Source organism: Polaribacter sp. OB-PA-B3 (assembly GCF_054589375.1).
Window position 1 is genome coordinate 115,344 of sequence record NZ_BAAIIX010000001.1, and the last position, 57,317, is coordinate 172,660.

At 29.8% G+C, this 57,317-nt stretch carries 62 protein-coding genes (2 of these 62 cut by a window edge); 21 read left to right on the forward strand and 41 right to left on the reverse strand.

The features are described 5' to 3' along the window. From ACYPV9_RS00380 to ACYPV9_RS00410, 7 genes are all read right to left on the reverse strand, one after another. Positions 1–386, reverse strand: the start of a protein-coding gene (locus ACYPV9_RS00380; RefSeq protein WP_459741223.1) for a cytochrome c oxidase subunit 3. It extends 589 nt beyond the left edge of the window; the window shows 386 of its 975 coding nt (coding positions 1–386); its start codon is at positions 384–386; its stop codon lies off the left edge, out of view. 57 nt (positions 387–443) lie between these two features. Continuing rightward, positions 444–1,028 carry a cytochrome c oxidase subunit 3 gene (locus ACYPV9_RS00385; protein WP_299064199.1) on the reverse strand — a complete coding sequence of 195 codons (585 nt, stop codon included), beginning with the start codon at positions 1,026–1,028 and terminating at the stop codon, positions 444–446. Between the two features lie 10 nt (positions 1,029–1,038). Further along, entirely contained in the window at positions 1,039–1,941 is a 903-nt protein-coding gene (gene cyoE, locus ACYPV9_RS00390; RefSeq protein ID WP_299064201.1) for a heme o synthase, read from the reverse strand. Positions 1,942–2,141: 200 nt separating this feature from the next. Beyond that, complete coding sequence (locus ACYPV9_RS00395) at positions 2,142–4,214, reverse strand: gliding motility protein RemB (protein WP_459741224.1); 2,073 nt, start codon at positions 4,212–4,214, stop codon at positions 2,142–2,144. Beyond that, positions 4,207–4,788: an acyltransferase gene (locus ACYPV9_RS00400; RefSeq protein WP_299064205.1), complete on the reverse strand. Its 582-nt coding sequence runs from the start codon at positions 4,786–4,788 to the stop codon at positions 4,207–4,209. The genes ACYPV9_RS00395 and ACYPV9_RS00400 overlap by 8 nt, the downstream gene beginning before the upstream one ends. Positions 4,789–4,790: 2 nt before the next feature. Further along, complete coding sequence (deoC, locus tag ACYPV9_RS00405) at positions 4,791–5,537, reverse strand: deoxyribose-phosphate aldolase (RefSeq protein WP_459741225.1); 747 nt, start codon at positions 5,535–5,537, stop codon at positions 4,791–4,793. 68 nt (positions 5,538–5,605) lie between these two features. Then, positions 5,606–6,346: an energy transducer TonB gene (locus ACYPV9_RS00410; protein ID WP_459741226.1), complete on the reverse strand. Its 741-nt coding sequence runs from the start codon at positions 6,344–6,346 to the stop codon at positions 5,606–5,608. 331 nt (positions 6,347–6,677) lie between these two features. On the opposite strand from ACYPV9_RS00410, the gene ACYPV9_RS00415 reads away from it, so the two are divergent. Further along, entirely contained in the window at positions 6,678–7,412 is a 735-nt protein-coding gene (locus tag ACYPV9_RS00415; RefSeq protein WP_459741227.1) for a LytR/AlgR family response regulator transcription factor, read from the forward strand. Positions 7,413–7,415: 3 nt separating this feature from the next. Beyond that, a complete protein-coding gene (locus tag ACYPV9_RS00420; RefSeq protein WP_459741228.1) occupies positions 7,416–9,332 on the forward strand; it encodes a tetratricopeptide repeat-containing sensor histidine kinase in 1,917 nt (638 codons plus the stop codon). Here the strand turns inward: ACYPV9_RS00420 and ACYPV9_RS00425 are convergent. Continuing rightward, positions 9,324–9,893, reverse strand: a complete 570-nt coding sequence (locus tag ACYPV9_RS00425; RefSeq protein ID WP_299064214.1) for a DUF3109 family protein — start codon at positions 9,891–9,893, stop codon at positions 9,324–9,326. The two genes, ACYPV9_RS00420 and ACYPV9_RS00425, sit on opposite strands and share 9 nt — an antisense overlap. Before the next feature lie 85 nt (positions 9,894–9,978). Here ACYPV9_RS00425 and ACYPV9_RS00430 point away from each other — a divergent pair, with 85 nt between their 5' ends. Both ACYPV9_RS00430 and ACYPV9_RS00435 read left to right on the forward strand, forming a co-directional pair. Further along, positions 9,979–10,566 carry a MarC family protein gene (locus ACYPV9_RS00430; protein WP_299064216.1) on the forward strand — a complete coding sequence of 196 codons (588 nt, stop codon included), beginning with the start codon at positions 9,979–9,981 and terminating at the stop codon, positions 10,564–10,566. 1 nt (position 10,567) lies between these two features. Continuing rightward, positions 10,568–11,173 (forward strand): FAD-dependent oxidoreductase, encoded by a 606-nt coding sequence (locus tag ACYPV9_RS00435; protein WP_299064218.1) that lies wholly within the window; start codon positions 10,568–10,570, stop codon positions 11,171–11,173. Positions 11,174–11,226: 53 nt separating this feature from the next. Here ACYPV9_RS00435 and glmS read toward each other — a convergent pair whose 3' ends face one another. From glmS to ACYPV9_RS00450, 3 genes are read right to left on the reverse strand one after another with little or no spacing between them, the layout of a single operon-like run. Further along, entirely contained in the window at positions 11,227–13,083 is a 1,857-nt protein-coding gene (gene glmS, locus ACYPV9_RS00440; RefSeq protein ID WP_459741229.1) for a glutamine--fructose-6-phosphate transaminase (isomerizing), read from the reverse strand. 13 nt (positions 13,084–13,096) lie between these two features. After that, positions 13,097–14,698: a DUF4270 family protein gene (locus ACYPV9_RS00445; RefSeq protein ID WP_459741230.1), complete on the reverse strand. Its 1,602-nt coding sequence runs from the start codon at positions 14,696–14,698 to the stop codon at positions 13,097–13,099. 10 nt (positions 14,699–14,708) lie between these two features. Next, positions 14,709–15,518, reverse strand: a complete 810-nt coding sequence (locus tag ACYPV9_RS00450) for a glycogen/starch synthase (RefSeq protein ID WP_459741231.1) — start codon at positions 15,516–15,518, stop codon at positions 14,709–14,711. 97 nt (positions 15,519–15,615) lie between these two features. Between ACYPV9_RS00450 and panC the strand changes: the two genes are divergently transcribed. From panC to radA, 4 genes are all read left to right on the forward strand, one after another. Beyond that, entirely contained in the window at positions 15,616–16,470 is an 855-nt protein-coding gene (gene panC, locus ACYPV9_RS00455; RefSeq protein WP_459741233.1) for a pantoate--beta-alanine ligase, read from the forward strand. A gap of 20 nt (positions 16,471–16,490) precedes the next feature. Further along, on the forward strand, positions 16,491–16,841 hold the full coding sequence (gene panD, locus ACYPV9_RS00460; protein ID WP_079737873.1) for an aspartate 1-decarboxylase: 351 nt from the start codon (positions 16,491–16,493) through the stop codon (positions 16,839–16,841). 2 nt (positions 16,842–16,843) lie between these two features. After that, on the forward strand, positions 16,844–17,788 hold the full coding sequence (locus ACYPV9_RS00465) for a lysylphosphatidylglycerol synthase transmembrane domain-containing protein (RefSeq protein ID WP_459741234.1): 945 nt from the start codon (positions 16,844–16,846) through the stop codon (positions 17,786–17,788). Between the two features lie 167 nt (positions 17,789–17,955). After that, positions 17,956–19,317: a DNA repair protein RadA gene (gene radA, locus ACYPV9_RS00470; RefSeq protein WP_459741235.1), complete on the forward strand. Its 1,362-nt coding sequence runs from the start codon at positions 17,956–17,958 to the stop codon at positions 19,315–19,317. A gap of 68 nt (positions 19,318–19,385) precedes the next feature. Here radA and ACYPV9_RS00475 read toward each other — a convergent pair whose 3' ends face one another. After that, entirely contained in the window at positions 19,386–20,132 is a 747-nt protein-coding gene (locus ACYPV9_RS00475; protein ID WP_299064234.1) for a uroporphyrinogen-III synthase, read from the reverse strand. 18 nt (positions 20,133–20,150) lie between these two features. Further along, positions 20,151–20,792, reverse strand: coding sequence for a DUF4271 domain-containing protein (locus ACYPV9_RS00480; protein WP_459741236.1), 642 nt, complete (start codon positions 20,790–20,792; stop codon positions 20,151–20,153). 80 nt (positions 20,793–20,872) lie between these two features. On the opposite strand from ACYPV9_RS00480, the gene ACYPV9_RS00485 reads away from it, so the two are divergent. From ACYPV9_RS00485 to ACYPV9_RS00500, 4 genes are read left to right on the forward strand one after another with little or no spacing between them, the layout of a single operon-like run. After that, positions 20,873–21,595, forward strand: coding sequence for a polyprenol monophosphomannose synthase (locus ACYPV9_RS00485; protein ID WP_459741237.1), 723 nt, complete (start codon positions 20,873–20,875; stop codon positions 21,593–21,595). Positions 21,596–21,601: 6 nt separating this feature from the next. After that, complete coding sequence (locus ACYPV9_RS00490; protein ID WP_459741238.1) at positions 21,602–22,063, forward strand: GNAT family N-acetyltransferase; 462 nt, start codon at positions 21,602–21,604, stop codon at positions 22,061–22,063. Between the two features lie 7 nt (positions 22,064–22,070). Then, entirely contained in the window at positions 22,071–23,411 is a 1,341-nt protein-coding gene (locus ACYPV9_RS00495) for a dihydroorotase (RefSeq protein ID WP_459741239.1), read from the forward strand. Positions 23,412–23,413: 2 nt separating this feature from the next. After that, complete coding sequence (locus ACYPV9_RS00500) at positions 23,414–23,890, forward strand: DUF4296 domain-containing protein (RefSeq protein WP_299064244.1); 477 nt, start codon at positions 23,414–23,416, stop codon at positions 23,888–23,890. Positions 23,891–23,893: 3 nt separating this feature from the next. Here the strand turns inward: ACYPV9_RS00500 and ACYPV9_RS00505 are convergent, their stop codons facing one another. Then, a complete protein-coding gene (locus ACYPV9_RS00505) occupies positions 23,894–24,892 on the reverse strand; it encodes an SDR family oxidoreductase (protein WP_459741240.1) in 999 nt (332 codons plus the stop codon). A gap of 62 nt (positions 24,893–24,954) precedes the next feature. Between ACYPV9_RS00505 and tyrS the strand changes: the two genes are divergently transcribed. Beyond that, positions 24,955–26,247: a tyrosine--tRNA ligase gene (gene tyrS / locus ACYPV9_RS00510; RefSeq protein ID WP_299064249.1), complete on the forward strand. Its 1,293-nt coding sequence runs from the start codon at positions 24,955–24,957 to the stop codon at positions 26,245–26,247. 101 nt (positions 26,248–26,348) lie between these two features. Here tyrS and ACYPV9_RS00515 read toward each other — a convergent pair whose 3' ends face one another. The 5 genes from ACYPV9_RS00515 to ACYPV9_RS00535 all read right to left on the reverse strand — a co-directional run bounded on the left by ACYPV9_RS00515 (position 26,349) and on the right by ACYPV9_RS00535 (position 29,089). Continuing rightward, a complete protein-coding gene (locus tag ACYPV9_RS00515; protein WP_459741241.1) occupies positions 26,349–26,789 on the reverse strand; it encodes a YHS domain-containing (seleno)protein in 441 nt (146 codons plus the stop codon). A 77-nt stretch (positions 26,790–26,866) separates the two neighbouring features. Next, positions 26,867–27,514 carry a DsbA family oxidoreductase gene (locus tag ACYPV9_RS00520; RefSeq protein WP_459741242.1) on the reverse strand — a complete coding sequence of 216 codons (648 nt, stop codon included), beginning with the start codon at positions 27,512–27,514 and terminating at the stop codon, positions 26,867–26,869. 3 nt (positions 27,515–27,517) lie between these two features. Continuing rightward, positions 27,518–27,832, reverse strand: coding sequence for an EthD family reductase (locus ACYPV9_RS00525; RefSeq protein WP_459741243.1), 315 nt, complete (start codon positions 27,830–27,832; stop codon positions 27,518–27,520). A 79-nt stretch (positions 27,833–27,911) separates the two neighbouring features. Beyond that, on the reverse strand, positions 27,912–28,463 hold the full coding sequence (locus ACYPV9_RS00530) for a carboxymuconolactone decarboxylase family protein (RefSeq protein WP_459741244.1): 552 nt from the start codon (positions 28,461–28,463) through the stop codon (positions 27,912–27,914). A gap of 65 nt (positions 28,464–28,528) precedes the next feature. Beyond that, positions 28,529–29,089, reverse strand: coding sequence for a TetR/AcrR family transcriptional regulator (locus ACYPV9_RS00535; protein WP_299064259.1), 561 nt, complete (start codon positions 29,087–29,089; stop codon positions 28,529–28,531). Positions 29,090–29,176: 87 nt separating this feature from the next. On the opposite strand from ACYPV9_RS00535, the gene ACYPV9_RS00540 reads away from it, so the two are divergent. After that, on the forward strand, positions 29,177–29,977 hold the full coding sequence (locus ACYPV9_RS00540; protein WP_459741245.1) for a DUF6503 family protein: 801 nt from the start codon (positions 29,177–29,179) through the stop codon (positions 29,975–29,977). A 43-nt stretch (positions 29,978–30,020) separates the two neighbouring features. On the opposite strand, the gene ACYPV9_RS00545 is transcribed toward ACYPV9_RS00540, so the two are convergent. From ACYPV9_RS00545 to nfsB, 7 genes are all read right to left on the reverse strand, one after another. After that, entirely contained in the window at positions 30,021–31,907 is a 1,887-nt protein-coding gene (locus tag ACYPV9_RS00545; RefSeq protein ID WP_459741246.1) for a monovalent cation:proton antiporter-2 (CPA2) family protein, read from the reverse strand. Between the two features lie 3 nt (positions 31,908–31,910). Further along, entirely contained in the window at positions 31,911–32,507 is a 597-nt protein-coding gene (gene kefF / locus ACYPV9_RS00550; protein WP_459741247.1) for a glutathione-regulated potassium-efflux system oxidoreductase KefF, read from the reverse strand. 29 nt (positions 32,508–32,536) lie between these two features. Next, on the reverse strand, positions 32,537–33,160 hold the full coding sequence (locus tag ACYPV9_RS00555; protein ID WP_077810748.1) for a MarC family protein: 624 nt from the start codon (positions 33,158–33,160) through the stop codon (positions 32,537–32,539). Between the two features lie 121 nt (positions 33,161–33,281). Then, the gene (locus ACYPV9_RS00560; protein WP_459741248.1) at positions 33,282–34,082 is read right to left on the reverse strand and encodes an SDR family NAD(P)-dependent oxidoreductase; all 801 of its coding nucleotides are present in this window, start codon (positions 34,080–34,082) and stop codon (positions 33,282–33,284) included. A 24-nt stretch (positions 34,083–34,106) separates the two neighbouring features. Next, positions 34,107–35,069, reverse strand: coding sequence for a 2OG-Fe(II) oxygenase (locus tag ACYPV9_RS00565; RefSeq protein WP_459741249.1), 963 nt, complete (start codon positions 35,067–35,069; stop codon positions 34,107–34,109). A 162-nt stretch (positions 35,070–35,231) separates the two neighbouring features. Then, a complete protein-coding gene (locus tag ACYPV9_RS00570; RefSeq protein ID WP_459741250.1) occupies positions 35,232–36,065 on the reverse strand; it encodes a DUF4437 domain-containing protein in 834 nt (277 codons plus the stop codon). Between the two features lie 21 nt (positions 36,066–36,086). Next, the gene (gene nfsB / locus ACYPV9_RS00575; protein ID WP_299064275.1) at positions 36,087–36,746 is read right to left on the reverse strand and encodes an oxygen-insensitive NAD(P)H nitroreductase; all 660 of its coding nucleotides are present in this window, start codon (positions 36,744–36,746) and stop codon (positions 36,087–36,089) included. 242 nt (positions 36,747–36,988) lie between these two features. On the opposite strand from nfsB, the gene ACYPV9_RS00580 reads away from it, so the two are divergent. Beyond that, positions 36,989–37,330, forward strand: a complete 342-nt coding sequence (locus tag ACYPV9_RS00580; RefSeq protein WP_077810746.1) for a winged helix-turn-helix transcriptional regulator — start codon at positions 36,989–36,991, stop codon at positions 37,328–37,330. On the opposite strand, the gene mscL is transcribed toward ACYPV9_RS00580, so the two are convergent. Both mscL and ACYPV9_RS00590 read right to left on the reverse strand, forming a co-directional pair. Beyond that, positions 37,323–37,784, reverse strand: a complete 462-nt coding sequence (gene mscL, locus ACYPV9_RS00585; RefSeq protein WP_299064278.1) for a large conductance mechanosensitive channel protein MscL — start codon at positions 37,782–37,784, stop codon at positions 37,323–37,325. The two genes, ACYPV9_RS00580 and mscL, sit on opposite strands and share 8 nt — an antisense overlap. A gap of 19 nt (positions 37,785–37,803) precedes the next feature. After that, positions 37,804–38,778: a LuxE/PaaK family acyltransferase gene (locus ACYPV9_RS00590; protein ID WP_459741251.1), complete on the reverse strand. Its 975-nt coding sequence runs from the start codon at positions 38,776–38,778 to the stop codon at positions 37,804–37,806. A 161-nt stretch (positions 38,779–38,939) separates the two neighbouring features. Here ACYPV9_RS00590 and ACYPV9_RS00595 point away from each other — a divergent pair, with 161 nt between their 5' ends. Continuing rightward, the gene (locus ACYPV9_RS00595) at positions 38,940–39,284 is read left to right on the forward strand and encodes a hypothetical protein (RefSeq protein ID WP_299064281.1); all 345 of its coding nucleotides are present in this window, start codon (positions 38,940–38,942) and stop codon (positions 39,282–39,284) included. Here ACYPV9_RS00595 and ACYPV9_RS00600 read toward each other — a convergent pair. Further along, positions 39,272–40,324, reverse strand: a complete 1,053-nt coding sequence (locus ACYPV9_RS00600; RefSeq protein ID WP_459741252.1) for an isoaspartyl peptidase/L-asparaginase family protein — start codon at positions 40,322–40,324, stop codon at positions 39,272–39,274. The two genes, ACYPV9_RS00595 and ACYPV9_RS00600, sit on opposite strands and share 13 nt — an antisense overlap. Positions 40,325–40,439: 115 nt before the next feature. Between ACYPV9_RS00600 and amaB the strand changes: the two genes are divergently transcribed. The 5 genes from amaB to ACYPV9_RS00625 all read left to right on the forward strand — a co-directional run bounded on the left by amaB (position 40,440) and on the right by ACYPV9_RS00625 (position 46,920). Beyond that, a complete protein-coding gene (gene amaB / locus ACYPV9_RS00605; RefSeq protein ID WP_459741253.1) occupies positions 40,440–41,981 on the forward strand; it encodes an L-piperidine-6-carboxylate dehydrogenase in 1,542 nt (513 codons plus the stop codon). A 102-nt stretch (positions 41,982–42,083) separates the two neighbouring features. Then, positions 42,084–43,451, forward strand: coding sequence for a DUF1800 domain-containing protein (locus ACYPV9_RS00610; protein WP_459741254.1), 1,368 nt, complete (start codon positions 42,084–42,086; stop codon positions 43,449–43,451). Positions 43,452–43,462: 11 nt separating this feature from the next. After that, positions 43,463–44,653, forward strand: coding sequence for a DUF1501 domain-containing protein (locus ACYPV9_RS00615; protein WP_459741255.1), 1,191 nt, complete (start codon positions 43,463–43,465; stop codon positions 44,651–44,653). Between the two features lie 109 nt (positions 44,654–44,762). Then, a complete protein-coding gene (locus ACYPV9_RS00620) occupies positions 44,763–45,602 on the forward strand; it encodes a LytR/AlgR family response regulator transcription factor (RefSeq protein WP_459741256.1) in 840 nt (279 codons plus the stop codon). Between the two features lie 103 nt (positions 45,603–45,705). After that, positions 45,706–46,920, forward strand: a complete 1,215-nt coding sequence (locus ACYPV9_RS00625) for a hypothetical protein (protein ID WP_459741257.1) — start codon at positions 45,706–45,708, stop codon at positions 46,918–46,920. Positions 46,921–46,980: 60 nt separating this feature from the next. Here the strand turns inward: ACYPV9_RS00625 and atpG are convergent, their stop codons facing one another. The 12 genes from atpG to ACYPV9_RS00685 form a co-directional block, all read right to left on the reverse strand. Next, the gene (gene atpG, locus ACYPV9_RS00630; RefSeq protein ID WP_299064296.1) at positions 46,981–47,847 is read right to left on the reverse strand and encodes an ATP synthase F1 subunit gamma; all 867 of its coding nucleotides are present in this window, start codon (positions 47,845–47,847) and stop codon (positions 46,981–46,983) included. A 49-nt stretch (positions 47,848–47,896) separates the two neighbouring features. After that, on the reverse strand, positions 47,897–49,474 hold the full coding sequence (gene atpA / locus ACYPV9_RS00635; RefSeq protein ID WP_299064298.1) for a F0F1 ATP synthase subunit alpha: 1,578 nt from the start codon (positions 49,472–49,474) through the stop codon (positions 47,897–47,899). Between the two features lie 21 nt (positions 49,475–49,495). Next, positions 49,496–50,053 carry an ATP synthase F1 subunit delta gene (gene atpH / locus ACYPV9_RS00640; protein ID WP_077810728.1) on the reverse strand — a complete coding sequence of 186 codons (558 nt, stop codon included), beginning with the start codon at positions 50,051–50,053 and terminating at the stop codon, positions 49,496–49,498. Between the two features lie 6 nt (positions 50,054–50,059). Then, on the reverse strand, positions 50,060–50,560 hold the full coding sequence (locus ACYPV9_RS00645) for a F0F1 ATP synthase subunit B (protein WP_459741258.1): 501 nt from the start codon (positions 50,558–50,560) through the stop codon (positions 50,060–50,062). Positions 50,561–50,654: 94 nt separating this feature from the next. After that, on the reverse strand, positions 50,655–50,846 hold the full coding sequence (gene atpE, locus ACYPV9_RS00650; protein ID WP_013620961.1) for an ATP synthase F0 subunit C: 192 nt from the start codon (positions 50,844–50,846) through the stop codon (positions 50,655–50,657). Between the two features lie 74 nt (positions 50,847–50,920). Beyond that, the gene (atpB, locus tag ACYPV9_RS00655) at positions 50,921–52,054 is read right to left on the reverse strand and encodes a F0F1 ATP synthase subunit A (RefSeq protein ID WP_459741259.1); all 1,134 of its coding nucleotides are present in this window, start codon (positions 52,052–52,054) and stop codon (positions 50,921–50,923) included. A 79-nt stretch (positions 52,055–52,133) separates the two neighbouring features. Next, positions 52,134–52,523: a DUF6168 family protein gene (locus ACYPV9_RS00660; protein WP_299064310.1), complete on the reverse strand. Its 390-nt coding sequence runs from the start codon at positions 52,521–52,523 to the stop codon at positions 52,134–52,136. Then, positions 52,516–52,734, reverse strand: coding sequence for an AtpZ/AtpI family protein (locus ACYPV9_RS00665; RefSeq protein ID WP_299064312.1), 219 nt, complete (start codon positions 52,732–52,734; stop codon positions 52,516–52,518). Before ACYPV9_RS00665 ends, ACYPV9_RS00660 begins: the two co-directional genes overlap by 8 nt. Next, positions 52,700–53,128 (reverse strand): bactofilin family protein, encoded by a 429-nt coding sequence (locus ACYPV9_RS00670; protein ID WP_299064314.1) that lies wholly within the window; start codon positions 53,126–53,128, stop codon positions 52,700–52,702. Before ACYPV9_RS00670 ends, ACYPV9_RS00665 begins: the two co-directional genes overlap by 35 nt. Next, positions 53,128–55,356, reverse strand: a complete 2,229-nt coding sequence (porW, locus tag ACYPV9_RS00675; RefSeq protein ID WP_459741260.1) for a type IX secretion system periplasmic lipoprotein PorW/SprE — start codon at positions 55,354–55,356, stop codon at positions 53,128–53,130. The genes ACYPV9_RS00670 and porW overlap by 1 nt, the downstream gene beginning before the upstream one ends. Before the next feature lie 141 nt (positions 55,357–55,497). Then, on the reverse strand, positions 55,498–56,193 hold the full coding sequence (locus tag ACYPV9_RS00680) for an ABC transporter ATP-binding protein (RefSeq protein ID WP_299064318.1): 696 nt from the start codon (positions 56,191–56,193) through the stop codon (positions 55,498–55,500). A gap of 22 nt (positions 56,194–56,215) precedes the next feature. Beyond that, positions 56,216–57,317, reverse strand: the 3' portion of a protein-coding gene (locus tag ACYPV9_RS00685; RefSeq protein WP_299064320.1) for a DUF5687 family protein. 365 nt of this gene lie beyond the right edge of the window; the window shows 1,102 of its 1,467 coding nt (coding positions 366–1,467); its start codon lies beyond the right edge, outside the window; its stop codon occupies positions 56,216–56,218.

The window sequence follows — 57,317 nt, forward strand, 5'->3', positions numbered from 1 at the left end:
GACCCAACAAAGATTATACCTCCAATAATTGTAGCAAACATATACCATGCTACTTTATTCTTTTTCATTTGATGACCTGCATCTACTGCCAATACCATTGTTACAGATGAAAATATTAAGATAAACGTCATAATTGCAACGTAAATCATTGGGAATTCACCGTGCACAAAAGGTACGTGAGTAAAAACCTCATCTGCTATTGGCCAAGAGTCGATAAATTTAAAACGAGTTAAACCATAAGCAGCTAAAAACCCTGAAAATGTTAATGCATCTGATAAGATGAAAAACCACATCATCATTTTACCATAACTAGCGCCAAATGGTTTTACACCACCACCGCTCCAGGTTTCTTTTTTGTCAGTTGGTACAGCAATATTTGCTTCCATAAATGTAATCTATTAATTGAATGTTAAAAATAGTTTCGCAAAATTAATCATTTTTCATCACCTAATAAAATAGAAAAAGAAAAATAGATAAATCCAGAGTATATCTACAAAATGCCAAAAGATTGCGCCAAGTTCAAACCCCAGCAAATCATTTGGTTTATACTTATATTTAAAATGATTATAAATAACAACAAAAAGAACAATAACTCCTGCCAATAGGTGTAAAACGTGCATTAATGTGATACCTATTATAAATGACGTAGAAACTGTACTTCCCGGACCAGTAAAATATAACCCAAGACTTTTTAAATCATTAAAACCTTCATATTGTTGCCATATAAAAGCAATTCCTAAAATTAATGTTATTACTACAAAAATAAGTGATAATTGCCTCTTATTTTGTTTTAAAAATCTCTGTGATAAAAATAATGTAATACTGCTTGTTATAATTAAAGCTGTACTCGTATAGAATGCTATAGGTAAATCAAAAGTTACCCAATCATCTCTTTTCATACTTATTACATAAGCACTCGTTAAACCAGCAAAAAACATAACCATACTAATCATAGAAACCCACAACATTGGTTTTGCAGATTTTTTTCTTGCAACGGTTAGTTCTTGTTGTAATGTTTGTTCTTCCATCTCTCTTCTTTTAATGTAAAAATTTATCTACCACATATATAATTTGTACAACTGTTATGTACAATACACTAGATAACATTAATTTTCTTGCGTCAATATTATCTTCACTTTTGTATAATTTTACTCCGTAAAAAAGCATCATCACTCCCAATAAAGCAACAATTATTGCTGTAATTGGGTGAATGTAAAATGATCCAGAGACTTTTAGCACCGGTGCTATTGATACCAAAATCATTATTACAGTATAGAAAATAATTTGTTTGATTGCCCCTTTGTCTTTAGAACCCATTGGCAACATGTTAAATCCTGCTTTTTTATATTCTTCAAACTGCAGCCATCCAATTGCCCAAAAGTGCGGGAATTGCCAAAAAAACTGAATCATAAATAAAAACCCTGCTTCGATACCAAAATTGTTTGTAGCAGCAACCCAACCTAACATAAATGGTATTGCGCCAGGAATTGCACCTACAAAAACAGTTAACGGTGTTACCGATTTTAAGGGCGTATAAACACACGTATATAAGAAAATCGAAATTGCGCCAAATAACGCAGATTTAGGGTTTATACTATACAAAATTGCCAAACCAAGAATTGTAAATAGAATTGCAATTGTTAACGCAACGTTTACAGACATTCTACCAGTTGGTAAAGGTCTATTTTGTGTACGTTTCATTATAGCATCTGTATCTTTTTCTATTATCTGGTTAAACGCGTTTGACGCAGCAACCATAAAAAAGCCTCCTAATGCTAAAAGAAAAAGTGTAAAATAGTTTACAGTTTCTACTGCTAACAAATATCCTGCAATAGATGAAAACACTACGCTTAAAGACAAACCAACTTTTGCTAGTTGTTTGAAGTCTGAAATAATACTTTGCATAGATGTTTTCTTATCGGAAATAACTGTTGAATTCATATTACTACCATTATTTTGCAAAGATATTTGATAAAAATGAATCTACCATAGCTTTTAGGAGTTTTGATACCAAATAAAAAACCCACTCAATGAATTGAGTGGGAAAATTGCTATGAAAAAGAAAAAGTGTGATTCTATAGAAGAATCACACTGCAAATATAATCATTATTCGATTATAAAAACCAAAAAATTATATAAAATTAAAAATCTAAATACCAATTAAATAAATCTGCTCGTATTCCAGCAGAAAACCATACAGTATTTCCTTCTGGATATGTCTGCGTAGCAACTTTTGATGAAAATTTTCTGTAAGTAAAACCAGCGAATAAGCTTAATCTATTAGACGGGTTGATTAAATAATTTCCTTGTAGATCTGCAATAAAAATGTTTGCAGTATTACCTTGAGCCAATTCATTACCAACATCACTAAATCTATCTTCGTAAGATTGATAAATGTTACCACCGTAACTAATTGCTTCATCTACAAAATCAAATCCTTTTTTACCAAGTGTTAATTTACCACTAAAAGACCATCTGTCTTTTTTATATCTAGCTATTGCAATTGCTTCATAAAAATTTGCTCCCCATAAATGTCCCATTGGTTGGCTATAGTTACCATAATTTAAAATAGGTGTTTTATGCGCAAAAGTATAAGGTCTTGCATAATTGTATTCCAACTGAAGAAATAAATCATCTACATTAAATGCATCAAAGTATTTTGCACCTAATTGATACGCAAATTTGTTTTGCCATTTCCCTAAATCATTTAAATTTCCAACAGAAAATTCATCAACAATTAATTGAGAATATAAAGAAACATTGTTGTTTAACTTGTATTTACCTGTTAAACCTATAATAGCATTTCCAGAATCTTCTCCTCTATTAAATTCTACAGATCTATAAAATATTACCGGATTAAAAAATGCGGCATCAAAACCATTTTCTCCTGTAGAAATTGCTGTTTCAAAGAATCCGATATTTAATTTCTCTGTTAAATTTAAACTTAAATAATGTGCTGCAATGTATTTTCTTGCATGCTCGTTAGGATTAGAAGCTGATGAAATTGAAGGCTCTGTATTCCACATCCAAACATTTGTATATTGCAATTTCCAAAAATCTACTTTCATTTTTAAGTAGGTTGTTGGCGCAGAAACATCAGATAATATAAAAGATCTATAACCATCTCCAATAAAATTTCTACCATTACCAAATTGAAATTGCATAAATTTATTTGGCTGAAAAGCTAAATAACCTTCTGCAACAGGATAATCGAAAGCATCTTCTTTAAATGCTTTTGCTTTTCCTCTACCAGGTACTAAACCATCAGAGTTTTTTGGTCTTGTTAGTAAAGACCTACTACTAATAAAACTATTTATATAGTCTGCAAACCTTGCCTGACTTTCATAAACCGTTGCAGAGTAAGAAAACTTATCTCCTAAACCTCCATTTACAGTTAATATTCTAGAGTTGTTGTATGTGTAAGAAACATCAGAATTATCTTTACCCATTTGCACATCAACTAAAAAATCTAATGTTAACCAAAAATCTTTCTTTTTTACTTGCAGCAAATGCTCATTCCACAATTTTCTACCTAACCAAGACTCTTTATTTGGTTTTAAAAACTTTGTTTTCTGTTTACTTAAATCTAAGTATTTATTTATTTTGTTGTAAACATAAGGTTTAGAAGCTGTATGTGTACCACTTGCTTTATGCAAAGCAAATTCATAATCAACATAATTTTGATGTGTAAAAGGAATATTTAGCAAACTATTATGTTCTAGAAATACAGAATCTGCCAACCTACTTTTCTCTACCGTAATCGATAAATCTTCTTTAGAACTTAAAAAACTCTTTTTTATTGGTGCTTTAGCTTCTTGGTTATTTTTAACAACCGGAAATTTAATTGGCAACTCAAATTGCATTTCTACATCTCTATTATTGTATTTTGCCGGAGAAATTCTTGTAAAACCCTTAAAAACTCTTAAAACTTCTTTCTTTATTTCTTGGTACGGAGTGTTTACGTAGATAACATCAAAGTCACCTTCTTTTGTTACAATAAATAATACATTTGCTGTACCTTTATATTGCTCATTTTCTACAATTGCAGGCGTTTTAAATTCTGCGAAAAACTGTTTTTTTGTGGTTTCATAAAAACAATTTTCTATGGATGTTATTTCTGACCCTTTACAATCATTAAATACAGGGTATCTCTCTGATTGAGCATAAAATAATGTAGGGAGTATTAAAACTAATAGGAAAAATTTTTTAATCATTTTTTAACTGTATAACTATATTATTTTTTAATTGATATTTCTGATGACTCTCTTTACAAACTGCAAAACCGTAATCATCGAAAACTAATCTATGGCCATATTCGCTTACCCAACCTATTTGTTTAGAAGGATTACCAACAACCAATGCATATGGTAAAACCTCTTTAGTAACCACTGCACCGGCACCAACAAAAGCATATTCACCAATATTATTACCACACACAATTGTTGCGTTAGCACCTATGCTAGCACCTTTTTTTACAATTGTATTTTTATATTCATCTTTTCTTTTTATTGCGCTTCTTGGGTTTATTACATTTGTAAAAACCATAGAAGGCCCCAAAAAAACATCATCTTCGCAAATAACACCTGTATAAATAGAAACGTTATTTTGTACTTTAACATTACTACCCAAAATAACTTTTGGAGAAACCACAACATTCTGACCAATATTACAACCTTTGCCGATAGTACAATTAGACATTATGTGGCTAAAATGCCAAATCTTGGTATCTTTACCAATTGTGCAATCTGCATCTATAACAGCTGTTTCGTGTGCAAAAAAATCTTTCAAAATTAATAACCTTGGTTTGAGTTTTGTTCTTTATTTAAAATTTGTTTAGAAGAAGATGTTCCTATTCTATCAACACCTAAGTCTATCATTTTTATTGCCATATCGTAATTTCTAACACCTCCAGCGGCTTTAACTTTTAATGGTTTTGCATTATCAGAAATTAACTTTATAGTTTCTAAAGTTGCACCGTTAGCAGAATTATCATCGGTCTTAAAAAAACCTGTAGATGATTTTACATATACATTTTTTGCATTTTCTAATCCAAAATTTTTAATTACAACCTTTTTAATAAGTTGTGAAATTACAATTATTTCTTCACTAGATAATGCGGCAACTTCTATAATAAATTTTGCTTTTTTATTATGTTTTAGGCAAAGTGACGTGCATTCTTCTATTTCATTTTCAATTAACGAAAATTCATCGTTTTTAAACGCATTATAATTTACAACAAAATCTAATTCATCAGCATTTAAATTGATAGCTTCTTTTGCCTCTAAAATTTTGTTTTCTACGGATGAGTTTCCAGCAGGAAAATCTATAACCGATCCTACTAAAACATTAGACTTTGCATCATTTAAAAGCCTTTTTACCACTTTAATGTAATTGGCACGAATCATAATCAATTTATACTCATATAAGATTGCTTCTTCTACCAAACTAATAACATTTTGAAGGTTTTCTTCTTCGGTTATACCAGCTTGTTCTGCAGTCTTTAAATAGGTAGCATCTAAAAATTGATTTATTTTCATACTACAAAAATAACAAAATCTAAACTATACAATACTAAAAAGCCCAACCATTTGGTTGGGCTTAAATATTACTCTACACTAAATGCAATGGGCAAATTATATCTAACTCTTACTGGTCTATTTCTTTGTTTACCGGGTGTAAATCTTGGCAACTTATTTATTAATCTATTGGCTTCTTTTTCTAATCTTTTATGCGGAGCTCTAATTTTTATATCAACAACGTTTCCTTTATCATCAATTAAAAATTGTGTCTGAATTTTATGAACACCAGAATGTAAACCTAATTCATTACCTAAACCTGCGTCAAAATTTTTTATAACAAATTGTTTCATTTTTTTATCGAAACAAATTTTATTTTCTTTCTTAGATAGCCCTTCACAACCTTTAAAAATTGGCGCATCTTCTATATTAATAAAGGGTACATCGTTAATAACGGGATCTTCATCAGTAATATCAATCTCTACAATATCATCAGCATTTAAAATAACAGGTTCTTCTTCTGATGTGTCTATTACAGTTTCTGCAACATCATCTTTAACTTTCTGTACTTCTTCTGGAATAAAAACTTGTGGTTTTATAGCCTTAGGTTTTGGATTCGATTTTACTTCTTTAACAAACTCGAATACCTGATTGGGTTCTACATATACTTTTTCTGAATTGTACTCTTTAATTTTTGCAACAGTTTTTTGCTCTGTTTCGTGTTCTAAAGTAATGTAAACCACAAAAAGTACAAGTACAAGGCCTAATTGAGTAAAAATATTAGAAAATTTTTCTAATTGCTTTTTAGGTAGTTTTTTAAAGTTTTTCATAATTAAGAAATTTTTTATGTTAAGACTTTGTTAAAACAAATAGTATGCCACAAAAAAAGCATCACTTGTGTGATGCTTTTTATAAAACTAGTTAGCCCCCTACAGTTAACTAGTTTTAAATTTTACTAAAATTGTTGCATTCCCCTAAAATGCTATACAAACCTACAAATAGATAAGAGTTTTTAAATTTAGACTTGTATAATTGGTTCAATAAAATGTATAAATGGTCTGTTTTTTATTAAATTTTAAAAATTATACAGCAAAAAGTACTATAATTAAGTAAAAGTGTTATTAAATTTATATAATATAGCATTTCTGAATAAAATTTATCATGTTAAAATCTGTTATTATAGATGATGAACCTAAAGCAATACAAAGCTTATCTTGGGAATTATCTAATTTTGAGAACGAAATAACTATTGTAGCTACTTTTAATGAACCAGAGGAAGCATTAAAATATTTGGCTGTTAATAAGATTGATTGTTTGTTTTTAGATATTGAAATGCCAACTATGGATGGGTTTCAGTTTTTAAATAAACTAACATCTAAAAATTTTGCTGTTGTAATAACTACTGCTTACAATGAGTATGCAATTAAAGCATTAAAAAACGAAGCTATAGATTATCTTTTAAAACCAATAGATACAGATGATTTAGAAGAAACTATTGCTAAAGTAAAAAAATACAATCTAAGATCTATAAACTCTAACAATATTGAAAAAGTATTGTTGAATTTTAATGATAAACAAATTTCAAAAAAAATAACACTTAGCACAGACGGAAAATTAATTTTCTTAGAACCTTCGGAAATTGTATTTCTTGCCTCAGACGGAAATTACTCGACTATTTTTACCACTGAAAATAAAAAAATTGTAGTAACAAAGAAGATAAAAGAAATTCATGCTTTATTACCAGTAAACTTATTTTTTAGAATTCATAATTCTTATGTAATAAATTTAAGCAAAGTTAAAGAATACCTAAAAACTGATGGTTATGTTGTTTTAGAAAACAACCATAAAGTACCAGTTTCTAGAAGTAAAAAAACAGAATTCTTAGAAAAATTTTAATTTATGAAGTCTAAAATATTTTTAATTTTATTTTGCCTTTTATCTTATACTGCAGTTAGTCAAGAAATAGACTTAAAAAGTAAGCTATCATACCTTATAAATAATAAACACTCTAACATAAGTGTTATGGATTCTATTTTTAAAGGTAATGAAAAAAATAAAAAATATTTAGAAGAAATAATTAGAATAAGTAAAGACAATAACTACCTAGAGGGTTTGTTTTATGGAAAAAGTGCTTTGGGTAAATATTATAGAGATATTTCATTATTTAAAGAAGCTCTAATTCAATATAACGAAGCCTTAAAAATTAGCAAAGAATTAAACAGTATAGAAAACGAAATTACCACTTTAAACAATATTGGCTCTGTTTACCGAAGGCAAGATGAAATAATTAATGGCTTAAACTACCATAAAGAGGCATTAGATAAAGGTTTAAGCATCGAAAACCCAAGCATCGAGATTCAGAAATTAATTAGTATTTCAGAAAACGGTATTGGTAATATTTACAATTCCCTTAAACAATACAACTTAGCTCTTAAAGAGTTTGAAAAATCTATAGTAATCCATCAAAAACTAAACTACAAATTAGGTTTAGCCATTAACTATAAAACTATTGGAACAGCACATGAAGCCCTGGGCAACTTAGATGAAGCTTTAAAATATTTTAAAAAATCTTTAGAATACAATAAACAAATAAACTCTAAAATAGGTAAAATTATATGCGGGTATAGTATTGCAAACGTTCTTACCAAAAAAGGAAATCACCAAAAAGCATTCGAAACTGTTAACGCTGTTTTACCTTTAGCTATTGAAGAAAACGATAAGTTTTACTTATCAAACACGTACAATACCTTAGGATTATCTTATGGATATTTAGGTAATTATTCCGAAGCAAAAAAATACTTACTTACTGCTTTAAAAATAGCCAAGAAGCATAAAATTCAAACAATTGTAGTAAAAGCAAACGAGAACTTAGCATTTTTATATAATAAAACGGGTAATTATAAAGATGCTTACAACCATTATAAAGTTGCAAAAGAAGAGGATTTTAAAACATTTAATGCTAGAAATTTAATATATGTTAGAGATTTAATTACAGAGTATAATAAAGAAAGAGCAGAAAATCAGATTAAAGATTTAGCCAAAAAAAATCAGATTGCTCATTTAAAAGTCACAAGAAATAGAAACCTACTAATTTTTGCTATTAGTATTCTTCTTTTTGTTGTTGTAACCCTTTTTTATAGAGGGCAGCGTAAAGAACTTAAAAATGAAAAAAAGATTCTTTCATTAAAACAAGATGCCTTAAGAATGCAAATGAACCCTCATTTTATGTTCAACGCCTTAAACTCTATTAAACTCTATATTATAGAAAATGATCAAAAAAAGGCAATATCTTACCTAAATAAGTTTTCTAAATTAATGAGAAAAATTTTAGATGCATCTTCTATTCAAGAAACTAGTTTAGCAGAAGAATTAGAAACTATGCAACTTTATATGAGTATTGAAAATATTCGTTTTTCTAATGAGATAAGCTTTGTTATTAAAGCTGATGACACCGTTAATTTAAACGCAATTAAAATACCACCTTTAGTTTTACAACCATTTTTAGAAAACTCTTTATGGCATGGTTTGTCTTCAAAAAAAGAGAATAAAAGAATGCATATTACAATACAAAAAATTTCTAAAGAATATATTAAGATTGAAATTGAAGATAACGGAATCGGTAGAAAAGCCGCTGCAAAAATTAAAGCACAAAAATCTATTCAAAGAAAATCTGTGGGAATTGAATTAACTAAAGATAGATTAGAAACTTTTGTAAAACCCCTTAAAAACGACTTTAAACTATCTTATGAAGATGTTTTAAATAAAAACAACAAAGTTGGCGGAACAAGAGTAGTTTTAATGTTTCCCTTATCTTAAATGTTTTTCTGCCACTTTTTCTAATTCGGCGTACCAATTTTCACCAAACTTTCTAATTAATGCTTGTTTTACAAATTTGTAAACAGGTACTTGTAATTCTTTACCTAAAGTACAAGCATCATCACAAATTTCCCATTTGTGGTAATTTACAGCAGCAAACTCACTATAATCTTTTACTCTAACTGGGTATAAATGACATGAAACAGGTTTTTTCCAATCAATTTCTCCTTGATTATACGCTTCTTCAATCGCACAGAGTGCTGTATTTTTTTCATCAAAAATTACATATGCACAATCTGCACCATCAATTAAAGGTGTTTCTAATTCACCCCATTCGCTAGTAACCCAAGTCCCTTCTTTTTCTATTACTTCAATTCCTTCTTTCCTCAAAAAAGGTTTTACTTTTGGGTATATATCTTCTAAAATTTTGGTTTCTTCTTTATCTAAAGGGGCACCTGCTTCGCCATCTACGCAACAAGCACCTTTACATGCAGAAATATTACACACAAAATCTTTTTCGATTATATCTTCTGATACTATAGTTTTTCCTAGTTGAAACATACTGCAAAAATAAGATAATTATTTTCTTTAATTTTACACTTCAGTAAAGTTAGTTGACTAATTTTGCAAAATAAAATAAACGATTATGAATTTTAATTTTAAAGAAATTTTTACTGCCTTTATGGTACTTTTTGCTGTAATTGATATTATTGGTAACATTCCGATTATTATCGATTTAAGAAAAAAAGCAGGACATATTCAATCTGAAAAAGCATCATTAATTGCAGGTGTAATTATGATTATATTCCTATTTTTAGGACAAAGTTTATTAGGTTTAATTGGTATTGATGTAAATTCTTTTGCTGTTGCCGGTTCTTTTATCCTATTTTTTATCGCTTTAGAAATGATTTTAGGAATTACCCTTTACAAAGACAGCGAAGATGGTGTAAATGCAATAACTGCTTCTGTTTTTCCTTTAGCTTTCCCTTTAATTGCGGGTCCTGGTAGTTTAACTACATTGTTATCTTTAAGAGCAGAATTTCATATCGAAAACATTATTACTGCAGTTTTATTAAACGTGATTTTAATTTATGTAGTTTTAAAAACTTCTTCTAAAATTGAAAGATTAATTGGCCCAAACGGAATTCAGATAATTAGAAAAGTATTTGGTGTTATATTATTAGCAATTGCGGTGAAGTTATTTGCTCAAAACATTAAAGCTTTATTTATTTAATATGATTTTTGATGCATTAATAATTGGTGGTGGTGTTTCTGGTTTACAGTGCGCATTAATTCTTGGTTCAGCAAAAGACAAATCTTTTTTTGATCATAAAAAGGTTGGAATTATAATGCATCAAAAAAATTCTCATTTACAAAATGCATTATTTAATAATGTTCTAGGGTTAACTCCAGAAAAGTTAGGTGGCGAGATTCTAACAGAAGGAAAAGAACATTTAAAAGAACTTTATAGTGAAATTCAGCAAATTGAGAACGAAAAAGTAATTGCTATTAAACAACTAAATGGTACTTATGAAATTACTACAAATAAAAGCACGTATCTTTCTAAGATAGTAGTTTTGGCTTTAAACTACTCGAAACCATTAACTATTAATGGATTGGAAGAATACATTATACCTCATAAAAAAGCAAATATAGAGAAAGATAGAATACAGCTTTTAAATAAAGATCATATAATTAAAAAAGGTCTATATTGCTGCGGAACAATAGCGGGACATAGAAGTCAATACGCCATTGCTGCTGGTAGCGGAGCAGCTGTTGCTACAGACATTTTAACTCTTTGGAACAACAATAAACACGTTAAAATTCATCATAAAATTTAACAATAAAAAAGCCAGCTAATTAGCTGGCTTTTTTATTTTACTAAAATCGTTATTTACTCTACCGTAACCGATTTTGCAAGGTTTCTTGGCTGATCTACATTTTTACCTAACATAACCGCTATGTGATAAGACAATAGCTGAAAAGGTATTGTTGTTAATAATGGCGTTAAAGCTTCTTCGGTTTCTGGTATTTCTATAACATGATCTGCAATGTCTTTTACTTGGGTATCCCCTTCAGTAACAATTGCAATAATTTTTCCTGCTCTAGATTTAATTTCTTGAATATTGCTTACAACTTTTTCATAATGTCCTTTGTTTGTCGCAATTACAAAAATTGGCATATTCTCATCAATTAAAGCAATTGGACCATGCTTCATTTCTGCAGCCGGGTAACCTTCTGCGTGTATATAAGAGATTTCTTTAAGTTTTAAAGCACCTTCTAAGGCAACCGGAAAATTAAAGCCTCTACCCAAATATAAACAATTTGGTGCGTCTTTATAAACCGCTGCAATTTCTTTTACTTTATCATCTATTTTTAACAAGTCTTCTACCTTTTTTGGTATCAATTGCATTTTTTGTAAAAATGTTCTCAATTCAGACTTAGAAATTTCTCCTTTTTTAGATGCCAATTTTAACGCAATTAATGTTAAAACAGTAATTTGCGTTGTAAAAGCTTTAGTTGATGCTACTCCTATCTCTGGTCCTGCATGTGTATAAGCACCAGCATCTGTTTCTCTAGCAATAGAAGAGCCAACTACATTACAAATACCAAAAACAAATGCACCTTTAGATTTTGCTAATTTTATTGCCGCTAAAGTATCTGCAGTTTCACCAGATTGAGAAATTGCTATAACTACATCTTTAGATGTAATTATTGGGTTTCTATATCTAAATTCTGATGCGTATTCAACTTCTACAGGAATACGGGCTTTATCTTCAATTAAATATTCTCCAACCAAACCTGCATGCCAAGATGTACCACAAGCAACAATTATAATTCTCTCTGCATTCAAGAATTTATTCATGTGATTATCTATACCAGACATTCTTATAATACCTTCATCCGGTAGCATTCTACCTCTATAAGTATCTATAATTGCTTTAGGTTGTTCATGAATTTCTTTCAGCATAAAATGGTCGTAACCACCTTTTTCAATTTGATCTAGACTAATCTTTAATTTTTGAATATTTGCATCAACTAAAGAATCGTCTTTTATTTTACGAATTTTGATTCCTTTTCCTAACTTAATAATTGCCATTTCTTCATCTTCTAAATAAATAGCATCTTTCGTATATTCAATAAAAGGAGAAGCATCCGAAGCCACAAAAAACTCTGAGTTTTCTTCACCAACACCAATTGCAATAGGGCTTCCTAAACGAGCTACAATAATTTCGTTAGGTTTTGTTTTATCAAAAACTGCAATCGCATAAGCACCAATAACATTGTTTAAAGCTAATTGAACAGCCTTACCTAATTTACAATTTTCTTGTTTTTTAACTTCTTCAATTAAGTTTATTAATACCTCTGTATCTGTATCACTTTTAAAAGTATAACCTCTTGATATTAATTCTTTCTTTAGCGTATCGTAGTTTTCTATAATTCCGTTATGAACGATAACCAAATTTCCAGATTGTGAAGTGTGCGGGTGCGAATTTACGTCATTAGGAATTCCGTGAGTTGCCCAACGTGTATGACCAATTCCTATTTTACCAACCTTTCTTACTTCATCTTTATCAGTGATTGATTCTAATTCAGAAACTTTTCCTTTAGTTTTAGATAAGTGTATTTTCTCTCCATCATACATCATAAGACCAGCACTATCATAACCTCTGTACTCTAATCTCTTCAATCCGTTAATTACAATAGGGTAAGCATCTCTAAAACCTATATAACCCGTAATTCCACACATAACAATTATATTTTTAATTCTTTTTCTTTGAATAAGATATTTTCAACTGAGCTCTTCTTGCTCCATTTAAACTTTCATCACCATTTAAAATAGATACAGCTTTAGGATTCCAGTTATATCTAGTATACGTAGTATCTGCAATTTGAGCATCTGTATTATTAAACACCTTTAGCCTTAACGTAGGGTTATAATTCGTCTCTCCGCTCAGTAAATCTGAAACATAATCTGTAATTTTAAATACATAATTATCTTTCTTACTATTTTCTCTAACCAAGTTTCCTCCAAAAGTAGCAGACTCAGAATAACTATCTTTTACATGACTTAAAATAGGTGTTCCGGTTGAAGAAACGCCTCTTTTGTATAAATGAAGTCTATTTGGCGCCGTTACAGTATCCGAATCTTGGTTTATGTAAAAAGTTAAAGTAGCATCATTTATTAACCATTCTTTATTTTTAAGAACAGATAGTTGGTTTCCTTGTAAAATTTCAACATTAGCTTCAGAACCAGCTGCTCCTTGTATTTTTACTTCATTATTTGCCGGATAAACTTTATTATTAACGGTATATTTACTGTTGATAATACCACCTAACTGAAACGTATGTGTTTTTGTAATAACAGTGTCAATTTCTTTACTATTTGCCTTAAAAAATGTATTTGTATAATACACTTCTATTAGTGGGTTTAACGCTGCGGTCGTTGAACTTCTCAAATTAAAAGCAATTAAAGAACCTCCTTTTTCACCAGAACTGTGAACTTTTTCTTTTGCCTCTATTACGACTCCTCTAAAAAAATTATTAAAACTATTCTGAGAATCGAAATTAGAAGTACCATAATTATCTAAAAACGTTTCTTTTACAAATGTTTCATCTAAAGGTATGATAGCCATTGGCAAACCAATTTCTGAAGCTGTACTTGAAGTATATCTAATGCTATCTGTTTGATGAATTGCACCTAAACTATTCCTTCTTTTAACAAGAACTAAAGTATCGCTAGCGTTTGGTATAAAATCCATATCTTCTTCAATAGTTAATGGTGTAGACTTTGTTTGATAAGTTGCATCAGAAAAAAATGAATTTGTTTTTGTAGGATCCTCTGGATTAAGTGTATTTAAATATGTATCTAATTCATAAATATTTAAAGTAAAAGGTAATTCTTGATTTCCTACAATAGAATCTAAAGTATAAACTGGTCTATCTGTGTTAGAAACTAAAGTGGAATGATAAGGTAGTCTTAAAAAAGCAGTATCTATAGTCGTTTCAAAAGCCAAACCATCTGGGTTTTCGTAAGAAACAACTTCTAATGCTGGATCTATTCTTATTTGAGATACAATTGAAGCTTCAATAGTTTCATATTCATCATTAATATATGTTCCTAAAAGATACTGTCCTTGTAAACCAAAATATGGCGATGATATCAACTCTAAACCATCTGCTCTAACATTATCTATAGGTGCATTAGAAACCAAAACTTCTAATATCGTATCGTTTGTAGTAAATTTAGTATTACTTACAACACCACTATTTATATCTGTAAAATCTTTTTCGCAAGAAACAATACCTGCAAGTACTACTAATAAAACACCAAAATAGGCGTTTTTTCTAAAAATATTTTTCACACTAAAATAATTAAGTCGCTGAAACTAAATCAGCATAAAAATTTAAATAACTTTCTTTAAAATTCTCTTCTTGAAAACCTAAAACAGGAATTTCTTTTTCTTCTATAAAAGAAGTTAATTCCTCTGAAATATCTTCGCTACCATGTATAATTGCATCAGAATTCTCTATGGCACTTTTTAATATATTAGTATGATTAGGTGTACTAATTGTTGCTATTTTAGCATTGTCGTTTAAATCGAACTTAACTTTATCCGCTAACTCTTCATCTAAATTACCTTCAAATGGATTGTTATAGATAGATGTAACGATTTTACTTTCTGTAAACAACGGTTCTTCATTATAAAATTCTCTCAAATAAAGCGGTAACAATGAAGCCATCCAACCATGAACATGAATAATATCTGGTGCCCAATTTAATTTCTTAACAGTTTCTACAACTCCTTTTGCAAAGAAAATAGCACGTTCGTCATTATCTTCAAAAAGCGTATCGTCTTCGTCTGTAAAAACGGCTTTTCTTTTAAAATATTCTTCATTATCAATAAAATAAACTTGCATTCTCTCTTTCGGGATAGATGCAACCTTAATTATCAAAGGCATGTCCATATCGTTAACAACTAAATTCATTCCAGAGAGACGAATTACTTCGTGCAATTGATGTCTTCTTTCATTTATAACACCATATCTTGGCATAAAAATTCTAGTTTGCACTCCTTTAGAATGCGCATTTTTGGCTGCATTAAATGCAGTTGACGATAGTTCTGTTTCTGGTAAGTAAGGTACTACTTCAGATGAAACGAATAATATTCTCTTGTCCTTCATTAAATCAAACTCTTTTATGAGATTTGCAAAAATACAAATTTTTATGCTAATATCGTGTTAAAATGGTAAGTTTGCACACTTTAGCATTAATAGAACAATGAAAACATTTAACACAAAAAAAGACCTAAAAGACTGTATTTTAGAACATAAACTAAACAAAAAAACAATAGGTTTTGTTCCTACAATGGGGGCTTTACACAAAGGTCATTTGTCTTTAATCAAAAAAGCAAAGAAAAAAAACGACATTGTTGTGGTAAGTATTTTTGTTAATCCTACGCAGTTTGATAATATCGAAGATTTAAAAAAGTACCCTAAAACATTAGAAAACGACTGTAAACTTCTTGAATCTGTTGCTTGTGATGTTTTATTTACTCCTTCTGTTGATGAGATTTATGCAGATAATGTAGTCTCAGAAAAATTTGGTTTCGACGGATTAGAACATCAAATGGAAGGCAAGTTTAGAGATGGCCATTTTGATGGTGTAGGTACAATTGTAAAAACATTATTTGACATTGTAACGCCTAACAAAGCATATTTTGGAGAAAAAGACTTTCAGCAATTGCAAATTATCAAAAAGATGGTAGAAAAGCATCAACTTGATGTAAAAATTAAAGGCTGCCCTATTTTTAGGGAAGACGATGGTTTGGCTATGAGTTCTAGAAACACCAGATTAACAAAAGAACATCGAGAAGTTGCACCATTTATATATAAAACACTTAAAAAAGTTAAGAAAAATTTTGGCACAAAAAGTGTTATAGAATTAAACGAGTGGGTAGAAAATCAATTTAAAAATCAACCGTTACTAGAGTTAGAATACTTTACAATTGCAGAAGAAAAAACTTTAGAAACTGCAAATACCAAATTTAGTAATAAAAAATACAGAGCCTTTATTGCCGTATTTGCAGGTGAAATAAGATTGATAGATAACATCCGACTAAAAAATAATAACTAAAAAAATAGTATTTTTGCCATATGTTAGTACAAGTAGTAAAATCTAAAATCCACCGTGTAAAAGTTACAGGTGCAGATTTAAATTATATAGGAAGCATTACCATAGATGAAGATTTAATGGATGCTGCAAATATTATCGAAGGAGAACGTGTTCAAATTGTAAATAATAATAACGGAGAACGTTTAGAAACGTATGCAATACCAGGACCAAGAGGAAGTGGAGAAATTACACTAAACGGTGCCGCTGCAAGAAAAGTTGCTAAAGGAGATGTTTTAATTTTAATTGTTTATGGTTTTATGGAACTAGAAAAAGCAAAAACATTTAAACCATCTTTAGTTTTTCCTAACGAAAAAGACAACACACTTACTTAGTTTTGAACATAAAGAAAATTTTAAAAACTATATTACCTCTCGCTTTGGGAGGTTTTTTAGTTTGGTATTCTATCTCAGAAATTTCAATAGAAACCCTAGCCACCTATTTTAAAGAAGCAAATTATGGTTTTATTTTTCTAGGTTTATTTTTTGGTATTTTAAGCCATTTATCTAGAGCATATCGCTGGAAATTTATGCTTGAACCATTAGGCTTTAAACCTAAATTTACAAACAGTGTTTTGGCTGTTTTAGTTGGCTATTTGGTAAATTTAGCATTGCCAAGAGCCGGAGAAATATCTAGAGCAACTGTAATGGCAAACTACGAGAAAATTCCATTCGAAAAAGGTTTCGGCACCATTGTCGCAGAAAGAATTGCAGATTTAATTATGATGCTTTCTATTGTTGCAATTACACTATTTGTTCAGTTCGATTTTATTTACAACCTTCTTACAAAAAACTTTAACCCAACAAAAATTATTATTGGTTTAGTAGTTCTAATTATTGGTTTTTACATCTTTACATCATTTGTAAAAAAAGCAGAATCTGGTTTTTTATTAAAAATTAAAACTTTTGTTGGCGGTTTAATAGAAGGGGTAACTAGTATTTTTAAAATGAAAAACAAATGGGCTTTTATTTTTCACACAATATTTATTTGGGTAATGTACGTAGCCATGTTTTGGGCAACAATACCCGCAATAGATGGCTTAGAAGTACCTTTTGGCGGAATTCTAATTGGCTTTATAGCTGGAGGATTTTCTATTGCTGCTACAAATGGCGGAATTGGTTTATACCCAATTGCGGTTGCTAGCGCGCTGGCATTATTTAATGTTGCCACAGAACCAGCAACAGCTTTCGGTTGGATTATGTGGACCGCGCAAACCGCAATGATTATTGTTTTTGGAGGGTTAGCATTTCTATTTTTACCAATATATAATAAAAATAAATAATTTTTTGGGCGCTACCTAAAGGTCGCGCTTTACACTATATCTTTTTGCGAAAAACAAAAAGGATGCCGTTTCAATCGCTAGCGCAACTATTTGGTTACTATTTGCATTACTAAAATAGATTTTACTTTGTAACTTTACTTGTTTAATACTTTTTATCAAAAAAATAAATGGCTAAAACCAAAACAACATTTTTCTGTCAAAACTGTGGCACACAACACGCAAAATGGGTTGGTCAATGTGGCGCTTGTAAAGAATGGAATACTATTGTAGAAGAAGTTATTCAGAAAGAAGAAAAACGCGTTTGGAAACAATCTACAACTGCAAAACAAACAGTTAACAAACCTTTAAAGATTGCAGATATTGTTTTAAACCCAGAAGAAAGAGTAGTTACCAATAACAACGAATTAGATACTGTTTTAGGTGGCGGCTTAGTAAAAGGTTCTGTAACACTTTTAGGCGGAGAACCTGGTATTGGTAAATCTACATTATTATTACAGGTTGCTTTAAATATCAGCCAAAAAGTATTATATGTTTCTGGAGAAGAAAGTCAATCTCAAATAAAAATGAGAGCAGAAAGATTGGATGCAAAAAACTCTAACTGTCTAATTTTAACAGAAACAAGCACACAACAAATTTTTAAAAATATAGAAGAAACAGAACCAGATGTTTTGGTAATAGATTCTATACAAACATTACATACAAACTCTATAGAGGCATCACCGGGTACAATTTCTCAAATAAGAGAAACTTCTGCAGAATTGATAAAGTTTGCAAAAGAAACCGCTACTCCTGTTTTATTAATTGGTCATATTAACAAAGAAGGAAATATTGCAGGACCAAAAATTTTAGAACATATGGTAGATGTTGTTTTACAGTTTGAAGGAGATAGAAACCACACATACAGAATTTTAAGAAGCCAAAAAAACAGGTTTGGTTCAACATCAGAATTAGGAATTTACGAAATGTTATCTAACGGATTGAGAGAAATCTCAAATCCGTCTGAAATACTAATTTCAAAAAAAGATGCAGATTTAAGCGGAACCGCAATTGCATCGACCTTAGAAGGAATTAGACCGTTAATGATAGAGATTCAAGCTTTAGTTTCTACAGCCGTTTACGGTACCCCACAGCGCTCTACCACTGGTTACAATCTAAAACGTTTACACATGATTTTAGCTGTGTTAGAAAAAAGAGCAGGTTTTAAATTAGGTGCAAAAGACGTTTTTCTAAATATTACTGGCGGAATAAATGTAGATGATCCTGCAATAGATTTGGCTGTTGTAGCGGCAATTTTATCTAGTAATCAAGATATTGCAATCAACCCTAATGTATGTTTTGCTGCAGAAGTTGGTTTAGCAGGAGAAATAAGACCTGTTTCTAAAATAGATCAAAGAATTACCGAAGCAGAAAAATTGGGTTATAAAACACTAGTAGCTTCTAAATACAATAAAATATCATCTAAAAACCACTCTATAAGACTTGTTTTAGTTGGCAAAATAGAAGAGGCATTTGCTACTTTATTTGCTTAATTCTAAGTAATTAACAAAAAAACCAAGCAAATTTGCTTGGTTTTTTTTAATTTATAAAATATAGTGTATTATTTCTTATTTACACTTTTAATATATTTATCTAAAGCCATCGTCATAGAAGGTGTTTCTGGAGACGGTGCTTCTATATCACATTTAAAACCAGCTTCTGTTACTGCTCTTACTGTAGAGTTACCAAAGGCTGCAATTCTTGTGTTGTTCTGTTTAAAGTCTGGAAAATTCTGCAATAAAGATTCTATACCAGAAGGACTAAAAAACACTAAAACATCGTAAAATACATTTTCTAAATCAGACAAGTCACTTACAACTGTTCTGTACAAATCTAAACGTTTCCATTTTACACCAATATTATCTAATTCTTGTGGTACTAATGGCTTTAATTTATCTGAGGATGGTAATAAAAAGCTTTCTGTTTTATGTTTCTTAATTAACTTAATTAAATCAGGAAAAGTTCTGTTACCAACATAAATTTTACGCTTTCTGTAAACTACATACTTCTGTAAATAATAAGCAACTGCTTCAGATTGACAAAAATATTTCATATCATCTGGCACTTTAAAACGCATTTCTTCTGCAATTTTAAAGAAATAATCAACAGCATTTCTACTTGTTAAAATTATTGCAGAAAAATCTTTAAAATCAATTTTTTGATTTCTAACTTCTTTAACAGGAATTCCTTCAACATGTATAAAAGATCTAAAATCAATCTTTACTTTTTGTTTATCAGACAAGTCAAAATATGGGGAAGTTTCTGTCTTAGGTGCAGGTTGCGATACTAATATCGTTTTCACTTTCATACGCTTTCGTTTTTTAAATTAAAGCATCAATTTAAACAGTGTTAATAACGGTGCTATTTCGAAGGCGCAAATGTACAAAATAAAATAAAACAACTCGCTAAAAATCAGGTTTTTGTTATTTCTAACAAGAAATATTAATCTAAAAAGATATAAAGCTATTGTAAAATATAAAAAATTCGTTGGCTTTAAAGGGCTGAATTGAAATAAAATAAAACCTATTAGCAGTATAAAGCTTAAAGAATATTGGAAGCCAAATTTAGAAACCATATAGTAACGCACATGTTTTTTTATTAAAAACAAACTTGCGATGGCATTTTCTAAAACTCTCTTAGCAGAAAAATAACACAATACAATTAAAAAAACTTTTAAAAAAGATGTAAAACTACTAGTAAAATCGGGATGCTTAATCGAAATAATAAAATGTAATGCTAAAGAAAAAACCGTAATAAAAAACAAAAAAAGAAGGCTATAAAAATAACTAAAGATAGAAGTATCTTCTTCTACTTCATCTTCTACAAAACCTTTATTAAAAATAGCAAAAACATATCCTTTTAATTTTATAGTGTCAATAATTTTTAAAACAGCTATTACAGAAAACAGAATAACCAAAACTATGGGTATCCAACTCGTATTTTCTGTTATTTTTTCTACTGCTTGCACTTTCTTTCTTATAAGATATTAACACAAAATTAGTAATTAAAAAATGTATATTTGCATTCTTACCACATGAAATTTCATATATGTCAGATTGTCTTGTTATCATTCCAACGTACAACGAAAAAGAAAACATAGAAGCTATAATTAGAGCGGTATTTAATCAAGAAAAAAAATTTCATGTTCTAGTGGTAGACGACAACTCTCCAGACGGAACATCAGCAATTGTAACACGATTGATTAAAGAATTTCCTAATCAACTTTTTATAGAAAATAGAACAGGTAAAAATGGTTTGGGTACTGCTTATATTCATGGTTTTAAATGGGCGTTATCTAAAAAGTATGATTTTATCATAGAGATGGATGCAGATTTTTCTCACAATCCTAAAGATTTAGTTCGTTTATACAATGCTTGTTTATCTAACGGAGGCAATGTTTCTGTTGGTTCTAGATACGTAAACAACCAAGTAAATGTAGTAAATTGGGATATGAAACGATTGTTATTGTCTTATTTTGCTTCTAAATATGTGCGTTTTATAACAAGAATTCCGGTTTTTGATACAACAGCAGGTTTTGTATGTTGGCAACGTAAAGTGTTAGAAACAATAAATTTAGACAAAATCAAATTTGTTGGTTACGCTTTTCAAATAGAAATGAAATTTAAAGCTTGGAAACATAAATTTAAAATTAAAGAAGTTTCTGTAATTTTTACTGATAGAGATTTAGGCGCTTCTAAAATGAGTGGAAACATAATTTCGGAAGCTCTTTTTGGTGTTATAAAAATGAGACTTAAAGGTTTACCTAAATAAGTTATAATGAATCAAGTTTCTATAAGGCCTGCAAATATAAAAGACCTACAAATTTTATTAGAATTTGAACAAGGTGTTATTAAAGCAGAAAAACCTTTAGATCCTTTTTTAGCCGAAGGTAAATTATTTTATTACAATATTCCGGAATTAATTTCTGACGAAAACACACAATTACTAGTAGCTACAATAAAAGATATACCTGTAGCATCTGGTTACGTTAGATTAGAAAAATCAAAAGTATATCATAAAAATTCTACACACGGTTATATTGGTTTTATATTTGTAAAAGAGAAATATAGGGGTCAAAAAATAAGCAGCCTAATTTTATCCAACTTAAAAAAATGGGCAAAACAAAATAATACTAACGAATTAAGGTTAGATGTTTATAGCAATAACAAAGCAGCAATAAAAGCATACGAACGTTTTGGTTTTACCAAAAGTTTAGTTAACATGAGAACAGAAATATAAGTACAAAATGGCAAAATCAACATTAATAAAAAACGCAACAATAGTTAACGAAAACAAAACATTTAAAGGAGATGTTTTAATTGAAAATGAAATTATAAAAGAAATTTCTGCAAAAATTAAGGCTCCTGAAAATACTACCGTTATTAATGCTGATGGTAACTATTTAATTCCTGGTTTTATTGATGATCAAGTACATTTTAGAGAACCCGGTTTAACACACAAAGCAAATATTGCCACAGAAAGTAGAGCTGCAGTTGCTGGCGGAATTACAACCTTTATAGAAATGCCAAACACCGTACCGCAGGCAACAACTCAAGAATTATTAGAAGATAAATTTAAAATTGCTGCCAACGATTCTTATGCAAATTACTCTTTTATGTTTGGTGGTACAAACGATAATTTAGACGAATTATTAAAAACAGACCCGAAACAAGTTGCCGGAATTAAATTATTTTTAGGTTCTTCTACCGGAAATATGTTGGTAGATAATGAAGCTGTTTTAGAAAAGATTTTTTCATCAACAAAAATGATTATTTCTGTGCATTGTGAAGACGAAGCAACCATTAGAAAAAACACACAAGAATATAAAGATAAATACGGCGATGATATTCCTGTAAAATATCATCCAATTATTAGAAGTGAAGAAGCTTGTTATTTATCTTCATCTAAAGCCATAGAATTGGCAAAGAAAACAGGAGCAAGATTGCATATTTTTCATCTTTCTACTGCTAAAGAAACAGAACTTTTTAGAAACGATATTCCTTTAGAAGAAAAGCAAATTACTGCAGAAGTTTGTATACATCATTTATGGTTCTCTGATAAAGATTACGAAGAAAAAGGAACACACATTAAATGGAATCCGGCTGTAAAAACAGAAAACGACAGACAAGGTTTATGGAAAGCTTTACTAGACGACAGAATTGATGTTTTAGCAACAGACCATGCACCACATACTATAGAAGAAAAAGATAATGTTTATACAAAAGCACCAAGTGGCGGCCCATTAGTGCAACATGCTGTTACTGCAATTCTAGAAAAAGTAAAAGAAGGTGTAATTTCTATTGAAAAAGCAGTAGAAAAAATGAGTCATAATCCTGCAAAATTATTTCAGATTGAAAAAAGAGGTTTTATAAAAGAAGGTTTTTATGCAGATTTAGTTTTAATTGATGCAAATAAACCGCAAACAGTTTCTAAAGAAAATATTTTATACAAATGTGGCTGGTCTCCTTTTGAAGGTACAACTTTTTCATCTACTATAACACATACCTTTGTAAACGGTAATTTAATGTATAATGAAGGTGTTTTTAATGATACAATTAAAGGAAAACGAATTACTTTTAATAGATAAGCATGAAAAACGCTAGCTATATTCTTATATTTTTATTTTTAGTTTCTTGTAATAGTAATACTATTTTCGAGAAACCTAAAGATCTTATTCCTAAAGACACTATGAGTCTTTTATTACAAGAAATGATGATTGCCACAAGTGCAAAATTTATTAAAAACAAAAACTCAGAAAAAAACATCAACTACATGCCACTTGTGTACAACAAGTTTAAAATTGATAGCACCCGTTTTGATAAAAGTAATTTTTACTATATGTCTAAAATAGATTTGTATCAAAAAATATTAGAAGATGCAGTAGAAAATATCGAAGCTAGAAATACTGTTTTTAAAGATCTAAAAACTGAATTAGATTCTATCAGAAAAGATTCTTTAGATAAAATTAGAAATACACAAAAAAGATTAGATAGCTTAAAATTGGTAGGTAAGTTAGACACTTTAGCAACCGGTAAGGTTCTAGACGAAATTATAACACGAGAATAAATTTTACTTCGTATAGTTTTTTACAACGTTATTAATTACTTCGTCTACTTTATCAAAGTGAAAATTTATTACTTTTTCTATTTTTTCTGATGAATATTTAGAAACTTCGTGTGCAGATTTTGCTGAATATTTACTTAATAAAGGTTCTTTTTTTGTAAAGAAAGATAGTAAAGACGCAAATCGCCAAAGTAAACTTGTTTGCCATCTTTTTATTTTAATTGACGGTCTTTTTTTACCAAAAGCATCTGCAATTAAAAAGAAAACTTCTTTGTAGGTTTTATTTTCTGATACTAAAATAAAACGTTCATTTTTAATATTAGAATCCATTAAAAACATCATGGTTTTTACAACATCTTTAACGCCAATAAATCCGGTAATTCCTTCGGTATAATATTTAAATCCGTTATAAACTTGGCTAAATAATTTACCAGAACTGGCAAACCAAAATCCGCTTCCTAAAATTACTCCAGGATTTACAATAACAACCTCTACACCTTCTTGGCTTGCGCGCCAAACTTCCATTTCTGCACCAAATTTAGTAATCGAATAACCGCTATGATCTTCTTCTTTATTCCATTCATTTTCTTCTGTAATCAATTGCCCATTTAACGCGTCACCTACAGAAGCAATAGAACCCACAAAACACATTTTTTTAACTTTAGCGTCTATGGCAAGATTTACAATTATTGCAGTACCATGAATATTAACTTTTCTCATTTCTCTATAATCTTTCGGATTAAAAGAAATAAACGCAGCACAATGGTAAACTTTTTCGATATTTTTAAATGCAGGAATCATTGCCGGAACCTCTGTAATATCTGCCTTAAACCAATCTATTTTAGTAATTAAAGAAGTATCATCTGTGTAATAAGAAAAAACTTTTTCTACAGCTTTTATCTTTTCTTCGGTTCTATAAATTGCCCTAATTTTTTCATCATTTTTAATTAAATGATATAACAAATGTGCACCAACTAAACCTGTTCCTCCGGTTACTAAAATCATACTGCTAATTTAGTATATTTTGTTCGATAAAGTTATATTTGCCAACTGATAAACAGAATACAATGAAGAATTTTATTGAAGAATTAAAATGGAGAGGAATGTTGCACGACAGCATGCCAGGAACTGAAGAACATTTATTAGAAGAAATGAGAAGTGCCTATGTTGGTTTTGATCCAACTGCAGATTCTTTACATATTGGTAATTTAGTACCAATTATGTTACTTGCTCATTATCAAAGATGTGGACACAGACCTATTGCTTTGGTTGGTGGTGCAACTGGTATGATTGGAGATCCTTCAGGAAAATCTGCAGAACGTAATTTGTTAGATGAAAAAACATTGCGTCATAATCAAGAATGTGTAAAAGGACAATTAGGTCATTTTTTAGATTTTGAATCTGATGCAAAAAATGCCGCAATCTTAGTGAATAACTACGATTGGATGAAAGATATTTCTTTCTTAGATTTTATTAGAGATATTGGTAAACACATTACTGTTAACTACATGATGGCTAAAGATTCTGTTAAAAACAGAATTAGTTCTGAGTCTAAAGACGGAATGTCTTTTACAGAGTTTACCTACCAAATGGTACAAGGTTATGATTTCTTACATTTATTTAAAGAAAACGCAACTACTATTCAAATGGGTGGTTCTGATCAATGGGGAAATATTACTACAGGTACAGAATTAATTAGAAGAATTGGTAACGGAAAAGGGTATGCAATTACATGCCCGTTAATTACAAAATCTGATGGTTCTAAATTCGGAAAATCTGAAGGTGGAAATGTTTGGTTAGATGAAAAAAGAACCTCTGCTTATAAATTTTACCAATATTGGTTAAATACTTCTGATGAAGATGCAGAAAAATATATTAAAATTTTTACTTTTTTAGATGAAGAAACTATCAATTCTTTAATTGAAGAACACAAAGAAGCACCTCATGCACGTGTTTTACAAAAACGTTTAGGAGAAGAAGTTACCACTTTAGTTCACGGAAAAGAAAATTACGAAAAAGCAATTGCTGCTTCTAATATCTTATTCGGAAAATCTACAGCTTCAGATTTAAAATCTTTAGACGAACAAACGTTTTTAGATGTTTTTGATGGTGTACCACAAGCAACTGTTTCTGCAAAAGATGTTGCAGAAGGGTTAGATATGATTGCCGCTTTATCTGCAAAAACAAACTTTTTAAAATCTAACGGAGACGCAAGAAGAGCTTTAAAAGAGAATGCAGTTTCTGTTAATAAAGAAAAGGTGAAAGAAGACTTTACAATTTCTAAAGAAGACTTAATTGCAAATAAATATGTTTTATTACAAAGAGGTAAAAAAACGTACTATTTGCTAAAAGTAGAGTAATTTTACTTTCCTATAATAAAAAAGAGCTGAATTGTAAATTCAGCTCTTTTTTTTATCAACAACATTCACAATCTCCCCCAAGATTGCTTTCTACTATTACATTATTTTTTACTTATTTTTTTCCAGTTTTTATCTGCTTTTATTTTAAGTTCATCTGCACCTTCTTTCTGCCATAACTTTAACGTATTTGTTCCCCAAGAATTATAAAATAAGTATAGTTTTTTATCTCTAATTTCAAAAGTTTCTGGGTCTATAGAAACTTTTTCAGCTTTAACACCAATAGCATAAGCACAGTAACCACCGTATTGAGGTATGTAATTTTCTGGTGCATTTTTAAACGTTTCTAAATTTTTTTGAGATGAAAACTTAAACTTTACTCCGTCGTAATTTGCTGTATATTTTTTATCTCCTTTTTCTGCTTTATTACTAAAATATGCTACAACATCATAACCTTCTGCAACGTAACCTTTTTTTAAATTATAATCTTGTGCAAAAATAGTTGCAGAAAATGTAAGTACTAAAATTGTTATTAAGTTTCTCATCGAATTGGTTTTAATACTAAGTCGATAAAGAGTGTTTTTAATTACATTAAAGATTTGTTAAATAAGCTATGTCAGAATTATTTTTCTTTAATCAGTTCGGTTAAAACTTGTTTAAAAGTTGCAATAGGTTGCGCACCTGTAACTGCACTTTTTCTATCAAAAACAATTGTTGGCACAGAATTTACACCTAAGTTTTTCCAATAATTTTGTTTATTTCTAACTTCTATTCTAGCTTGTTCATTATCTAGCTTTGCCAATGCTTCATCTGCATTTAAACCAACCTCGAAAAGCGCTTCTTTTAAAATTTCTTTTTCTGAAACATCTTTTCTATCGCTAAAAAATGCTTTCGTTAAAGTCATTTTTAACTCGGTTTGTTTATCAAAATCTTTGGCATATTCTAACAAGACATGGGCATCAAAAGTATTTACCATTCTCATATCATCAAAATAATCAAACTTAAACCCTAAATCTGCGCCTATTTCTGTCATGTTGCGTTTAGATTCGTTTTGTTGCTCTATTGTAGAACCATATTTTTCTGAAATATGTTCTACAACATTCTGTCCTTCTTTTGGCATATTCGGATTTAACTCAAATGGTTGCCATTCTATTTCTATTTGATCTTTAACACCTAATTCTTCAATTGCTTTTTCTAATCTTTTATAACCAATTGTGCACCAAGGGCAAACTACGTCTGATACTATATCTATTTTTAATTTATTTGTCATTTTTTAAAATGTTATTAATTCACTTATTTGAAGTTCTCCTTGCACATTACTATAGTTCTTTACGTCTTCTGCAAACATTTTTGCGTGCGCACCAAAAGATTCTTTAAAGCTAGTTAAGCTTTCGAATTTTAAATGCGCAATTGCTACATAAGGCGCAGTTTCTTCAGGATTTCTTCCTGCTAATCCCAAATCTAATTCTATTCCTTTTAAAGCATTTCCTAGAGCTTTAATTACCATCGGTAAATGCGAATTTTTATAATATGTTACATCAAAATTTACATCATTTCCGTTAGGATACATTACTGATACTTTAATCATTTTTTCTATTTTGAAGTAATAAACCTTCCGCAAAGATACAGAAGGTTTACAGTTAAAATTTACGTTAAGAAATTAGAGTTTACTTTTTCGACCAAGCAAATTTTTCGAAAGCAGCATCTACAGGTGTATTTGCAATATGGTTTGTATAATTACTTATTGTCTTTTGCGATAAACCTAAAATGATATCTAAAACATGTTTTTCTTCGTAACCAGCAGCATAAAATGCTTCTAAATCTGCTTGTGTAACGTTACCTCTGTTTTTTACAATTGATAAAGTCATTGTACGTAAAGCTTCTAATTTAGAACTTTCTAAAGGAGTTTCGTTACGTAATGCTTCTGTAATATTTTCATCAACTTTCATCATGTTTGCAATACCTGTGTGCGCTGGTACACAATAATGACATGCGTGCTCTACATTAATTGCTTGCCAAACTACTGTTAATTCTTCTTCGTTAAAAGATGATTGTGTAAATAACTCATGTAACGTTTGGTAAGCTTGTAATATTTGAGGAGAACCTGCTAAAACTCCGTGTAAACCAGGTATCATTCCGTATGCTTTTTGAGAGTTTTCTAATAATGGTTTTGCTTCTGCAGGTGCAGATTTGATATTGTGAATTTTTAATGTTGTCATAATTTTTACTTTTTATTTACTATTTATATTTCTAAGCAAACGCTTAGTTTATGTTCAAAAAAAAACTAGTTGTTTATAAAGGTCATTTCTATAATATCTTCTAATTCTTTTGTACTGTATACTTTTGATGCAATTGATAAACCTAAAAGATTATTCATAAGAAAATTTGCTTTCTTGTTTATCAACACCTCTTCATAGTCGTCTTGTTGTAAACTCCTTACAAACAATTGTTTTATTTCATTAGAAAAAAACAATAACTCTTTCATTATTAAAGGGTTTTCTTCACTTTTTAATTCGCTAACAGTATTCGTTACCAAACAACCTTTATAGCAAGCATTTTCTTTAGAGAATTCTAAGAAATTGAAAAAATAATCTTTAATATCTTTAATTCCGTTTTTACCATTTTCTAAAATGTCTGTAATTTTTCTAATTTGTTTTCTATAACATTTTATACTCTCTAAAAAAACACCTTGCTTATTACCAAAACTGGCATAAATAGAAAATTGATTAATTCCCATTTCTTTTTCTAACATTCTAACAGAGGTATTTTCATAACCATTTCGCCAGAATAAAGCCATTGCCTTTTCTATAACTGCCTGCTCGTTATATTGTTTTTTTCTTGCCATTTTAGATAATAGACCACAAAACTAAGCAAATGCTTTGATATAAAAAAATCTTTCATACTTTTGCAACACCTTTAATACCTTTTTATTATGAAAAACATTATCTACTTATGTCTTATCGCACTACTTTTTATTTCTTGTAAAGAAGAAAAAAAAGCAACAGAGCCTAAGACAGAACCAATTACAATTGAAAAAAAAACAACTTTAAAATATCCGAAGAATTTACTAGATATTTTTGATGCTCACGGCGGTATAGAAAACTGGCAGAAAATGAAGTCTCTTATTTTTACAATGGAAACTAAAAACGGAGATGAAATAATAGCAACCAATTTAAAAAGCAGAGAAGCTTTATTAACTAATAAAAACAGTACAATTGGTTTTGACGGATCTAAAGTTTGGTTAGAAAATAAATCAAAAGAAAAATACAAAGGATATAACCCTATTTATGGCTATAATTTGATGTTTTATTTTTATGCAATGCCTTTTATTTTAGCTGATGACGGCATTAATTATAAAGATGCAGAACCTTTAGTTTTTGAAGGTCAAACTTACCAAGGAATTGAAATTACTTACAACAGTGGTGTTGGTGAAACACCAGAAGACAGATATGTTTTATACTATAACGCAACAACTTTTAATATGGAATGGCTTGGTTATACTGTTAATTTTGTTGAAGGAATCGATAAGAAAGAATTACATTTTAGAAGATATAAAGATTGGCAAAATGTAAATGGTTTAATATTACCAAAATCTATTGTTGGTTATACTTTTAAAAACGATAAACCCATTAAACCAAAAGGAATTAATGTTTTTAAAGATGTAAAACTATCTGAAAAAGCTTTTGATTTAGAGATGTTTAAAAAGACAGAAAACGGTAATTATTTAAATTAAAAATAGAAACCGCATAATTATATTTTTTATTTATGCGGTTTTATTATTTTTTTGATTTGTTTAAAATTTCTCGAATATGCTCACTATCCCAATGGTTATCAAATTCTACTATTCCTCTTTTAAAATCTTCATTTAGAAACTTTTCTTGCTGTTCTAATTCCTTTTTAGCTTTAAAAATATAAGCATCTTCTCGTTTAGTCTCTGTTGCCAATCGTCTAAGACTATCTTCATCATATTTAATAAAATTTTGAACTTGCCTATTTAGGGTATACTTTCTAAATCCCATTTTACTTAAAACATCTTTTGCTAAAACTAAAGATGTTTCTAAAGATTCTCTGTAAATATTTTGTTCTCCGTTGTTTAAAAGTTCATAAGCATCGTATCTGTTTTTAGTACGAATCATTAATTCTACTTGCGGATATTTCTCTTTTATTATTTTACTAATTGCCTTAGATACAGCAATTTTATTAGTAGCACAAATAACAATTTTAGCTTCTGCAATACCTGCAGATTCTAATAAATCTTCTCTTGTAGCATCACCATAATATACTTCGAAACCCATTTTTCTTAGAAAATCTACTCGATTAGAATCATGATCTAAAATTGTTGCTTCTACACCATGTGATCGCAAGAAACGTCCAATAGTACTTCCAAAATGACCAAAACCAACTAAAATTATTTTTTGAGATTTCGCAATATGATCCATAGGTCTTTTTACAGATTCTTTTGTACCCACTTTTGGTAAAATGAAACGTTCATTAACAATACTAATTATTGGTGTTATTGCCATACTTAGTGCTGTTATAACAAGTAGCATGTCCATTTGCTCTTGCTCTAAAATATTAAGACCGAAAGCAAAAGATAATAAAACGAATGCAAATTCCCCAACTTGTGCCAAACTAAACGTTAATAATAGTTTCTGATCTAATTTTAATTTAAAAATAGTACCTGTAACATATAAAACAAATGCTTTAATTAAAATAATTGCAATTAAAATTCCGCCAATGGTAAAGGGGCTTTTAGCAATAACAATAAAATTAATTGATGCACCTACAGCCATAAAAAACAGCCCTAAAAGTAAGTTTTTAAAGGGTTCTAAAGTACTTTCTAACTCGTGCTTATATTCACTATTAGAAAGAACAACACCGCCCAAAAAAGCACCTAAGGCCGGACTTATACCAACAAATTCCATTAAAAATGAAATTCCGAAAACAATTAATAACGCCGCCGCAATTAACAACTCTCTTACGCCAGTTTTAGCAACTTTTCTTAACATTGGCACTATTAGATATTTACCAACAACAATAATAAGTACAACAGATAAAATAATTGCCAAAGTTTGAAAACCCATTGGTAAACTTTCTAGTAAACTAGAAGATTCTGAATGTGTATTTGTAGCATTTGTTGATACTGATGTAGAAAGTAAGGGTATAAAACCCAACATAAAAATTACAATAATATCTTGAAATAACAATATAGAAAATGCAGAAGTACCAAAATTGGTGTCCATTAAACCTTTTTCTTTAATTGTTTGCATAGCAATTGCTGTAGAAGAAAGTGCTACTGCCATAGAAATTACTAAAGAGACTTTCCAATCGAAACCAAGAAAGTTAAATAACAAGTAAGAAAGTAACATTGTAGCAGCAACTTGTATTCCGCCCATTCCTAAAATGGTTTTTCGCATTTTCCAGAAGTTTTTGGGTTCTATTTCTAAACCAATTAAAAACAGCATCATTACAACACCAAACTCTGCAAAATGTAATATACCTTCACCTTCTTCGCCTATAAAACCTAAAACATAAGGGCCAATTAAAACACCTGCCAATAAATAACCAATCACAGAGCTTAGTCCTAATCTCTTTGCAATAGAGACACAAATAATGGCTCCAAGCAAAAACATTATGGCTTCAAAAAGTAAACTTCCTGTCATTTTTTACTCGTTTTTAAGTTGCGGATAATCATTTATAAATGACGTTTGTTCTACATTATTTAGTAAAAGATCAGACTTTAATAAATCTATCAGTTTTCCATAATTTAATTTATATCTTTCTAATTTTTCATCCGATAAATTGTGAGTCCCCATAACTGCAAACGGCGGTAAATAATTCATTCCACATAAATTTGCAGTTTGCTCAAAAGGTCTTAAAAATTGTGCTACAGTAAAACTATTATATCCTTCAGAACAATACACTTCTTTAGAACCACCAGTTGTAATAGCGTTTAAACAAATTTTATTGTGCAACGCTTTTCCTTCTGGCCCATAAGCCCAATTAAACTCAAGAACCATATCAATCCATTGTTTCATTAATGGCGGGCAACTATACCAATAAAAAGGATGATGCCAAATTATAATATCGTGCGTATTTAAAAGTTCTTTTTCAAATTTTACATCAATATGAAAATCTGGATATTCTTCATACAAATCATGTACAGTTAAATTTTCTATATCTTTAATATGATTAATTAAAACCTTATTAACTCTAGATTTCTCGTAATTTGGATGAGAAAATAGCACTAAAACTTTTTTCATTTTTGATAAGTTTTTGTAACGTTTAAAGCCTAATTAGAAATCAAATCGAAAGATATTTTAATTCCTTGTATAATCATTCCGGTACCAATAATAGCAATGATTAAACCCATTATTTTACCAATTACAGAAATGATATTATTACCTACAATTTTCACAATTAAATCGCTAATTCTAAATGTAAAGTAAGTTAATAAACTCATAGAACCAAAGATTGCAATTACCATAAATAACTGTAAAGGCGCTGCATTAGAAACAAAATTCATAGCGGTTACAATAGTTCCAGGACCAGCAAGAATAGGAATTGCCAAAGGAGAAACCGCAATATTTTCATCAATATTTACATTTTTAATACTCTTAACATTCGATTTTTTAGATTGTAACATTTCAAAACCAATAAAGAATATCAAGATTCCGCCTGTAATTTTAAAAGCCGGAATACTAATATTAAATAATTCGAAAATATATTTTCCTAAAAGGATAAAAACAGTAACAATAATAAACGCAATAATATTTGCTCGTTTATTAATATCTCTTTTTGTTTTTTTATCTGCACCTTCTGTTAGCGATAAAAAAACCGTCATATTAGATATAGGATTTGTAATTGCAAAAAATCCGGTAAATACTGTAATTGCAAACGTAATTAAGTTATCCATTTAATTTAAATTTATTTTTCTTTAAAGGATCTTGATTACCCTTATCTCTCTTATTGATAATTTTTAGAATTAGAAAAAATTATCTTTAGATAAATGTACAATAAGATTTTTTAAAACACGATTATATAATGCGATTAGTTATTTCTAATAATTCTGATATTTTAACTTCATCATAAGCATCTGGATGCGCAGGTGAAAAACGCCCAATTGTTTCGCCTTTATCGTTATCAAAATATTTTCCTGTAGCGTCTTTATACGCATCAGAAGTTGCTAAATCGTATAAAATACTTACACCTTTTTCTGCCGGCGACCAATGTTGCCCATAAGCTTCTTTCGCCATTTTTGTATTTAATAGCGAACCCGGATTAACAGCAATTGTAGTGATATTTGGATGTTGTTTTGCAAAATGAAAACTCCACATGGTTAAAGCTAATTTACTTTGCGCATAAGCATCGCTTGCATTAATAGAAACATCTCCTGTTAAAATACCTTTTTTAACTGTTGATTGTGCTGCAGAGCTTAAATTAATAATTCTAGTTTCTGTTCCTTTTTCTAAAACTGGTAAAATATTTATAGTTAAAATATAAGCTGCCAAATAATTTACAACCATTCTAATATCTAAACCCGATTTTGTTTTTACTGAATCGGTTTTAAAAATTCCGGCATTATTAATTAAAATATCTAAACTTGGTACTTCGCTTTTAATTTGTTTAGCAAGTTGTTTTACAGCATTTAAATCTGAAAAATCTGCAACGAACCCTTTTACATTGTTGTTGTTTGATGCTTCTTTAATTTCTAAAACGACGTTGTTTACTTTAGCTTCACTTCTGCCGTGAACATAAACTGTATTACCTTCTTTGGCTAGTTTAAGAGCGGTTAGTTTACCTATACCGTCTGTACTTCCTGTGATTAATATATTCATATTCTATTATCTTTTTAATTTTTTTTAAAATGGCGCAAACGTATCTTTAGTTCCTTTTGGCACACTCCAACGTTCACCAGCCGAAATATTTTCTGATGTTACACTCTCTGACGTTAAGTTATTTACATTACCATAACTACTTGTACTTCCTCTTGGCACTTGCATACGATCTCCGTAAAGCCAAACTACTAAATTACTTCGTTGTCCTGTAATAATAGGATGTGTAGCGTGCGGCACGTTACCTCTGTGGATAATAGCTTTTCCTGATTCAAAAATGGTTTGTACAGTTTTTCCTGTGGTTTTATCATGAAAATCTACTTGCGAACCCGTAAACTCTTCATTTGGTAAATTGATGTTGATATTTAAAGTAGCTGCTGAAGCATCTGTATGTGCGTGCAAATCTTTATCCTTATCTGGATTATATTGAATTGAAAAACCAAAAGTTTGGTTATCGTAACCATAAGTTCCTAAAAGCAAACGTGCAATCGGACGCATAAAACGATCCATAATTGTGTTATAAAATTCTTGAAAATTTGGTGCAGCCAAATGACCTTCAGATCTTGGATCAAGCATAATTCCGTAACGATTTAGTTGTATACCATATGGTGCACGCCTAGGTATTTGTGAATTTACCACATCTTCAAGATAATTACGAAATTCTGCTAAACGTTCTACATCGAAAAATTGTGCAACATAAACACCAGGAATAATTTCTTCCCATAAATCTGCTACGGCTTGTTCTTTCTCAGGATTTTCCCATGCATCGTTAATTGCTTTTCGCAATTTTGGATCAAGTAGGGTTTCATCAGGAATTAATAAATTGTCTTTATTTTCAATCTCCCATTCTGCCCAAGCATCTTCTAATAGCTTTCTGTTGTTATTCCAAAATTGAGCTACGGATGGTTCTCTATTTAGTGATGCTTCACGAGATGGTTGTGAAAGTGTACGTGCTTGTTCTAGTGCATTGGTATTTGTTATTGTTTTCATATCTAATTTTTTAGATTCTTTTTTGGATATCGATAACTACTAGTTTTTGCAGTTAGCTCTTATAATCAAATTACATGATGAAAATGAAAAAGCCACACATAATATTATAATAATTGGTGGCTTCGTCTAGTATTAATCGATATTTGGGGTTTAATTATATTTTTAAATCACTTTATACTTTCCGTTACTTCTAATATAAAGAACGGTTTCTTTTTCTGCTGAAATGATTGACGTTCCATTTTCTTCTGCACCGAAATACGATGGTGTGTTTAATTTCTTTTTATCTTCATTTTTAGAAAACTGGTGTGAAATTCCTCCAGAAATAACAACAGCTCTAAAATTCTGACTTAAATTTTTAATTTTTCCTTTAAAACCAGCTGGTAGTTTTAAAAGTGTTGCACGTAATTGATTGTCTTTGTGACTTCCCCATAAAAAGGCAGTTTGCACTTTACTCTTATTAGAAATCCACTCGATATCCTTAGCATTTAACCAAACTATATTGGTTTTATCAACATTAACAGGTCTTTCTCCATTATCAAAAGCTTCTGATGTTGGCTTTACCAAATACGGACCTTCTTGAATATCTAAAAAAGCCATATTCTCATTATCATCTGCTGCAGTAATATGTGCTTCTCCTGCTGGTTGCTGCCAATAAGAACCTGCTGATAACCATTGTTTTTCGGCTTGCTCGTCATCATTATGCAATAATCCTTTAATGACTACACCACGATAAGTAATATTATGAATGTGTGGTGGCGAAGAAAATCCTTTATTGAATTTTACTAAGAATCCTGCTGGTTCGTTTTTTGTTCTGTCTCCCCAAAGTTTTCCTGCCGCAGGACTTTTATCACCTCGTAACGGATTTAACCAACCCCACTCTACATTATCTGCAGTTACTACTTCGTTTATAGACTTAATACTGTCTGTTGTTGGTGTTTGTGCATTTGCATAAAAACCTATTACTAATGCGAATGCGATCAAAATATTTTTTTTCATAATTTTTGATCTAAATACTATCTAAATTTCAGTGAATAATTCACTTTCTGGCAATCTAGATTTCGGTGTTTTGTCAGTTGAATTAAAGTCAGATTCTGCTCTATAACCTAAAGAAACGGCTACTAAAGATGTGTATCCTTTTTCTCTTAATCCAAATTCTTCATCTAAAGCTTTTACATCAATACCCTCCATTGGAGTTGCATCTATACCTAAACTAGCAACACCTAATAAAAAGCTACCAATGTTAAGGTATACTTGCTTTTCCATCCAGTGTTGTTGGTCTTTTAAATCGTATTTATGAATCCCAGCAAACGCTTTAACTGCTCCTAAAAATCCGTTTTTTATGTCTTCATTTGGAAATCTACCATTCTTATCTTCGGTATCTGCAATATGCTGATAATAGTCATCATCAGCATCTGTTTTTACACAAAACAAAACTACTGCAGATGCATTGGTTACTTTAGGCTCATTAAAATGAAAGAAACCTTGAGTTCCTTTTGCAATACGTGCTTTACCTTCTGTAGTTTCTGCAACTATAAAATGCCAAGGTTGTAAATTTACGCTCGACGGGCTCATTCTTAATAAATTTTTTACCTCTGCCATATCTGCTTCAGATATTTTTTTTGTTGCGTCAAATTCTTTAGTTGTGTATCTCCAGTTTAATATTTCAGTTAAATTCATTTGTATATTTTTTTATTAAGTTGATTTTTAATTATACTATAAAAAGTATAGTGCAAAAGTAATTAGAGAATCTAAAACACACAATAACGGTCGAAAATGATAGTACAAATTATTTTAACAAAAAACCACTTAAACATAACAATATCAATACATTTAGACAAATGTTAAATTTACTATAAAAAGTATAGTTGCTTAATTGATGATAGTATACTACCTTTGCATAAAATTTAATAAAAGCTTATATGTATAAATTAAATGGTAAAGAATACCCTTGTTGTGCAAGTTTAACTATGGGGTTTATTGGCGGAAAATGGAAAACAGTTATTCTATTTCATCTAAGAGAAAAGACTCTTCGTTATAACGAATTAAGAAAAGAAATGCCATCGGTTACGGAACGTACACTAAGTTTACAATTAAAAACCTTAGAAGAAGATGGCTTAGTTAAACGTAAAGTTTACACTTCTAAACCGCCTTTAAAAGTAGAATACTCTTTAACAGATTTTGGTAAAAGTTTAATACCTGTTGTACAATCTATAGCAGATTGGGGTAATTATGCTGTAGAAAATTATAAAAAGATTAGTTAGATCTTTCTCCTAAAACTTTTAATAAATACTCATTTTGCTTTTCTAAAAGCTCATTTGTTTTATTCATTAATTCGATATTTTTTGGAGTTACAACTTTAGCGTTTTTAGGATCATCTGCTTTGTTTTTTAATGAATTCATCATTTTTACAACTACAAAAACGGTAAAAGAAATCACTAAAAAATCTACACCTGCTTCTATTAATTTACCATAACCTATTGCAATTTCTTCTGTTGTAATTTTATCGTTTGTAAAAATTGCTTCTCTTAAAATTATCTTTCTATTTTCCCAATTAGCACCATCTGTCATATAAGAAAGTGGCGGCATTAAAACTTCTTTAACTAAAATATTTACTACTTTATTAAAAGCTGTACCAATTATAACACCAATAGCAATATCTATCATGTTTCCTTTAACAGCAAAGTCTTTAAATTCTTGTAATAATTTAAATTTCATACCTCTTTTTTTTAAATTTTTATAAAACCATTAGGTTGCAACCTCTAATGTCTGAATTATCGAAACGACCAATAATTTCGAAAGAGTTATCTGCATAAACTTTACCAAGATCTTGCGTAGCTATAAAAGAACAAGAATTGTAATTTGCTAAATCAATAACATTAATTCCGCCATTTTTACCATGCGGATTAATACTTAATGCGTCTTCTGTATCTCTTGTTAAAATTTGCATCCAAGGTGGTGTGTTAAAAACGCCGTTTCCTTTAGAATAACCTTGACTTAGTAATTCTGTCATGCCGTATTCTGAATGAATTTCATCAACACCAAAACCAGATTTTAAAATTTTATGCAATTCTTCTCTAACCAATTCTTTTCTCCTTCCTTTCATTCCACCGGTTTCCATAACAATGGTGTTTTTTAGGTCGAATTGATGCAAATCAATCAAATCTAACAAAGCAAAAGAAACCCCAATTAGAAGTACTTTTTGTCCTTTAGCATCTAATTCTAAAAGTTTTTTTGCTAATTCTTGTAGATTATTTAAGTAAAAACCACTTTCTGATTGTTTCGATTTTTTAATTAAATCATCAACCATAAAAACCAAAGAAGAACCTGTTCTTTCGAGGTAATTTGGTAATAATGCGAGCACTGTGTAATCTTCTATATTACCATAGAAGTAATCAAACCCTTTTAAATAACTTTCTTTATAAAGATTCACATCTGTTACAAAGTGCTTACTTGTAGTACTCCCTGTTGTACCAGAACTTGTAAAAACAGCTTGCTCTTGCTCTAAACTAGCAATTACTTTTTTACTTTTAAAAAACTGAATTGGTAAAAAAGGAATATCTTCTACTTTAGAAATATCTGATGGATGAATGTATAATAGATCGCAAAAAGACCTATAAACTTTATTATTTTTAAATTGATGTTTAAAAACCTCTAATGCAACCTGGTTAAACTCTTCTGTTGAATGTATGTTAAAAATCTTGTCTGTCATAACGTATTGCAAAAATAAGATTTAAAGAATACGTTTATGAATTATTACTTCTCTTTTAAAGAAGAATATTACATCTTTAAAGTAAAAAACGAACCATTCATCCAAAAAATAGAAAAAAAAATTTCACTTCATATTATTTTTATCTCCTAAATTTAATATAAATGCATTTATCTAAAAATACATATAGAACTATTACAGGTGTAAAAGAAGTTGTAGAATTAACAAAAAGAAAGTATCACCAATGGTTAGTGTATCAAGATAATAAACCTGCTTATTTTGTAGATTTTTACGATTTAAAAGAAGAATCTAACGCAATGATGAATAGTTTAGTTTTATGCACAGACAATTCTATAAGCGAGGTTTTAGAACTTATTAATAAGCGCAATAATATAAATTTATCTATTCCTAAAATTTCTAGAATTGGTTTGAAAAAAAAGATAAAATCAGAACAAGCAGAATTAGATTTAAAACCAATTCCTAAAAAGTGGTTGGCTTATTCTTTGTAGATTTTTACTACTAAATTTCCTTTTTCGTCCATAGAGGCTCTATACATACCTGCGGTATTAAATTCAAAAGACATATTTCCTTTTTTATCTAGAGCAACAACTCCGCCAGTACCGCCAAGTTTTGTTAGTTTATTTTGAATAACGTCTTTAGTCGCTTCTTTTAAGGTTTTATTTTTATATTCCATTTGAGCAGAGATATCATATGCAACTTGACTTCTAATAAAATATTCTCCCCAACCTGTAGAAGAAACACCACAAGTTAAGTTATTTGCATATGTACCAGAACCAATTATTGGTGCATCACCAATTCTTCCCCAACGTTTGTTTGTCATTCCGCCAGTAGAAGTACCTGCTGCAATATTTCCGTTCTTATCAAGAGCAACGCAACCAACTGTACCAAATTTTGCATTTTTAATATCAGCATCATAAAAAGCAGCCTTTTTATCATCATGATCTAATTCTGTCTTATTTTTATTTTTGATTCTCTTTAAAGATTCAAACCTTCTATCAGTATAAAAATAACTTGGATCTACAATTTCTAAGCCTTTTTCTTTAGCAAATATTGATGCTCCTTTACCAGAAAGCATTACATGATCAGAGTCTGTCATAATTTTAACTGCTAATTCAATCGGACTTTTTACATTAGTAACCCCGGCAACTGCACCGGCATTTAATGTTTTACCATCCATAAAAGAGGCATCTAATTCGTTGGTTTCTTCATGCGTAAAAACAGCACCTTTACCTGCATTAAATAATGGCGATTCTTCCATTACTTGTATCGTTTTAACAACTGCTTCTTGACTTGTACCTCCGTTTTTAAGAATTGTATGACCTACTTTAATTGCTTCTTCTAATTTTGCTTTGTAGGCTGCTTCTTTTTCATCAGACATATTTTTCTTTAAAATAGTACCAGCACCACCATGAATTATAATTGCAAAATCATTTACTTTTTTTGTGTTTAAGGTTTCATTTTTTGTTGATTCTGATGTGCAACTTAATAAAATAACAAAGGTTACAATGGCAATAAAGAAGTTTTTCATTTTTATAATTTGTTTAAAATTAAACAATATTTGTAATTTTTGTTTAATTTATATATGTCTAAAATAATTCGTAATTTCGAACTTCTAAATTAAACAACTAAAACGTAATAAAAAAATGACGGATTTTGGAATAAAAAACGCCTTACAAGAATTAGGTTTAAAAGATATAAATAATGGTACTTCTACAGGTTCAAATAATTTTTCTAACGGAGAAGTTATCGAATCTTACTCGCCAGTAGATGGTAAGTTAATTGGTAAAGTTAAAACTACTACCAAAGAAGATTACGAAAAAGTGATGGAAACTGCAACCAAAGCGTTTTTATCATGGAGGAATATGCCAGCACCACAAAGGGGAGAAATTGTACGCCAATTTGGTAACAAATTAAGAGAATTAAAGGAACCTTTAGGAAAATTAGTTTCCTATGAAATGGGTAAATCTTTACAAGAAGGTTATGGTGAGGTACAAGAAATGATCGATATCTGCGATTTTGCAGTTGGTTTATCTAGACAATTAAACGGACAAACGATTCCGTCGGAAAGACCAGGACATGTAATGAGAGAACAATGGCACCCAATTGGTGTTGTTGGTATTATTTCTGCATTTAACTTTCCGGTTGCTGTTTGGGCTTGGAACACTGCTTTAGCTTGGATTTGTGGTGATGTTTGTGTTTGGAAAGCTTCTGAAAAAGCACCTCTTTGCTCTATTGCTTGTCAAAATATAATTGCAGACATTTTAAAAGAAAATAATTTACCAGAAGGAATTTCTTGTATTATAAATGGAGATTATAAAGTAGGTGAAATGATGACTGCTGATACTAGAATTCCGTTAGTTTCTGCAACAGGTTCTACAAGAATGGGAAGAATTGTTGGTGCAAAAGTTGCAGAGCGCTTTGGGAAATCTTTATTAGAATTAGGTGGTAACAATGCCATTATTATTACACCAACTGCAGATTTAAAAGTTGTTGTTCCTGGAGCTGTTTTTGGTGCTGTTGGTACTTGCGGACAGCGTTGTACATCAACAAGAAGATTAATTATTCACGAATCTGTTTATGATAAAGTAAGAGATGCAATTGTTGGTGCTTATAAACAATTAACTATTGGAAATCCTTTAGATGAAAAAAATCATATTGGCCCATTAATCGATAAAGATTCTGTAAATACATATTTAGCTGCTATCGAAAAAGCAAAAGCTGAAGGTGGAAATGTATTAGTTGAAGGTGGTGTTTTAGAAGGTGAAGGTTACGAATCTGGTTGCTACGTAAAACCAGCAATTATAGAAGCAGAAAATCATTTTGAAATTGTACAACACGAAACTTTTGCACCAATTTTATATCTAATGAAATATACAGGTGAAATTGAAAATGCTATTGTAAAACAAAATGGTGTTGCTCAAGGTTTATCATCTGCAATTATGACCAACGAAATGAAAGAAGCAGAGAAATTTTTATCTTATGCAGGTTCAGATTGCGGAATCGCAAATGTAAATATTGGTACTTCTGGTGCAGAAATTGGTGGTGCTTTTGGTGGTGAAAAAGAAACTGGTGGCGGTAGAGAATCTGGCTCTGATGCTTGGAAAGTGTATATGCGTAGACAAACAAATACTATTAATTATTCTGATGAATTACCTTTAGCCCAAGGTATTAAATTTGACTTGTAAAAGAAATTCAAATCATTGTATTTAACAAACCCAAATCAATATGATTTGGGTTTTTTCAATTCTGAAAATTAAACTATCTTTAATTGTTTTAGTCTAAAGTTCATGAAATCAGCACATATCCAACATTTATATAACAGAATTGGTTTTGGTATTTCACCAAAAGAATTGGCTCGTTTATCAAAAAAAAGTAAAAAAAATGTTATTAACGAACTTTTTAAAGCTTCAGAAAACGCAACTATTTTACAAGGTGATACTTCTTTTTTAAATGGTAAAAGCTATCAAGATTTTAAAAAAGAGCGAAAAAAACTTCAAAAAATAAGTAGAAAAAAAGTAAAAGAATTTTCTACTGCTTGGTTTACAAGATTAAATAATCCTACAGAAATTTTACGTGAAAAAATGACCTTATTTTGGGCAAATCATTTTGTTTGCGAAAGTAAAAACATCTTGTTTTCAGAGAGTTATAACAATGTACTTCGTGAAAACGCCTTAGGTAATTTTAGAGATTTTATAAAACTGGTTTCTAAAGAAGCTGCAATGCTTGGTTACTTAAACAATAAACAAAACAAGAAAAAAAGTCCGAATGAAAACTTTGCACGTGAATTAATGGAACTTTTTACGCTTGGTCAAGATAATTATACCGAACAAGATATTAAAGAATCTGCACGCTCTTTTACGGGTTATAATCATAAGCTTAAAGGAGAGTTTATCTTTAGAGAAAAACACCATGATAATAAAGAAAAAATATTTTTTGGTAAAAAAGGTAATTTTAATGGTGATGATATTATAGATATTATTTTAGAACAAAAACAATGTGCTAGATTTATTTCAGAAAAAATTTACCGATATTTTGTTAATGAAAACATCAAAACAAAGCATATTGATGAGATGGTTGATGTATTTTACAAAGATTATAATATCGAAAATTTAATGCGTTTTGTATTACTTTCTAAGTGGTTTTATGAGGAAGAAAATATTGGTACTAAAATAAAATCGCCTATAGAACTCTTAGTTGGTATAAATACCATTGTACCTTATAAAATTGAAAAAAAGAACCAAATACTGTTGGTTCAAAAATTGTTGGGACAAATATTATTGAGTCCGCCTAATGTTGCAGGTTGGAAAACTGGACGAAATTGGATTGACAGCAACACCATTGTAACGCGCTTACGTTTGCCTTCTATTTTGTTAAATAATGCAGAAATTGCTTATTCAGAAAAAGGAGATGAAGAAACAATGATTACTAATTTTAAGAAAAGAAAATTAAGAAAAAAAGCTTTTATAAAAGTAAGTGCAGATTGGAGTTCTTTTGAAGAAAATTTTAAAAATAAATCGAATAAAGATTTGGTACATCTAATAATTACATCAAAAGTAAATAAAGGAACCGCAGAAATGTTAGAGAGAAATGAAAAACTGTCTAAACATGATTTTGTTGTACAATTAATGAGTTTGCCAGAATATCAACTTTGTTAAAATAAGAACACATGAAACGTAGAGATTTTTTAAAACAATCAACTTTTGCTTCTGGAATGTTTTTTGTGCCTCAATTTTTAAAGGCTTTTGAGCACAACACCAACTCGATATTTAGCAATAAAAAAGTAGTTATTATTCAGTTAAAAGGAGGTAATGATGGTTTAAACACAGTTGTACCTTTTAACAACGATATTTATTATCAACAAAGAAATAATATCGCCTTAAAACAAGCAGATTTATTTAAAATTTCTGATGAAGTCGGGCTTCATAAAAGCTTACAACCTTTACAAAAATTGTATGACAAAGGTTTTCTAAGTATTATAAATAATGTTGGATATCCTAACCCTAACTTATCTCATTTTAGAGCTACAGATATTTGGCAAACTGCTAGTGATAGTAATGAGTTTTTACAAAACGGTTGGGTTGGGCGTTATTTAGATTTTATTAAAGGAAACCCATACGCTGCTATTGAAGTTGATGAAAGTTTGTCTTTAATGATGAAAGGAAAAACACAAAACGGATTAGCAATTACAGATTCTAAAATGTTTTACAATTCTATGAAAGCACCGTTTTTTAATAACGTTGTTTCTAATTATAATGATGCGCATCTAAGTGAACATAATTTAGGGTATTTGTATAACACCATGATTGATGCAAAATCGTCTGCAAAACATATTTACGAAAAAACAAAAACAAAAAACTCTTCTGCAGAATATCCAAAAAATTTATTTGGTAAACAATTAAAAAATATTTCTCAGTTTATTAATTCCGGATTAGAAACGCAAGTTTATTACGCAGGTTTAAGTGGTTTTGACACACATGCTAACCAAACAAATACACAAGCAAGATTATTGAATTTGTATGCAGAAACTATGGAAGTTTTTATAAATGATTTACAAAAAAATAACACTTTTGATGATGTGCTTATTCTTACTTTTTCAGAATTTGGTAGACGTGTAAAACAAAACGAATCTAAAGGAACAGATCACGGAACAGCAAATAATGTTTTTCTTATGGGTAAAAACCTTAAAAAACAAGGTTTGTATAATAGTTTGCCAAATTTAGCGAACTTAGATAAAAACGGAAATTTAAAATACGAAATAGATTTTAGAGAAATTTACGCTACTATTTTAGACAAATGGTTAAATGTTGATGATACTGCTATTTTAAACAAATCGTTTTCTAAATTAGAATTTATATAAAACTTGATATTCTAAAAATATTCTGCTAAATTCGTTTGTCTTGTAATTGTATAATTAACAAGGTATTCTAAAATATATTTTTAAGGCATAAATATTATTGTAAAGAACAATGATCTCACTTAATAAGACGATAGCGTATACCCAAAATTGGAAACCTACTTTTTTGATTGCTTTATTGTTAGGTACAGTAATTCCGGTTTTGTTAATTACCTTAGAGCCTTTTGATAATAGTAATAGTTTTTCATATAAATATTTAATTCTTTCCGGTTATTCCGTTTGTATAATAATACCGATTTTAATATTTCATCCTATAGAAAATTACGTTTACAAAATTCAAACAAAACGATGGTTTATAGTAAACGAGTGCATTTATATTATTAGCATATTATTTGTAATCTTTATTTTTTCTTTCTTTTATCACTTCTTTGTAATTAGCGGTTTAACTTCTTTTACCTATGAATTAATTTGGGGCTTTATAAAATCTTTTGGAGTACCTTTTACACCTATTGTAGTGCCTTTGTGGCTTTATTTACGGTCTAAATACGGTCAGATAGAAGTTCCTGATTATGATAAATCGAGCACTAAAAAGGTTAAAAAAATTACTATTAATGGAACCAATAAATCTGAAACCTTAACCATTTTTGAATCGGATTTTATTTTTGCAAAAGCCCAACAGAATTATGTAGATATTTATTTTAATACAGATAAAGGCATGCAACAAAAAACCTTAAGAAGCACGCTATCTAATATTATAAAACAACTACCTAAAGCTTGGCAAGTGCATCGATCTTACTTGGTAAATTTAGATTATCTTAAAACTGTAGAAGGCAATGCTAGAAAACGTTTTATAAGAATTACAACAACCGAAGAAACTATTCCCATTTCCCAGGTTTACTATAAGGCGCTTAATAAAAGACTTTCAAATTCGTCCCAAGAGCTTCAAAAATAGCCCGTGTATTTCAATTTTAACCCAAAAACCTCAGGTTAATCACACTCTTTTTTTTCATTTGTTCTAATGTGTTCTATTTGCTGTGAACTTAAAAAACTAACAAATGAAAACTCTTAATTTTTTTATCACAGTAAGTTTATTATTACTTCTAACAAGTTGTTCTTCTAGTAAATATGTTAACTATTTAGAAGATCATACAGAAGTTGTTAAAATGACAGATTCTCTTCAATTTAATTCACTTGATGATAGCTTCTATAATAACAAACTATTTTTAGTAGGCGAAGTTCATGAAGTTGAAACATCGCCAAGAATAGATTTTGCAATGTTTACACAACTTAACCAGAAAATACATATTGATACTTATTTAGCCGAAATGGATATTGCTCAAGGTTATTATCTTCAAGAATATATAAAAGGATCAAATGAAATTATATTGAAAGAAATATTAAAAAAATGGCCAGTTTACATAGGTAGATTATCAGAACAACATAGAAATAAATGGGTAAAAATGAGAGCCTATTATGCGCAACTTCCTCAAGACAAAAAGTTTAATCTCGTTGGAATTGATAGAATTGCAGATTTCGATTTGATTAGAAAACTATTAAAGGAAAAACTACCTGTAAAATATCATAATGATATTGATAGTAAAAATGAGTATTTAATTTCATGGTCTAGGAATAAACTAGATATTATTATAGAAAAAGAAAAAATTAATTTGAGTATAAATACTATCAATTTACTAAAAAATATAGCTTACAATTTAAACGATTATAAGATTACTAGAAGTAGAGACAAGTTCATGTATCTAAACTTTAAAAGATTCTACACCCAAAAGAACTGGGAAAATAAAAAACTTTATAGCGGATTAGGGTTTTCACATACATTACAAGCTTATACCTACACTTTTGCTGGTCGAATTAAAAAAGACATGCATTTGCCTTATTCAAATAAAATGGTTAGCTTAAATACGCTGTATGTAGATTCTAGATTAACGGTTGATAGTAAAGCATTACCAAAGTTTATGCAAGATAAAGGCAAAGCATTTACTAAATTTAAGTATTCTCAAGATAATAGGTTATTTATGTATATTGAGGGTATAGCCGATTATAAAAAAGTTACAAAACCAAACTCGATTAGCTTACTTAAATTAGATGCGAAAGATTCTCCTTATCTAAACTCATCTAGAGGTACTAAAGTAAAAAAACTAATAACTATTTGGGATGCTTACGATATTATAGATGGCACTTCTACTACAGACTATGCACAATATATTTTGTTTGTTAGAAATGCAGATTGGATTAAGCCTGACGAAAATTAGATAAATAAAAAAGAGCTTATCATAAATGATAAGCTCTTTTAATATTTTATAAAACTAAAATTAGTTGTTTAAAGCTTCTGCTCCACCAACAATTTCAAGAATTTCATTTGTAATTGCTGCCTGACGTGCTTTGTTATAAGTTAATAACAATTCGTCTCTTAAATCTTTAGCATTGTCTGTTGCTTTATGCATTGCAGTCATTCTTGCTCCGTGTTCAGATGCAAAACTATCTCTTAATGCTTTATACAATTGCGTTTTTAAAGATTTTGGTATCAAAGCCTCTATAATTTCTTCTTTAGAAGGCTCAAAAATGTAATCAGAGTTTACTGCACTTGCATCTCCACCTTCAATAGGTTTAATTGGTAAAAATTGCTCTACCTGTGTAATTTGTGTAGCGGCATTCTTAAATTGATTGTAAACAATTTCAATTTTATCATACGTACCGTTAACAAATAACTGCATTAAGTTTTCTGCAAGAGAAGCTACATTACTAAAAGTTAAATCATCATAGATATCACTTCTATTAGCTGTAACGTTATATCCTTTAGATAAAACATCATTTCCTTTTTTACCTATTGTAAATAAATCTACAGAAGTATTGCTATATTTTTCGTTTATAGTTTTTACTACTTCTTTTGTAATAGAAGAGTTAAAACCACCACATAAACCTCTATTAGAAGTAATAACAACCAATAAAACTTTAGAAACATCTCTCTGCTTAGAGTATTCTCCGCTTGCATCACTTTCTAATGTTGCACTTAAATTTTGCAACAATTCTGTAAGTTTAGAAGAATATGGGCGCATAGCCGTAATGGCATCTTGTGCTTTTTTCAACTTTGCAGCAGATACCATTTTCATGGCAGATGTAATCTGCATTGTAGATTTAATAGAAGTAATTCTATTACGTATTTCTTTTAAGTTAGCCATACTATGAGTATTTTATTATTCCCGCGAAAACGGGAATAATAACTATATGTTATGAAAATTGCTTAGAAATCTCTTTAGCTGCTGCCTCTAAAACATCAGTAGCTTCGCCTGTTAATTTACCAGACTTTAAAACATCTAAAGTATCTCTATGCTTTGCGTTTAAATAATCGATATAATCTTTTTCGAATTTCTTTACTTTTTCTACAGGAACATCTTTTAGTAAGTTCTTAGAACCAGCATAAATAATTGCAATTTGATCTTCTACAGAAAAAGGATCGTTTTGAGCTTGCTTTAAAATTTCAACATTACGTTGTCCTTTAGAAATTACACTCATTGTTGCAGCATCTAAATCTGAACCAAACTTAGCAAAAGCTTCTAATTCTCTAAACTGAGCTTGATCTAATTTTAATGTACCAGATACTTTTTTCATGGCTTTAATCTGGGCATTACCACCAACACGAGATACAGAAATACCTACGTTAATTGCTGGACGAACACCAGAGTTAAATAAATCTCCATCTAAGAAAATCTGTCCATCAGTAATCGAAATTACGTTTGTTGGAATATATGCAGAAACGTCACCCGCTTGTGTTTCGATAATTGGTAATGCAGTTAAAGAACCTCCACCTTTTACGATTCCTTTTAAAGAATCTGGTAAATCGTTCATTTCACTTGCAATTTTATCATCATTAATAACTTTTGCAGCACGTTCTAATAATCTAGAGTGTAAGTAAAATACATCACCAGGATAAGCTTCACGTCCTGGAGGTCTTCTTAATAATAAAGAAATCTCACGGTAAGCAACAGCTTGTTTAGATAAATCATCATAAATAATTAAAGCTGGTCTTCCAGAATCTCTAAAATACTCTCCAATTGCAGCTCCGGCAAATGGTGCATAAACTTGCATTGCTGCAGGATCTGATGCATTTGCTGCTACAATTGTAGTATAAGCTAAAGCTCCTTTTTCTTCTAACATATTTGCAATTGCAGCAACTGTAGAAGCTTTTTGACCGATAGCAACATAAATACAATAAACTGGCTCACCAGCATCGTAAAATTCTTTCTGATTTAAAATAGTATCTAACGCAACTGTAGATTTACCAGTTTGACGGTCTCCAATAATTAACTCACGTTGACCTCTACCAACAGGAATCATTGCATCAATAGATTTAATACCTGTTTGTAACGGTTCTGTTACTGGTTCTCTATAGATTACACCAGGAGCTCTACGCTCTAAAGGCATCTGATAAGTAGTACCTTCAATTGGTCCTTTACCATCAATTGGATTTCCTAAAGTATCTAAAACACGTCCTACAACTCCTTCACCTGCATTTAATGAAGCAATTCTTTCTGTACGTTTAACAGTAGAACCTTCTTTTACTGATGTAGCAGTACCTAATAATACAACACCCGCGTTATCTTCTTCTAAGTTTAATACAATGCCTTCTAGACCTCCTTCGAACTCTACTAATTCACCATATTGAACATTAGATAGACCGTAAACACGTGCGATACCATCACCTACTTGTAAAACAGTTCCTACTTCGTTTAAAGTAGCTTTAGCTTCAAAATTTGTTAACTGTTCTTTTAAAATTGCTGATACTTCAGCTGGTTTAATACTTGCCATCTTTTATGATTTGATGTATAATTAAATTTTTGGAATGAAATGACTGTTGTCAAATTCCTTTCTTAATTCGTTTAAATAATTAGAGATACTTGCATCATACTGCACATCTCCAACGCGTAGAATAAATCCTCCTAAAATATCTGGATTTATAACATTTTCTAGATTTGCTTTGTTACCTGTTAACGCTACAATTTTATCTAAAACTTGCTTTTCTACTTCTTCTGTTAAAGGTACTGCTGTAGTTACCTTGGCAACCTGCGTACGCTTTAAGTGATCAAAAACAATTGCATATTTTTGTGCAACTGGGCGCAACATTGCAATTCTTTTGTTATCTTTTAACAAATGAAATAAACCTAGTGTAATATTGTTTACTTTACCCTGAAACAATGCCGTTAGAACATTCATTTTGTCTGATGCTTTAACAATAGGGCTGTTTAACATTACCTCTAAATCTTTGTTCTCTGCAATGGTAGCAGCTACTAACGACATGTCGTCATTAACCGCAGCTTCAGACTTGTTGTCTAATGCTAGATTTAAGATTGCTTTAGCGTAACGTAATGCTGCTCTTGCGTCTTTCATTTATACTTAGTTTAAAGTAACTTCTTTTAAAATACCTTCTACTAAATCTAGTTGGTCTTTTTTGTTAGATAATTCTTTTTTAATTACAGATTCTGCTATACCAATAGATAATTCTGCAACATTCTTTTTAATTTCTGCTAAAGCTGCTTGCTTTTCTTGCTGAATAGAAGCGTTTGCCTTTTCTATTAAATTTGCTGTAACTTCTTTTGCATCTTCTTTAGCATCAGAAATAATTTTGTCTTTTATTTCTCTAGCCTCTTTCATCATTGCATCTCTTTCTGCTCTTGCTTCTTTTACAAGCTTTTCGTTATCTGCTTGTAAATTTTGCATTTCTCTACGTGCATTTTCTGCAGCTTGTAAAGCATCTTCGATACCATTCTCTCTATCTTCTAAAGAGTTTAAAATTGGTTTCCAAGCAAATTTTTTCATCAAAAATAATAAAATTATTAAGATGATAAGTTGCATAACGAACAACCCTGGTGAAAAATCGTTTAATAAAGTTTCCATGCTATAAACTAATTATATTGTTTTTTGTTTAATTTAAAAACACTTTCTGCAACCAACCGTTACAGAAGAGTGTTTTTGTTTCTTTTTTAGGAAATTATGCTTTCCCTAAGATTAATGCACCAAATGCTAAACCTTCTAATAAGGCTCCAATGATGATCATTGCAGTTTGAATTTTACCAGCTGCTTCAGGTTGACGAGCAATACCTTCCATTGCTTTTCCACCGATTTGACCTAATCCAATTCCACCACCGATTACGATTAATCCTGCTCCAATTAAATTGTACATACTAATTGATTTTTAAATATATTAATTAAACAAATTCTAATTCTTCTTTTGTACTTGATTATGCATCAAGATTTTTAATGATGATCGTGTTCTTCAACAGCCATCCCAATAAATAACGATGATAACATCGTAAAAATAAATGCTTGTAAAAAGGCTACTAAAATTTCAATAACCATAATAAATAATGCCAACACTAAAGACATACCTGTAGACGCTACAGGCCCAAAAGCTTCTTTCATTGTTACCATTAAAGCAATTAAACTCATTACCACAAAGTGACCTGCTGTAATGTTTGCAAATAAACGCACTAATAAAGAGAAAGGTTTAATTAAAATAAAACCTGCCAATTCTATTACTGCTAATATTGGTCTTAAAATTACTGGTACACCTGGCATCCATAATGTGTGTGCCCAAAAATCTTTACTACCGTTTGTAATGTAAATTACCATTGTAAATAAAGCTAAAGCAACTGTAACTGCAATTTGACCTGTTACGTTAAAACCTAACGGAGTTAAACCTAACAAGTTCAAAATCCAAATAAAGAAAAATACCGTTAATAAAAAGCCCATAAACTTTTTATACTTTTTCTCTCCAATATTTGGTCTTGCTATTTCGTCTCTAACATAAATTACCAAAGGCTCTAAAACTCTACCAAATCCTTTTGGCACTTTTCTAGATTTGTATTGTTTTGCTAATGCAGAAAAACCTAAAAACATTAACAGAGAAGCAAATAAAATACCTACTACACTTTTTGTGATCGAAAAATCTAATGTTTTGTGAGCGTTTGTTGCGTGGTGTGTTTCATCAAAAGAAACAGCTGTTGCTCCTTTTTCTAATTCATAAATCTTACTATGAATTTTTGTGAATTTTAATCCGTTTTTTTCTACAATTACATGCCCATCATCATTATGATGAAATTCTGAAGACATAAAAGCAACTAAACCTTCGCTAGACCATAAAATTACAGGTAAAGGAAAGCTAAAATGTTTTCTTTCTCCTTGATCTGTAGAATAAGAGAAAAAAGTAAAGTCGTGAGAATCTTTTAAGTGATGTTTAATATAATCAGTAACTTCTTCTTGTGTATTTACCTGACCACCATCGTTTTCCGAATGGCTTTTCTTACCTGTTTCTGAGGCAAAAGTTGTACTTGTAATAACCGCTATTACTGCTATTGTAAAAAACTTAATTATTTTTTGTGCAATCTTCATTGTAAAAATACGCTTTCTAAATTCGGCGCAAAGGTACGCAATAATTCAAAAGTACAAACCTTTTTTTTCAAATTTAAATTTATAGTTTTTTATTTCTAATTTTTGATACAATAATTCCTTCTGTTGATAAAAAAACGAAAGTGGGTAATAAGAATGACAATTTTGCTATAACAGACAAAGAATCTCTTTCTATAATTGATGAATAAAAGGCTACGCAAAAAAACAGTAATTTTAAAAATAAAGCTCCTAAATATATATAACCTAAGTCTTCTGGTTTTTTATTAACACTTTGAAGTAATAATAAATTTACACAAATTAGTATGGAAAAACCGCTATGAAAAACATATAGTTTTTGTAAGTTAAAAGAGAGTGTTTCATTAAAACTATCTATAATGTTTTGGTGTAAAAACAATCCTAAAAAATGTATACCAAGAAAAATTACAAGTACAATTACTATTTTTTTAATCATTTATTTTATTTGCTTGTTTAATAAGAGCATAAGTTGCCAGAAAAATAGCAACTAAAGTAATTGTTGTTCTTAAAAATGATGTATCTAACTTTTTATCTAACCATTCTCCTAAAAGAAAGCCTAAATATATTGTTAACCCCATTTGCAATCCTGCACCAGATAACTGTATTGCTTTATTAAGCGGTTTTTTCTGTGCGTTTTTTTGTTTCATTACCACTTTTATTAAGTTCTTTTAATGCACCCTTCATTGCGCAAGTTGCATTAAAAGAGGCACCTGGTTCTATAGATAATTTTCCTATAGAAACGTCTCCAGAAATATTTGCTGTACTTTTTATTGTTAACGTATTTGCTACAGATAAATCACCAGAAAACTTGCCTTCGATATCTGCATTTGTAGATTCTACTGTACCTTTTATTACACCTTCAGAACCAATAATTACTCTTCCTTTAGTTATTAAAGTACCTTCTAATATACCGTCTATTCTAAAATCTCCTTCAGAAACAATATCTCCTTTAAATGTAGAGTTTTTTGCAATTACATTTCTTTCCATAGTTCTTGGGTTTGCTTTTTTCTTTTCTTTTTTAGGTTCTTTGTTGCTAAACATTACTCTTTGTTTAATTGTTTTAAAATTTCTTTCGCTTTTTTTCCTTCTTCTGTACTTCCGTAATTAATAGCAACAAATTCTAGTGCTCTTTTATAAGTTTCTTTATCTAGGTACTTACCAATTGCATATGCTTTTAAAAGCTCGAATTTTGGTTTTAATTTAGAATTGTTAATTGTAGGTAAAACTTCGTTTACATTTACAAGAACATTTTTAAACTCTCCTTTTTTGTAAAGATAATATAGTTTTTTGTAAGTTTTTTCTACCTCGTTTACAACTTCTTTTTTTTCTAATTTATTTTCTGGATTTTTTATAATTTGAGCAAAAACTGTATTTGGATATTCTGATAGAATAACATTTTTATGTGTATTCGATCTTTCTAAATTACCGTTGTTTTTATAAATTTGATATAAATGCCAATTAATTGGCAACACTAACTCAGCTTTCGGATTTAAACTTAACACTCTTTCTAATCTTCTTATTGCTAAATCTTCGTTTTTAAATTGTTCTTTATAAATTAAACCCAATTCATATAAAGCCTGATTTCTATCAATCTTTAATGTATCTATCTTTTGTTTTTCTGTAGGAATTGTTTCTAAATAACTAGCTAAATCGTACCTAGTATTTATTTTAGAAACATTTACAGAATCGGTATTGCTAGCATTGATACTTGCATTTGCAGACCAACGCCAGTTGTCTTCTAACTTTCTATTTCCCCAAATTTTCTGAAACTCTGTTTTACCAAAACCTACTACTTGGTTGTTGTAAAAATACCATTTGCCTTTACTATTGGTTTGTAAAGAACCCGTATTTGACCCAAATGCAATTTGATTTAATCTTAATTGAGCTGCTTCTTCGTCTTGCTTTTTTAAATTTTCTATATAATTTTTAAAATAAGATTCTTGCTCGTTTTTGGGTAAGGATGCAATTCTAATTATACTATCGTTTTTAGCAACTACATTTTCAAAATTAATTAAAGACGCTAAGTTTTTATACTTTCTTTTTACTCTTCTTACTCTAAGCGCTAAAGAATCTGTAGAAACATTTAAAACACTATCATAATAACTACTTGCAAATTGATACTCAGAATTTTTAAAGTATAAATTTCCTAAATTCTCGTAAGTAAAACTTTTCTGTTTGTCGCCACCGTTTTTGGCTCTTAAAGATCTGTTGTAATAATCTATTGCCAAAGCAACACTATCATTTCTTTCGTAAAGGGCTGCTACTTGATAATACAGTTGATCTAAATACGGTCTATTATCTCTGTCTTCTATTAATTTCTCTAGCCTCGCTAAAACACTCGAGGAAATAGAATCGTTAGCAACATTTTTTGCCAATTCTATATTTGCATGAATTTTATATTTATAAGGTGCTTTTTTAAAGTTTGTAAGCTTATTAAATACAGCTGCTGCAGAATCTTTTTTGTTTTCATTCGCATACATTTGTCCCAAAACAAACATATTTCTTGCTGCCTGAGCCTTATTTTCTTGGGTTCTTGTAGCTAAAATTAAATGTTTTTTTGCTTTTTGTAAACTATCAGATTTTACATAAGCCATTGCCAAAGCTGTATTTGCTTGCTCTTTTATGTCGTTTGGTAAATCTGCTTCTAAAGTATCTGTTACTACTAATAAAAGTTTCATGGTTTCTATCGCAAATTCTTCATTATCCATTCTAATGTTTGCTTTTGCACGCCAAATTTTAGTTTCTGCAATTAAATTTGCGTTTGGATAATTTGCAATTACATAATTAAATGCTTCAACAGCAGGCACAAATCGTTGCGAATAATAACGAGCTTTACCAAGTAATAAATAGGCATCGTCAATTTTTCGGTTTCTTTCTAAACCGTTAATATTCATGCCATGTTTTTGTATTGCTTTTACAGCTTTTTCTTCTGCTTTTTCAAAAGGACCAGCAGGTTGTGTAGTTGCTGTTTTTTCTTTTTTGTTACCAAAACCAGATCCCGGAGAATTATTTTTAAAAGTTGGCGCTACAATTTTACGATCATCAAAAACAATAGGTTCTATTGGCAGTTGTTTAAACCAATCATCTTTATAACCTTGGTTAATACCTTCTATTCCTTTTTTAAACGCTTCTTCACCATTAAATAAAATATTAAAATGAGACGTTAATGCGTGGTAATTTCTACTTAAAACAGTATCTTTTTTTGTGCTACATGCGTAGATCGTTCCTAAAAGAACAGTAAATAGAAGTATTTTTTTTAGTTGTTTCATAAAATTAAAAAACTCTTATCTAAAACTAATTTCTAGTGAAAATAGTATACATAAGAGTGTAAAAATAGTAATAAATTAAGAATAGACTAAAATGTAAGAAACATTTATGCTATTGTAGCTATTTGTTTTGTTTTTAATTTATTACAAAGCAAAATAACTTTCTAATTCTTTTAAGGTTTCTTCGGATGTTTTTATATCGTTTACCACGGTTCCTTTATCTAGAACAACAATACGCTCACAAACTTCTGTAACGTGTGTTAAATCGTGACTAGAAACTAAAACAGTAACATCTCTATCTTCTGTTAATTTTTTAATTATTTGCTTTAATCTAATTTGTGTTGTAGGATCTAAGTTTGCAAACGGTTCATCTAAAATAACCACTTTGGGGTTTCCCATCATTGCAGCAACAATACCGGCTTTTTTCTGATTTCCTTTACTTAAATCTCTTAAATATTTCTTTTTCCCAACAATTTCCCCATTAAAAAAATCTTCGAATTGCGCTATAAATTTAGCAACATCTTCTTTATTCATACCTCTTAAATCACCAATAAAATCGAAGTATTCTTCTGGTGTTAAATAAGATATTAAGAAAGACTCATCAATAAAAGAACCTGTAAAATTTTTCCATTCTTCACTTTGGCTAACAACTATATTATTGTTTTTTACAGAACCTGTTGTAGGTCTAATTAAATCTAGTAAAATATTAAATAAAGTAGTTTTTCCTGCTCCATTGTTACCAACCAAACCAAAACTTTGTCCTGTTGGTATGTCTATTTTTTCTACGTTTAAAACCTCTGCTTTTCCGTATTTTTTTGAAACTGTATCTATTGTAATCATTGTATTTTCTTTTTAGGTTTAATTATGCTTCTTTTCCGAAGGCATTAATCATAACATATTTGTTTTTTATGTACTGTTTTTCTATTAGGTTTAAAGCATATTTTTTACATAATAAACTTATTATACCTATTGATGCAACTACGATGTAACCAGAATTACCGCCCACAAATTTGTCGAACAACCAAAAAACCAACATAGGAAAAACCATTAATGGTAGTATAATTAAAAACTGCGTTGCACTTGTACCTTGTGTGTTACCAAATCCGCTTTTATTTAAATCGATTCTTTTTCTATTAAAAGATCCAGCAAATAATAAAAACAGCGAATTAAAGCCAATATTAAAAATTGCACCAGCGGTAATCATTAAAAAAATGTCGATTCCGAAATATAAATACGGAAAACTTAATAGGTAAAGAAAAGAGGTCATAAACACCATTAAAATCCATTTAGACTCTAAAAACTTACGGTATTTAAAACTCTGACTCATTAACATTTTGTAATGTGCACTATCCCAAGCAGGAATAAATTGACCGTAATTTAAGGCAAAACCACCCGTTACAAATAAAGAGGCAAACATTAACATTGCTGGCATTTCTCTGTATGTTTTTTGCGTGAAAAATATCAATCCGTAGAATAAAAATAAAAAAGACATTAAAAAGACCGTCTTTGTTCTTTTGTTTCGCCAAATTAAACGCATATCATTTTTAATAAACGGCGCAACATCTCCTAATTTATCAGTAAAAGATAAATCTAAAGATTTTGCTTCTTCTACTTTTTGGGAAACTGCTTCATCTAAATATACAAGGTTTCTTAGTTGTTTATAATTTAATTGATACAACACAACTAAAACAACTACAAAAATTAATGCATAAATTGGGTTTTGATAGATGCCATCAAAAATTGAACCTGCGTATGCTGTAACATCAAAAATATTAAACTTTTGTAAGCCTATTAAAGCTAATAAAGTTACTACAATTGTACCAAGTGCAATATTGTTTTTATTAATTAAGAAATTTAAAAAGTTTGCCGATTGAATAATTAAAACTATTGCAAATAACCAACCTAAAACACCAGAAGTATTGTAACCTTCTTTTAGTAATACTATAGAAAAAGGTATGTAAAAA

What these genes read in the sequence shown, in the direction of transcription:
- ACYPV9_RS00385 (WP_299064199.1), bottom strand. Translation starts at nt 1,028, where the DNA reads ATGGAAGAACAAACATTACAACAAGAACTAACCGTTGCAAGAAAAAAA.
- cyoE (WP_299064201.1), bottom strand. Translation starts at nt 1,941, where the DNA reads ATGAATTCAACAGTTATTTCCGATAAGAAAACATCTATGCAAAGTATT.
- ACYPV9_RS00395 (WP_459741224.1), bottom strand. Translation starts at nt 4,214, where the DNA reads ATGATTAAAAAATTTTTCCTATTAGTTTTAATACTCCCTACATTATTT.
- deoC (WP_459741225.1), bottom strand. Translation starts at nt 5,537, where the DNA reads ATGAAAATAAATCAATTTTTAGATGCTACCTATTTAAAGACTGCAGAA.
- ACYPV9_RS00410 (WP_459741226.1), bottom strand. Translation starts at nt 6,346, where the DNA reads ATGAAAAACTTTAAAAAACTACCTAAAAAGCAATTAGAAAAATTTTCT.
- ACYPV9_RS00415 (WP_459741227.1), top strand. Translation starts at nt 6,678, where the DNA reads ATGTTAAAATCTGTTATTATAGATGATGAACCTAAAGCAATACAAAGC.
- ACYPV9_RS00420 (WP_459741228.1), top strand. Translation starts at nt 7,416, where the DNA reads ATGAAGTCTAAAATATTTTTAATTTTATTTTGCCTTTTATCTTATACT.
- ACYPV9_RS00425 (WP_299064214.1), bottom strand. Translation starts at nt 9,893, where the DNA reads ATGTTTCAACTAGGAAAAACTATAGTATCAGAAGATATAATCGAAAAA.
- ACYPV9_RS00430 (WP_299064216.1), top strand. Translation starts at nt 9,979, where the DNA reads ATGAATTTTAATTTTAAAGAAATTTTTACTGCCTTTATGGTACTTTTT.
- ACYPV9_RS00435 (WP_299064218.1), top strand. Translation starts at nt 10,568, where the DNA reads ATGATTTTTGATGCATTAATAATTGGTGGTGGTGTTTCTGGTTTACAG.
- glmS (WP_459741229.1), bottom strand. Translation starts at nt 13,083, where the DNA reads ATGTGTGGAATTACGGGTTATATAGGTTTTAGAGATGCTTACCCTATT.
- ACYPV9_RS00450 (WP_459741231.1), bottom strand. Translation starts at nt 15,518, where the DNA reads ATGAAGGACAAGAGAATATTATTCGTTTCATCTGAAGTAGTACCTTAC.
- panC (WP_459741233.1), top strand. Translation starts at nt 15,616, where the DNA reads ATGAAAACATTTAACACAAAAAAAGACCTAAAAGACTGTATTTTAGAA.
- panD (WP_079737873.1), top strand. Translation starts at nt 16,491, where the DNA reads ATGTTAGTACAAGTAGTAAAATCTAAAATCCACCGTGTAAAAGTTACA.
- radA (WP_459741235.1), top strand. Translation starts at nt 17,956, where the DNA reads ATGGCTAAAACCAAAACAACATTTTTCTGTCAAAACTGTGGCACACAA.
- ACYPV9_RS00475 (WP_299064234.1), bottom strand. Translation starts at nt 20,132, where the DNA reads ATGAAAGTGAAAACGATATTAGTATCGCAACCTGCACCTAAGACAGAA.
- ACYPV9_RS00485 (WP_459741237.1), top strand. Translation starts at nt 20,873, where the DNA reads ATGTCAGATTGTCTTGTTATCATTCCAACGTACAACGAAAAAGAAAAC.
- ACYPV9_RS00490 (WP_459741238.1), top strand. Translation starts at nt 21,602, where the DNA reads ATGAATCAAGTTTCTATAAGGCCTGCAAATATAAAAGACCTACAAATT.
- ACYPV9_RS00495 (WP_459741239.1), top strand. Translation starts at nt 22,071, where the DNA reads ATGGCAAAATCAACATTAATAAAAAACGCAACAATAGTTAACGAAAAC.
- ACYPV9_RS00500 (WP_299064244.1), top strand. Translation starts at nt 23,414, where the DNA reads ATGAAAAACGCTAGCTATATTCTTATATTTTTATTTTTAGTTTCTTGT.
- ACYPV9_RS00505 (WP_459741240.1), bottom strand. Translation starts at nt 24,892, where the DNA reads ATGATTTTAGTAACCGGAGGAACAGGTTTAGTTGGTGCACATTTGTTA.
- tyrS (WP_299064249.1), top strand. Translation starts at nt 24,955, where the DNA reads ATGAAGAATTTTATTGAAGAATTAAAATGGAGAGGAATGTTGCACGAC.
- ACYPV9_RS00515 (WP_459741241.1), bottom strand. Translation starts at nt 26,789, where the DNA reads ATGAGAAACTTAATAACAATTTTAGTACTTACATTTTCTGCAACTATT.
- ACYPV9_RS00520 (WP_459741242.1), bottom strand. Translation starts at nt 27,514, where the DNA reads ATGACAAATAAATTAAAAATAGATATAGTATCAGACGTAGTTTGCCCT.
- ACYPV9_RS00525 (WP_459741243.1), bottom strand. Translation starts at nt 27,832, where the DNA reads ATGATTAAAGTATCAGTAATGTATCCTAACGGAAATGATGTAAATTTT.
- ACYPV9_RS00530 (WP_459741244.1), bottom strand. Translation starts at nt 28,463, where the DNA reads ATGACAACATTAAAAATTCACAATATCAAATCTGCACCTGCAGAAGCA.
- ACYPV9_RS00535 (WP_299064259.1), bottom strand. Translation starts at nt 29,089, where the DNA reads ATGGCAAGAAAAAAACAATATAACGAGCAGGCAGTTATAGAAAAGGCA.
- ACYPV9_RS00540 (WP_459741245.1), top strand. Translation starts at nt 29,177, where the DNA reads ATGAAAAACATTATCTACTTATGTCTTATCGCACTACTTTTTATTTCT.
- ACYPV9_RS00545 (WP_459741246.1), bottom strand. Translation starts at nt 31,907, where the DNA reads ATGACAGGAAGTTTACTTTTTGAAGCCATAATGTTTTTGCTTGGAGCC.
- kefF (WP_459741247.1), bottom strand. Translation starts at nt 32,507, where the DNA reads ATGAAAAAAGTTTTAGTGCTATTTTCTCATCCAAATTACGAGAAATCT.
- ACYPV9_RS00555 (WP_077810748.1), bottom strand. Translation starts at nt 33,160, where the DNA reads ATGGATAACTTAATTACGTTTGCAATTACAGTATTTACCGGATTTTTT.
- ACYPV9_RS00560 (WP_459741248.1), bottom strand. Translation starts at nt 34,082, where the DNA reads ATGAATATATTAATCACAGGAAGTACAGACGGTATAGGTAAACTAACC.
- ACYPV9_RS00565 (WP_459741249.1), bottom strand. Translation starts at nt 35,069, where the DNA reads ATGAAAACAATAACAAATACCAATGCACTAGAACAAGCACGTACACTT.
- ACYPV9_RS00570 (WP_459741250.1), bottom strand. Translation starts at nt 36,065, where the DNA reads ATGAAAAAAAATATTTTGATCGCATTCGCATTAGTAATAGGTTTTTAT.
- nfsB (WP_299064275.1), bottom strand. Translation starts at nt 36,746, where the DNA reads ATGAATTTAACTGAAATATTAAACTGGAGATACACAACTAAAGAATTT.
- ACYPV9_RS00580 (WP_077810746.1), top strand. Translation starts at nt 36,989, where the DNA reads ATGTATAAATTAAATGGTAAAGAATACCCTTGTTGTGCAAGTTTAACT.
- mscL (WP_299064278.1), bottom strand. Translation starts at nt 37,784, where the DNA reads ATGAAATTTAAATTATTACAAGAATTTAAAGACTTTGCTGTTAAAGGA.
- ACYPV9_RS00590 (WP_459741251.1), bottom strand. Translation starts at nt 38,778, where the DNA reads ATGACAGACAAGATTTTTAACATACATTCAACAGAAGAGTTTAACCAG.
- ACYPV9_RS00595 (WP_299064281.1), top strand. Translation starts at nt 38,940, where the DNA reads ATGCATTTATCTAAAAATACATATAGAACTATTACAGGTGTAAAAGAA.
- ACYPV9_RS00600 (WP_459741252.1), bottom strand. Translation starts at nt 40,324, where the DNA reads ATGAAAAACTTCTTTATTGCCATTGTAACCTTTGTTATTTTATTAAGT.
- amaB (WP_459741253.1), top strand. Translation starts at nt 40,440, where the DNA reads ATGACGGATTTTGGAATAAAAAACGCCTTACAAGAATTAGGTTTAAAA.
- ACYPV9_RS00610 (WP_459741254.1), top strand. Translation starts at nt 42,084, where the DNA reads ATGAAATCAGCACATATCCAACATTTATATAACAGAATTGGTTTTGGT.
- ACYPV9_RS00615 (WP_459741255.1), top strand. Translation starts at nt 43,463, where the DNA reads ATGAAACGTAGAGATTTTTTAAAACAATCAACTTTTGCTTCTGGAATG.
- ACYPV9_RS00620 (WP_459741256.1), top strand. Translation starts at nt 44,763, where the DNA reads ATGATCTCACTTAATAAGACGATAGCGTATACCCAAAATTGGAAACCT.
- ACYPV9_RS00625 (WP_459741257.1), top strand. Translation starts at nt 45,706, where the DNA reads ATGAAAACTCTTAATTTTTTTATCACAGTAAGTTTATTATTACTTCTA.
- atpG (WP_299064296.1), bottom strand. Translation starts at nt 47,847, where the DNA reads ATGGCTAACTTAAAAGAAATACGTAATAGAATTACTTCTATTAAATCT.
- atpA (WP_299064298.1), bottom strand. Translation starts at nt 49,474, where the DNA reads ATGGCAAGTATTAAACCAGCTGAAGTATCAGCAATTTTAAAAGAACAG.
- atpH (WP_077810728.1), bottom strand. Translation starts at nt 50,053, where the DNA reads ATGAAAGACGCAAGAGCAGCATTACGTTACGCTAAAGCAATCTTAAAT.
- ACYPV9_RS00645 (WP_459741258.1), bottom strand. Translation starts at nt 50,560, where the DNA reads ATGGAAACTTTATTAAACGATTTTTCACCAGGGTTGTTCGTTATGCAA.
- atpE (WP_013620961.1), bottom strand. Translation starts at nt 50,846, where the DNA reads ATGTACAATTTAATTGGAGCAGGATTAATCGTAATCGGTGGTGGAATT.
- atpB (WP_459741259.1), bottom strand. Translation starts at nt 52,054, where the DNA reads ATGAAGATTGCACAAAAAATAATTAAGTTTTTTACAATAGCAGTAATA.
- ACYPV9_RS00660 (WP_299064310.1), bottom strand. Translation starts at nt 52,523, where the DNA reads ATGATTAAAAAAATAGTAATTGTACTTGTAATTTTTCTTGGTATACAT.
- ACYPV9_RS00665 (WP_299064312.1), bottom strand. Translation starts at nt 52,734, where the DNA reads ATGAAACAAAAAAACGCACAGAAAAAACCGCTTAATAAAGCAATACAG.
- ACYPV9_RS00670 (WP_299064314.1), bottom strand. Translation starts at nt 53,128, where the DNA reads ATGTTTAGCAACAAAGAACCTAAAAAAGAAAAGAAAAAAGCAAACCCA.
- porW (WP_459741260.1), bottom strand. Translation starts at nt 55,356, where the DNA reads ATGAAACAACTAAAAAAAATACTTCTATTTACTGTTCTTTTAGGAACG.
- ACYPV9_RS00680 (WP_299064318.1), bottom strand. Translation starts at nt 56,193, where the DNA reads ATGATTACAATAGATACAGTTTCAAAAAAATACGGAAAAGCAGAGGTT.